Annotated in this window: 49 protein-coding genes; 22 read left to right on the forward strand and 27 right to left on the reverse strand. The window is 66.8% G+C overall.

Annotation, left to right across the window (positions count from 1 at the left end; all coding sequences use genetic code 11):
* Positions 1–322 precede the first annotated feature (322 nt).
* The 3 genes from AB0305_RS10115 to AB0305_RS10125 are packed head-to-tail and all read left to right on the forward strand — an operon-like array spanning position 323 to position 3691.
* Positions 323–1717 (forward strand): OFA family MFS transporter, encoded by a 1395-nt coding sequence (locus tag AB0305_RS10115; protein WP_364138611.1) that lies wholly within the window; start codon positions 323–325, stop codon positions 1715–1717.
* A gap of 1 nt (position 1718) precedes the next feature.
* The gene (locus tag AB0305_RS10120; protein WP_364138608.1) at positions 1719–1862 is read left to right on the forward strand and encodes a hypothetical protein; all 144 of its coding nucleotides are present in this window, start codon (positions 1719–1721) and stop codon (positions 1860–1862) included.
* 2 nt (positions 1863–1864) lie between these two features.
* Positions 1865–3691 carry a gamma-glutamyltransferase gene (locus AB0305_RS10125; RefSeq protein WP_364138605.1) on the forward strand — a complete coding sequence of 609 codons (1827 nt, stop codon included), beginning with the start codon at positions 1865–1867 and terminating at the stop codon, positions 3689–3691.
* A 22-nt stretch (positions 3692–3713) separates the two neighbouring features.
* Here the strand turns inward: AB0305_RS10125 and AB0305_RS10130 are convergent, their stop codons facing one another.
* From AB0305_RS10130 to AB0305_RS10160, 7 genes are all read right to left on the reverse strand, one after another.
* Positions 3714–4148 carry a hypothetical protein gene (locus AB0305_RS10130; protein ID WP_366172800.1) on the reverse strand — a complete coding sequence of 145 codons (435 nt, stop codon included), beginning with the start codon at positions 4146–4148 and terminating at the stop codon, positions 3714–3716.
* 152 nt (positions 4149–4300) lie between these two features.
* The gene (locus AB0305_RS10135; RefSeq protein ID WP_364138599.1) at positions 4301–5050 is read right to left on the reverse strand and encodes a DUF2071 domain-containing protein; all 750 of its coding nucleotides are present in this window, start codon (positions 5048–5050) and stop codon (positions 4301–4303) included.
* Entirely contained in the window at positions 5050–5829 is a 780-nt protein-coding gene (locus AB0305_RS10140; RefSeq protein WP_364138596.1) for an isocitrate lyase/phosphoenolpyruvate mutase family protein, read from the reverse strand. Before AB0305_RS10140 ends, AB0305_RS10135 begins: the two co-directional genes overlap by 1 nt.
* A gap of 59 nt (positions 5830–5888) precedes the next feature.
* Complete coding sequence (locus tag AB0305_RS10145; protein WP_364138593.1) at positions 5889–6278, reverse strand: DUF1622 domain-containing protein; 390 nt, start codon at positions 6276–6278, stop codon at positions 5889–5891.
* Between the two features lie 47 nt (positions 6279–6325).
* Positions 6326–7240, reverse strand: coding sequence for an SDR family oxidoreductase (locus AB0305_RS10150; protein ID WP_364138591.1), 915 nt, complete (start codon positions 7238–7240; stop codon positions 6326–6328).
* A 97-nt stretch (positions 7241–7337) separates the two neighbouring features.
* Positions 7338–8240 carry a nuclease-related domain-containing protein gene (locus AB0305_RS10155; protein ID WP_364138588.1) on the reverse strand — a complete coding sequence of 301 codons (903 nt, stop codon included), beginning with the start codon at positions 8238–8240 and terminating at the stop codon, positions 7338–7340.
* A 145-nt stretch (positions 8241–8385) separates the two neighbouring features.
* Positions 8386–9288 (reverse strand): MSMEG_6728 family protein, encoded by a 903-nt coding sequence (locus AB0305_RS10160; protein ID WP_364138586.1) that lies wholly within the window; start codon positions 9286–9288, stop codon positions 8386–8388.
* A 144-nt stretch (positions 9289–9432) separates the two neighbouring features.
* Between AB0305_RS10160 and AB0305_RS10165 the strand changes: the two genes are divergently transcribed.
* Positions 9433–10005 (forward strand): hypothetical protein, encoded by a 573-nt coding sequence (locus AB0305_RS10165; protein WP_364138584.1) that lies wholly within the window; start codon positions 9433–9435, stop codon positions 10003–10005.
* Between the two features lie 83 nt (positions 10006–10088).
* Here the strand turns inward: AB0305_RS10165 and AB0305_RS10170 are convergent, their stop codons facing one another.
* Positions 10089–10742 (reverse strand): transglycosylase family protein, encoded by a 654-nt coding sequence (locus AB0305_RS10170; protein WP_364138582.1) that lies wholly within the window; start codon positions 10740–10742, stop codon positions 10089–10091.
* Between the two features lie 220 nt (positions 10743–10962).
* Entirely contained in the window at positions 10963–13620 is a 2658-nt protein-coding gene (locus tag AB0305_RS10175; protein ID WP_364138579.1) for an excinuclease ABC subunit UvrA, read from the reverse strand.
* 48 nt (positions 13621–13668) lie between these two features.
* Between AB0305_RS10175 and AB0305_RS10180 the strand changes: the two genes are divergently transcribed.
* Positions 13669–14802, forward strand: a complete 1134-nt coding sequence (locus AB0305_RS10180) for an adenosine deaminase (protein WP_364138577.1) — start codon at positions 13669–13671, stop codon at positions 14800–14802.
* 23 nt (positions 14803–14825) lie between these two features.
* Here the strand turns inward: AB0305_RS10180 and AB0305_RS10185 are convergent, their stop codons facing one another.
* Complete coding sequence (locus tag AB0305_RS10185) at positions 14826–15800, reverse strand: aldo/keto reductase (protein WP_364138574.1); 975 nt, start codon at positions 15798–15800, stop codon at positions 14826–14828.
* Positions 15801–15908: 108 nt separating this feature from the next.
* Positions 15909–16352: a DUF2177 family protein gene (locus AB0305_RS10190; protein WP_364138571.1), complete on the reverse strand. Its 444-nt coding sequence runs from the start codon at positions 16350–16352 to the stop codon at positions 15909–15911.
* Positions 16353–16494: 142 nt separating this feature from the next.
* Here AB0305_RS10190 and AB0305_RS10195 point away from each other — a divergent pair, with 142 nt between their 5' ends.
* Entirely contained in the window at positions 16495–17361 is an 867-nt protein-coding gene (locus AB0305_RS10195; RefSeq protein WP_364138569.1) for a DUF1295 domain-containing protein, read from the forward strand.
* Positions 17362–17492: 131 nt separating this feature from the next.
* A complete protein-coding gene (locus tag AB0305_RS10200) occupies positions 17493–18368 on the forward strand; it encodes a glycosidase (protein WP_364138567.1) in 876 nt (291 codons plus the stop codon).
* A 363-nt stretch (positions 18369–18731) separates the two neighbouring features.
* Here AB0305_RS10200 and AB0305_RS10205 read toward each other — a convergent pair whose 3' ends face one another.
* Positions 18732–19919: a mechanosensitive ion channel domain-containing protein gene (locus AB0305_RS10205; protein WP_364138565.1), complete on the reverse strand. Its 1188-nt coding sequence runs from the start codon at positions 19917–19919 to the stop codon at positions 18732–18734.
* A 70-nt stretch (positions 19920–19989) separates the two neighbouring features.
* Complete coding sequence (locus AB0305_RS10210) at positions 19990–20259, reverse strand: DUF1508 domain-containing protein (RefSeq protein WP_364138563.1); 270 nt, start codon at positions 20257–20259, stop codon at positions 19990–19992.
* A 163-nt stretch (positions 20260–20422) separates the two neighbouring features.
* Between AB0305_RS10210 and AB0305_RS10215 the strand changes: the two genes are divergently transcribed.
* Positions 20423–20740, forward strand: coding sequence for an acylphosphatase (locus AB0305_RS10215; protein ID WP_364138561.1), 318 nt, complete (start codon positions 20423–20425; stop codon positions 20738–20740).
* A 47-nt stretch (positions 20741–20787) separates the two neighbouring features.
* Here AB0305_RS10215 and AB0305_RS10220 read toward each other — a convergent pair whose 3' ends face one another.
* Positions 20788–22572, reverse strand: a complete 1785-nt coding sequence (locus AB0305_RS10220) for a RecQ family ATP-dependent DNA helicase (RefSeq protein ID WP_364138559.1) — start codon at positions 22570–22572, stop codon at positions 20788–20790.
* 178 nt (positions 22573–22750) lie between these two features.
* Between AB0305_RS10220 and AB0305_RS10225 the strand changes: the two genes are divergently transcribed.
* Entirely contained in the window at positions 22751–24115 is a 1365-nt protein-coding gene (locus AB0305_RS10225; RefSeq protein ID WP_364138557.1) for an MFS transporter, read from the forward strand.
* Positions 24116–24141: 26 nt separating this feature from the next.
* Here the strand turns inward: AB0305_RS10225 and AB0305_RS10230 are convergent, their stop codons facing one another.
* Positions 24142–24858, reverse strand: a complete 717-nt coding sequence (locus AB0305_RS10230) for a YoaK family protein (RefSeq protein WP_364138555.1) — start codon at positions 24856–24858, stop codon at positions 24142–24144.
* Between the two features lie 248 nt (positions 24859–25106).
* Here AB0305_RS10230 and AB0305_RS10235 point away from each other — a divergent pair, with 248 nt between their 5' ends.
* The gene (locus AB0305_RS10235) at positions 25107–25541 is read left to right on the forward strand and encodes a hypothetical protein (RefSeq protein ID WP_364138552.1); all 435 of its coding nucleotides are present in this window, start codon (positions 25107–25109) and stop codon (positions 25539–25541) included.
* Positions 25542–25596: 55 nt separating this feature from the next.
* Here AB0305_RS10235 and AB0305_RS10240 read toward each other — a convergent pair whose 3' ends face one another.
* The 3 genes from AB0305_RS10240 to AB0305_RS10250 all read right to left on the reverse strand — a co-directional run bounded on the left by AB0305_RS10240 (position 25597) and on the right by AB0305_RS10250 (position 28354).
* Positions 25597–26175, reverse strand: a complete 579-nt coding sequence (locus tag AB0305_RS10240) for a histidine phosphatase family protein (protein WP_364138549.1) — start codon at positions 26173–26175, stop codon at positions 25597–25599.
* 85 nt (positions 26176–26260) lie between these two features.
* The gene (locus tag AB0305_RS10245; RefSeq protein ID WP_364138547.1) at positions 26261–27460 is read right to left on the reverse strand and encodes a TerC family protein; all 1200 of its coding nucleotides are present in this window, start codon (positions 27458–27460) and stop codon (positions 26261–26263) included.
* Between the two features lie 114 nt (positions 27461–27574).
* Positions 27575–28354, reverse strand: a complete 780-nt coding sequence (locus AB0305_RS10250; protein WP_364138544.1) for a DinB family protein — start codon at positions 28352–28354, stop codon at positions 27575–27577.
* Between the two features lie 249 nt (positions 28355–28603).
* Between AB0305_RS10250 and AB0305_RS10255 the strand changes: the two genes are divergently transcribed.
* A complete protein-coding gene (locus AB0305_RS10255; RefSeq protein ID WP_364138542.1) occupies positions 28604–29893 on the forward strand; it encodes a hypothetical protein in 1290 nt (429 codons plus the stop codon).
* Between the two features lie 212 nt (positions 29894–30105).
* Positions 30106–30732: a hypothetical protein gene (locus AB0305_RS10260; protein WP_364138539.1), complete on the forward strand. Its 627-nt coding sequence runs from the start codon at positions 30106–30108 to the stop codon at positions 30730–30732.
* Positions 30733–31008: 276 nt separating this feature from the next.
* Here AB0305_RS10260 and AB0305_RS10265 read toward each other — a convergent pair whose 3' ends face one another.
* Positions 31009–32004, reverse strand: coding sequence for a hypothetical protein (locus AB0305_RS10265; protein ID WP_364138537.1), 996 nt, complete (start codon positions 32002–32004; stop codon positions 31009–31011).
* Between the two features lie 74 nt (positions 32005–32078).
* Between AB0305_RS10265 and AB0305_RS10270 the strand changes: the two genes are divergently transcribed.
* The gene (locus AB0305_RS10270) at positions 32079–35234 is read left to right on the forward strand and encodes a DUF3427 domain-containing protein (RefSeq protein WP_364138534.1); all 3156 of its coding nucleotides are present in this window, start codon (positions 32079–32081) and stop codon (positions 35232–35234) included.
* A 479-nt stretch (positions 35235–35713) separates the two neighbouring features.
* Here AB0305_RS10270 and AB0305_RS10275 read toward each other — a convergent pair whose 3' ends face one another.
* The 3 genes from AB0305_RS10275 to AB0305_RS10285 all read right to left on the reverse strand — a co-directional run bounded on the left by AB0305_RS10275 (position 35714) and on the right by AB0305_RS10285 (position 37962).
* Positions 35714–36715: a serine/threonine-protein kinase gene (locus AB0305_RS10275; protein ID WP_364138531.1), complete on the reverse strand. Its 1002-nt coding sequence runs from the start codon at positions 36713–36715 to the stop codon at positions 35714–35716.
* A 244-nt stretch (positions 36716–36959) separates the two neighbouring features.
* Positions 36960–37646, reverse strand: a complete 687-nt coding sequence (locus AB0305_RS10280; RefSeq protein ID WP_364138529.1) for a hypothetical protein — start codon at positions 37644–37646, stop codon at positions 36960–36962.
* A gap of 148 nt (positions 37647–37794) precedes the next feature.
* Positions 37795–37962, reverse strand: coding sequence for a hypothetical protein (locus AB0305_RS10285; RefSeq protein WP_364138526.1), 168 nt, complete (start codon positions 37960–37962; stop codon positions 37795–37797).
* A gap of 230 nt (positions 37963–38192) precedes the next feature.
* Between AB0305_RS10285 and AB0305_RS10290 the strand changes: the two genes are divergently transcribed.
* Genes AB0305_RS10290 through AB0305_RS10300 form a run of 3 tightly spaced genes read left to right on the forward strand, consistent with a single transcriptional unit; the run spans position 38193 to position 42918 of the window.
* Positions 38193–38825 (forward strand): hypothetical protein, encoded by a 633-nt coding sequence (locus AB0305_RS10290; RefSeq protein WP_364138523.1) that lies wholly within the window; start codon positions 38193–38195, stop codon positions 38823–38825.
* Positions 38822–40495, forward strand: a complete 1674-nt coding sequence (locus tag AB0305_RS10295) for an Eco57I restriction-modification methylase domain-containing protein (RefSeq protein ID WP_364138520.1) — start codon at positions 38822–38824, stop codon at positions 40493–40495. Before AB0305_RS10290 ends, AB0305_RS10295 begins: the two co-directional genes overlap by 4 nt.
* Positions 40492–42918: a hypothetical protein gene (locus tag AB0305_RS10300; RefSeq protein WP_364138517.1), complete on the forward strand. Its 2427-nt coding sequence runs from the start codon at positions 40492–40494 to the stop codon at positions 42916–42918. Before AB0305_RS10295 ends, AB0305_RS10300 begins: the two co-directional genes overlap by 4 nt.
* Before the next feature lie 454 nt (positions 42919–43372).
* Here AB0305_RS10300 and AB0305_RS10305 read toward each other — a convergent pair whose 3' ends face one another.
* Complete coding sequence (locus AB0305_RS10305) at positions 43373–44620, reverse strand: competence protein CoiA family protein (protein ID WP_364138514.1); 1248 nt, start codon at positions 44618–44620, stop codon at positions 43373–43375.
* Positions 44621–44881: 261 nt separating this feature from the next.
* Between AB0305_RS10305 and AB0305_RS10310 the strand changes: the two genes are divergently transcribed.
* The gene (locus tag AB0305_RS10310; protein ID WP_364138511.1) at positions 44882–47413 is read left to right on the forward strand and encodes a DUF4268 domain-containing protein; all 2532 of its coding nucleotides are present in this window, start codon (positions 44882–44884) and stop codon (positions 47411–47413) included.
* Positions 47414–47465: 52 nt separating this feature from the next.
* On the opposite strand, the gene AB0305_RS10315 is transcribed toward AB0305_RS10310, so the two are convergent.
* From AB0305_RS10315 to AB0305_RS10325, 3 genes are all read right to left on the reverse strand, one after another.
* Complete coding sequence (locus AB0305_RS10315) at positions 47466–48731, reverse strand: NAD(P)/FAD-dependent oxidoreductase (RefSeq protein ID WP_364138508.1); 1266 nt, start codon at positions 48729–48731, stop codon at positions 47466–47468.
* A 2-nt stretch (positions 48732–48733) separates the two neighbouring features.
* Positions 48734–49114, reverse strand: coding sequence for a TfoX/Sxy family protein (locus tag AB0305_RS10320; RefSeq protein WP_364138505.1), 381 nt, complete (start codon positions 49112–49114; stop codon positions 48734–48736).
* Positions 49115–49325: 211 nt separating this feature from the next.
* On the reverse strand, positions 49326–49778 hold the full coding sequence (locus tag AB0305_RS10325) for a DUF4383 domain-containing protein (RefSeq protein WP_364138502.1): 453 nt from the start codon (positions 49776–49778) through the stop codon (positions 49326–49328).
* Between the two features lie 186 nt (positions 49779–49964).
* Between AB0305_RS10325 and AB0305_RS10330 the strand changes: the two genes are divergently transcribed.
* The 4 genes from AB0305_RS10330 (at position 49965) to AB0305_RS10345 (ending at position 53869) form a co-directional block, all read left to right on the forward strand.
* Positions 49965–50453 (forward strand): SRPBCC family protein, encoded by a 489-nt coding sequence (locus AB0305_RS10330; protein ID WP_364138499.1) that lies wholly within the window; start codon positions 49965–49967, stop codon positions 50451–50453.
* 20 nt (positions 50454–50473) lie between these two features.
* Positions 50474–51703 (forward strand): acyltransferase, encoded by a 1230-nt coding sequence (locus AB0305_RS10335; protein ID WP_364138496.1) that lies wholly within the window; start codon positions 50474–50476, stop codon positions 51701–51703.
* Between the two features lie 208 nt (positions 51704–51911).
* Complete coding sequence (locus tag AB0305_RS10340; RefSeq protein ID WP_208747914.1) at positions 51912–52115, forward strand: cold-shock protein; 204 nt, start codon at positions 51912–51914, stop codon at positions 52113–52115.
* A gap of 143 nt (positions 52116–52258) precedes the next feature.
* On the forward strand, positions 52259–53869 hold the full coding sequence (locus AB0305_RS10345; protein WP_364138493.1) for an alkaline phosphatase D family protein: 1611 nt from the start codon (positions 52259–52261) through the stop codon (positions 53867–53869).
* Between the two features lie 107 nt (positions 53870–53976).
* On the opposite strand, the gene AB0305_RS10350 is transcribed toward AB0305_RS10345, so the two are convergent.
* On the reverse strand, positions 53977–54870 hold the full coding sequence (locus AB0305_RS10350; protein WP_364138490.1) for a glucose 1-dehydrogenase: 894 nt from the start codon (positions 54868–54870) through the stop codon (positions 53977–53979).
* Positions 54871–55187: 317 nt separating this feature from the next.
* On the opposite strand from AB0305_RS10350, the gene AB0305_RS10355 reads away from it, so the two are divergent.
* Complete coding sequence (locus AB0305_RS10355) at positions 55188–56414, forward strand: TerC family protein (protein ID WP_364138487.1); 1227 nt, start codon at positions 55188–55190, stop codon at positions 56412–56414.
* Positions 56415–56880: the final 466 nt, after the last annotated feature.

The following is a 56880-nucleotide window of genomic DNA, read 5'->3' on the forward strand; positions in this document are numbered from 1 at the left end:
CGGCGACCGCCGGGGCCAGCACGGGCCACGCCCGACGTCGGCTCCCAAGGGACCTGCCGCCCCGGCGCCGGGGAACACCGCGATGGCCGAAGCCCTGCGGCGGGCGGGACTCGGGAAGTAGCGCCTACCGTTCGTCGCGAAAATGCTACCGCTCATCGTGAAACCGCCCGTCGTGACTTCGGAACCTCGACGCCGACGTGTGATCTGCACCATGATTGCCGGAGGCAACGGCCCAAGTGAGGCCTTTCGCCTCTGTGCCCCGGGGAGGCGCAGATCAAACTGCGGGGACGGCGTCGTCCCCGACTGAGCAAGGGGAGCACCAATGGGCTGGCTGGACCGTGACCGCACAATCGCCCCTCCGGGGTTCAACCGCTGGCTGGTTCCGCCCGCCGCGCTCGCCGTGCACCTGTGCATCGGCCAGGCCTACGCCACCAGCGTGTACAAGACCGCCCTGGTCAAACACTTTGGCGCCAGCCTGACTGAGATCGGTATCATCTTCTCCATCGCCATCGTGATGCTGGGCCTCTCCGCCGCCATCATGGGCACCTGGGTGGACAAGAACGGCCCGCGCAAGGCCATGTTCACCTCGGCCATGTTCTGGGCCAGCGGCTTCCTGATCGGCTCCCTCGGCATCTTCACCCGCCAGCTGTGGCTGGTCTACCTGGGCTACGGCGTGGTGGGTGGCATTGGCCTGGGCATCGGCTACATCTCGCCGGTGTCCACCCTGATCAAGTGGTTCCCGGACCGGCCGGGCCTGGCCACCGGCATGGCCATCATGGGCTTCGGCGGCGGCGCGCTGATCGCCAGCCCCGTCTCCACCGCCCTGCTGAAGGCCTACGACCCCAACTCCAGCGCCCAGGGCTGGGTGGCCAGCGGCGACGCCGTCGGCAAGCTCTTCCTGACCCTCGCCGTCGTCTACCTCGCCTACATGCTCTTCGGCGCGTTCACCATCAAGGTCCCCGCCGACGGCTGGAAGCCCGTCGGCTTCGACCCGTCCAAGGTCAAGGCCGCGAAGCTGGTCACCACGGACAACGTCTCGGCCAAGAACGCGGTGAAGACGCCGCAGTTCTGGCTGGTCTGGGTGGCGCTGTTCTGCAACGTCACCGCCGGCATTGGCATCCTGGAGCAGGCCGCCCCGATGATCCAGGACTTCTTCCGCCAGCCCGGCGGCACCTCACTGGTCAGCGCGGCCGTCGCCGCCGGTTTCGTGGGGCTGCTGTCCATCGGCAACATGGCCGGCCGCTTCGCCTGGTCCGCCACCTCCGACGTCACCGGCCGCAAGCGCATCTACATGGTGTACCTGGGCGTCGGCGCCGTGCTGTACGTGCTGCTGGCCCTGGCCGGGTCCTCCACCACCATCCTCTACGTAGCGCTGGCGTTCCTGATCATTTCCTTCTACGGCGGCGGCTTCGCGACCGCCCCGGCCTACCTGCGGGACCTCTTCGGCACCTTCCAAGTGGGCGCGATCCATGGCCGGCTGCTGACCGCCTGGTCCGCCGCCGGCGTCGCCGGGCCGCTGATCGTCAACGCGTTCCTCGACGCCCAGGGCACCCCGGGCAAGCTCAACGCCGCGTCCTACCAGCCGGCGCTGCTGACCATGGTGGCCCTGCTGGTGGTGGGCTTCGTGGCCAACCTGATGGTCAAGCCCGTCGCCGCCCGCTTCCACGAACCCCGTCCCGAGAGCAACCGCTCCACCGAACCCGCCATGGAGGCCTGAGATGAGCACCCAGCACCCGCACGGAGCCGACAGCCCCGTCAACGCGTCCCCCGCCCGGCTGACCATCGCGTGGGCCTTGGTGGGCCTGCCGCTGGCTTACGGCGTCTACGAGACGCTGACCAAAGTGACGGCGCTGTTCGGCTGAGCATGACGTTTACCGCTCCGGATCTGTTCACCACCCGGCCCACCCTGCAGGGCACCTTCGGCATGAGTGCCTCGACGCACTGGCTGGCGACGGCGGCCGCGCAGGCGGTGCTGGAACGCGGCGGCAACGCGTTCGACGGCGCCGTCGCGGCCGCCTTCGTCCTGCACGTCGTCGAGCCGCACCTCAACGGTCCCGGCGGGGACATGACCGGCGTCTTGGTCACCGCCGCGGACCCGGACACCCCGGTGGTGCTCATGGGTCAGGGCCCGGCGCCGGCCGCCGCCACCGTGGAGCATTACCGCAGCGAGGGCCTGGACCTGGTTCCCGGGTCCGGGGCCCTCGCCGCGGCCGTGCCCGCCGCCGTCGACGCCTGGCTCCTCCTGCTGCGCGACCACGGCACGTGGGAACTGGACGCGGTGCTGGAGTTCGCGATCGGCTACGCGCGCGACGGACACCCCCTGCTGAGCCGGGTGGGCGCCACGATCGCGACCGTGGCCGAGCTGTTCCGCGAGCACTGGCCCAGCTCCGCCGAGCTCTGGATGCCCGGCGGCACCATCCCCGCCGAGGGGGAGCTGTTCCGCAACCCGGCCTACGCCCGCACCCTGGAGCGCCTGGTCACGGCCGGGCAGGCCGACGGCGGCTCCCGCGAGGACCGGATCGACGCGGCCCGGCGCGAGTGGAGCGAGGGGTTCGTGGCCAGCGCCATGGTCGCCTCCGTCCAGCTCCCGCACCGGCACTCCTCCGGAACGGACCACGCCGGCGTGCTGGCGGCCGGGGACCTGTCCGGATTCCGCGCCGGGTACGAGCCCGCCGCCACGGTAGAGTTCCGCGGCTACACCATCGCCAAGACCGGTCCCTGGGGACAGGGGCCGGCGCTGCTCCAGACGCTCGCAATCCTGGAGGGCTTCGAGGACCGGTACCTGGACCCGTCCACCGAGCTCGGCGCCCACACCATCCTGGAGGCGCAGAAACTGGCGCTGGCGGACCGGGAGGCCTACTACGGCGACACCGAGGTGCCGCTGGACTACCTGCTCTCGCCCGAATACTGCGCCGAGCGGCGGGCGCTGATCACCGAGCGGGCTTCCCACGAGTTCCGCCCCGGGACGGTGCCCGGCCGGGAACCCTACCTGCCGCCGCTGCGGACCGAGTACACGCCGCCCGCGTTGGTCCACGACGGCGCCGGGCCGGGCCCGGCGGGGCTCGGCGCCGGGGAACCGACGGTGGCCCGCACCGGCGAGACCCGCGGCGACACCTGCCACGTGGACGTCGTCGACCGCTGGGGCAACATGATCTCCGCCACCCCCTCCGGCGGCTGGCTGCAGTCCTCCCCGGCCATCCCGGAGCTGGGATTCTGCCTGGGCACCCGGCTGCAGATGACCTGGCTCGAGGAGGACACCCCCTCCACCCTGACGCCGGGGAAGCGGCCCCGCACCACGCTGACGCCCACCCTGGTGCTCCGCGACGGGCAGGCCGTCACCGCCCTCGGCTCACCCGGCGGCGACCAGCAGGACCAGTGGCAGCTGCCGTACCTGCTGCGCACCATCGTGGGCGGGTACACGCCGCAGCAGGCCATCGACGCGCCCACCTTCCACACGACGTCGATGCCGGGCTCCTTCTGGCCCCGCACCTGGGAACCCGGCGGCGCGGTGGTCGAGGAACGGCTGGGCGACGAGGTCATCGCCGGGCTGAAGCGCCGCGGACACGCGGTGACGACGGCGCCGGGCTGGAGCCTGGGCCGGATCTCTGCTGTCGCGCGGGACCCGGAAACCGGCGTGCTGCAGGCGGCCGCGAACCCGCGGGGCGCGCAAGGGTACGCCGCGGGACGGTAACCCGGACGCGGCGGCAGGACGGTCAAGGACCGGTCTGGCTACCGGGGCCGCCGTGCTCCAGGCAGACCGTCGTCGTGAACTGCTCGATAGTGTCCGGTGTCCCGGGCGCGTTGGTGAAGAGCGACACGGCCGCCGAGGCCTCTCCGGAAGCGAAGCGGCCGCCTGCGGCCGGCAACGTGAGCGTGACGGTCTCTGTCTCACCGGTACAGGGGCGCTGGCCCGTACCGGCGCCGCCGACGACATCCGGCCCGGACGGTGTTGCCTGGCTGAGGACGATCCCGACGCCGGCGCTCCGGCCCTCGTCGCACCGGTAGCTGAGCCTGACCCTCACGTCCGCGCCGTGGCTGCGGAGGGCCGCCGCCTCGATGCTGACCGGACCGCCGTCGTCGGCCCGGGCGGGATCCGCGGCCGCGAATAATGATCCGCACAGGACGGCTGCTCCCGTCAGGGCGACCATGCGGCGTCTAAGAGGTGGGGAGATGTGCTCCATGATGTGCCTGCCTTGGCTCCCGGGGTGGAGACCGGACCCCATCCACTACACGCCTCCCCGGGCGCGACGGACAGGGAAGAAAGACCCTTGAAGCCCGTCAGGACGGATCGGGGAGCGCCTCAGCCGCGGCCGGAGCTCGCCCGGCCGGAACCCGTCAGTGCCCGGGGCCGGCCGAACTGGGTCCGGACCCCGGGGGAGTACAGCACCGACTCCGGCGGCCCGTCCACCGCGATCCCGGCCGCGGCCACCAGCCCGTCCTCCAGCCGCGCGATCCGCGCCGGGTACAGCGGCCAGGGGGTGTGCGTGTTGGGGATGTAGAGGGTCTGGCCGTGGAACCGGGAGTGCAGCCCGAACCGCGCCGTCAGGTGCACGGACAGCGGGTCTCCGGCGGCGCCGTCGTAGTCCGGAACCACGGCGAAGTCGCTGGCCGCGCCGCCCCGGAACCGCCGCACCGTGTACCCGGTGGCGGGGTCCTCCGGGGTCTGCGGGCGGTAGCCGTCCCGGGACCAGACGTAGGGGATGCCCGCGGCCCGCGCCGCGAGGACCACCGCCAGCCGGGAAGCGTCCAGGGACAGGAACACCACGCCCCGGGTGCCGTCCGGTTCCCGCGAATAGAGCCGGACGTTGATCTCGGTGAAGCTGCCGAAATACGGGATGGCCGGGCCGGTGCCGATGCCAGCGCCCTGCATCCGGAAGCCGATCAGGCCCACCCAGGCGGACCCGTCGAACTCGTCCGGCTCCACCCCCGCGGGCATGAAGCGCGCGGCGGCGGGCCGGGGGATGCGCCAGTGCAGGAACACGGCGTGGCTCCAGCGCTGGTCCATAATGACCGGGCGGGGCAGCTCCGGCGCCGCGGGCCAGGGATCCATCAGTTCAGCGGCCGGGTGCCGTCGGGCAGGGCGCCGCCGGCGAGGAGCTGGGCGGCGGTGTCGGCCAGGGCGGTCAGCGCCACCCGCTGGGTCCACGGGCCGTAGGAGATCCGGGCGACGCCGAGTTCCTGCAGCCGGGCCGGGGCCAGGGAGCCGGGGACGTTGATGACGGAGACCTTGTTCCAGCCGATCCCGTCCACCAGCGCGGCGACGGTCCCCTCGTCCAGCAGCCCCGGCACGAACACGGTGGTGGCGCCGACGTCCAGGAAGGCGCGGCCGCGTTCGATCGCGTCGGTCAGGACCTCGCGCTGGTCCCGGTCCTTGCCCTTGAGGAACGCGTCCGTGCGGGCGTTGAGAACGAAGTCGATGCCTTCGTCCGCGGCGGCCTCCGTCACCGAGCGCATCTGGGCGACCGCGTCCGCGAGGGGACGCATCTGGTCCTCGATGTTCGCGCCGACGACGCCGACGCCGATCGCCTTCCGCACGGCTTCGCCGGGGGTGCCGTAGCCCGATTCGAGGTCGGCGCTGACCGGCAGGTCCGTGGCGGCCGTGATCCGGCCGATGGCGGCGATCATCTCATCGAGCGGGATGTTCTCGCCGTCCTCGTAGCCGAGCGAGGCGGCGATGGAGTGGCTGGCCGTGGCGAGGGCCCGGGTGCCGGGCACGTCGCCGATGACCTTGGCGCTGATGGCGTCCCAGACGTTGACGACCTGGAGGATCTCGGGTGCCTGGTGCAGGCGGAGGAGTTCGGTGGCTTTGGAGGCTGTGGTTTCCGTCATTTCGCGAGCCTAACCGGGTGCGGCTGGCCGGAGAAGGGGTTTTGCTCAGGGAGGAACGGTCAGGCAGCGCCGGTCTCGGCCCGGCTGCCGGAGGAGGGCTTCTGCCAGGGCCAGCGGCCGGTGATTTCCAGTTCCAGCGAGAAGCTCAGGAACGTCCGGATCAGCACGATGATGGCGAGGACGGCGACGCTCTCAAAGGTGGGGGTGATGGCCACGGTGCGGATGATGTCCGCCGCGACCAACAGTTCCAGGCCCAGCAGGATCGAGCGGCCCAGCAGCTGCCGGTAGGACCGGTATTTCGAGAGCGGCTCCGAATCCGCGGGCAGACCGCGGGGCTGGACGCCCCGCAGCGCCATCGGCAGCGACACCAGGGCGCCCACCACCATCACCGCCACCCCGGCGAAGTCCATGAAGCCGCCGACGGCCTCGATGATGCTCCTGAAGTCCATGCTGCTCCTTGGGACGGGTGGGTGGCGTGGTTCTGCTGCGGTCCGAGTTAGGGGTGGCGGACGCCGACGCCGGCCAGCACGGCGCGGTAGCCCTCACGGTAGCTCGGGTAGGTGAACTCCAGGCCGGTGCCGCGCAGCAGGGCGTTGCTGACCTTCTTGTTGCCGCCGCGGGACGGTTCCCCGGAGGAACGGCCCGAGGTGGGGCGGTCACTGCCGGTGCGGCCGCCGCCGTCGGGGTCCGCCGGCTGCGGGGCGGGCAGGCCCAGCTCCGCGGCGAGGAAGGTCAGGACGTCCGCCATCTCGGCCGGTTCGTTGTCGACGCCCAGGTAGAGCGGAGCTGGTTCGGCCTCCATCGTGCAGAGGCGCACGATCGCGGCGGCGGCGTCGTCGCGGTGGATGCGGTTGGTGAGCTTGGAACCTGCCGGCAGTGTGGCCTTGCCGCCGCGGACCATGTCGATCAGCCGGGTCCGGCCCGGGCCGTAGATCCCGCCGAGGCGCAGCACCACCGGGGCGATGCCGGTGCCCTCGAGCCGGTCGGCCAGCAGCCGTTCGGCCTCGAGGATGATGCGCCCGGAGAAGCCGCCGGGGTTCGGTGCGGAGGCCTCGTCCACCCAGCCGCCGTCGGCATCGCCGTAGACCGCCGTGGAGGAGACGAACAACACCCGCCGCACGGGAGCCCCGGAGGCGAGGACGGCGTCGAGCACCCGGGACAGGCCGTCCACGTAGGCGGCGCGGTAGGCCTCCTCGGTGGGCGAGTCGGCGGCGACGGCCACGACGACGGCGGTGGTGTCCGCCGGGACGGGCGGCAGCTCACCACGGGTCAGGTCCGCCGCAAAGCCTTCGATCCCGGCAGGCAGCTTCTCCGGCGAGCGTCGCCAGCCCGCCACGCGGTGTCCGGCGGCGGCAAACCGCAGCCCGGCCTCAGTCCCCAGGTCGCCGCATCCGGCAAGCAGAACAGTCATACCGGCAAGTCTGCCAGCAAATCGGAGGGGCTCTGTGCCGGGTCGGATCGGGCCGGTTGGGAACGCGCCGCTGCGGGGACTCGGCGAGTGGACGAGGTTAGCGCTTCGGAACGGGCTGGACCACGGTAGGTGTCGGCTGTGGAGCTGGCGGGCCAGCCGGCGCTGTAGGCCTGAGGCCGGAGAGAAAGCTGAAGATGAAGGACAGCAGAATCATGAGGACGGCCAACCTGAAGAGCGCCCCGATGCAGCTCACCTTCTGTTGGCCACCGCGGCGTCGACTCCGTGCTGGCGCCTTCGGCCGCGCAGATTGGGGTCGCCGGGAGCCCCGGCTTTTGGGTTGCACGGTGGCGGCACCGGGCGGCCGCGATGCTGTGGTGCTGGACGCTGTGAACTGCGCCGTGGAAAGCAGCTGCGGGCTGGTGGCGCCACCCAGGAGAGACTGCAGATAGGCATGGATTGTTGGAATCAGGGCCGCATCAAGGACCGTCGGCAGCTCGGCGACCGCCCGCGCGATGGTGTTGAGACCCTCGATGCGTGTTCCACCGCTCGCCGTACCGCTGAGCTCCGGCTGGCCTACCAGGCAGATCCATCCCTGTACCAACCGCCGATGCCCCGGTTCCAGGACCGCCGCCACGGCGGCCGCCTGCTGACCGACCCCGGCGACGCTGTGGTGTCGGGCGTATCCGTTTTGCCGGAGAGTTCCGCCGGAGAGAGTGACCTCCCCGTTCCAGTTCTTGGCGTCCACCACCACAATGCCGCCCGGACCGATCAGGACGTGGTCAAGATTAGCCTGGGGCCGCCCCGGCCAGTGGACATCGTGGATGACCTGCCAGCCAAGCGGCGCAATCTCTCTGAGTTTCTCAGCGAGAATTGCTTCGCCCGCCGCACCCAGGGACCAGGCGTGGGCGTTCCGCTCGGCGTGCTCCAGCTCCCGTCGCAAACGTGCAACCCGTTCAGCTGCGAGCCGCGACTTCTCCGCGGCTCCTTCTCCTGCAGCCATGACTTCCCCCAAGCAGCGTCTGGCGTGATGCCCGTCGCCGAAGCGATGGGACGGTGGCTGACACCATACGTCACAGGGGCTGGTCCCACCAGTCACATCAACGGACTGGCTCGCGGGTTCGGCCCGCGCGAGCCGCCCCGCCCGCCTAGCGCGCGGGGATCGGGAAGAAGAGCCGGGGATCCTGGAGCAGGGCCGGGTAGTCGAACTCCTCGCGTGCGATGACCTCGTCCACCTCGAAGTCGCGGGCGAACCGGCCCTCCACCTCGATCGGACGGCCCACGACCTTGCCGACGGCGAAGGTGCGGCCGGCGTCGAACGGGACAGCCACCACGGACTTGCCCGGGAGCGTGGTGAACGCCTCCTCCTGGGCCAGACGCTTGCGGGTGGGCTTCTTCGGCTGCGCCTTCGCGGGCCGCTTCTTGGCGTTCTTCTCCGGCCGGCGGGAGGTGGGCTCGGCGTAGACGAACTGGTACTCGCCGTCGTCCGGGGCCGCGCCCTTGCCGCGCCCGGGCGGCAGGCTCACCGTCAACAGGTCCGAGGGATCGGTGCCCTCGACGGGCAGCCGCAGGATCCACATCTTCTCGCCCTCGGGGTCCTCCGGCAGCAGCTCGAGCTTGGGCTCCGGCCAGAGGTACTCCAGGTCCGGGTCCGTGCCGGGGAACACGTCGGCGTAGAACGAGGGCTCCTTGGCCAGCAGGCGGGAGCGGTGGGCGAGGTGGAACCCGGGGTCGCCCAGCCAGTATGGCATCTGGATCCGGTCCGCGTAGTCCGGGTGGCCGGCCTGCGGCGCGAACTCCAGGATCCGGCCGCGGGTGGTGTCTTCCCCGCCGCGGGCCACCCATTCATCCACCATCGCCAGACCGTACATAGTCAGCGCGGGGACGTGGCCCATCCACATCCGGACGGCCGGGTGGGTCTGCCAGCCGTACTGGGGGATGACCAGGGCGCGGAGCACCTGGAGGGCCTCGACGCGCTGCTTGCCCAGCCGGGCACGGTCCAGGGCCGCGGCGCTTTGCCGGAAATCGGAGTAGGGCAGGAAAGTTTGCATCTCTCCAGTTTGAGGCCGCGGGCCCGCATCACCAATTGCGGGCCGCCCGGGGTGAGCGTGTTCACATGCCGGGCGCCTACAGACAGCTCCCAGCCGGGAGTTCTATCATGGATCGGAACCACCCCGCTTCACGGAAGATCCGCCATGACCCCTGAAACGACGGCGCCTTTTGCGCCCAAATACGGACAAATGCTCAGCCCGGAAGCCAACGGCATCCTGGTGCTCGAGGAATTCACCCTGGATCCGGCCGCGGCCCGCAAGGAACAGCACGGCTTCCGCGCGGCCCTGGCGTCGGTGGCTCTGACGATGCGCAGAATCCTGGCGTTCCGGATGCTGATCGCCCTGGTCGCCATCGCCAACCTTCCGCTGTTCCTGCTCTCCAGCGGCTGGGAAATCTACGTGGTGTCCGTGGCCCTGGTGGTGGCCGTCCACGCCGCGGTGACCTGGCTGAACCGGCACGAGCCGCGGCTGAAGCAGCGCCGGATGCTGGAACTGCACCTGCACCGGGAGCGCAGCGACAATTACCGCAAGGTCCGCGACGCCGTGAAGTACGTCATCGACACCCCCGCCCGGATGAACGAACAGCTCTACCTCGAGCTCCTCGCCGCCAAGCGCGTGGCCCTGAACCTGGCCCACGGAACGGTGGCGCTGCTGGACACCAGCGACGACGCCGCGTGGAAGGTCCGCATCATCCGCGAACTGCCCCGCACCGCCTGAACGGCGACAAAGACAACAAACGACGACGCCGGAGCGGCCCCCCAAGGCCGCGCCGGCGTCGTCGTTTTGTCTCGCCCTGAAAGCTAGGCCGGAAGCTGCAGGACCTGCCCGGCGAGGACCAGGTTCGGGTCGCTGATGGTGTCCGTGTTGGCGTCGGCCAGGGCCTGCCAGCCGCCCTTGATGTTCAGGTGCTCGGCGATGGTGCTGAGGCTGTCGCCGCTCTGCACCGTGTAGGTCTCGCCGCTGAGGGCCACCGGGGCCGCGTGCCGGGCAGGAACGGGTGCCTGCACGGGTGCCTGGATCGGGGCGGCCTGGGGTGCGGCCTTGACGGGGGTGCTCTGGACAGGGGCGGACTGGACGGGGACGCTGGCACCGCCGCCTCCGCTGAGGCCAAGCTGCGCGGCGCAGGACGGCCACGCGCCCCAGCCTTGGCTGGCCTGGACGTTTTGGGCGACGGCGATCTGCTGCTCGCGGGTCGCGTTGGCCGGGGAGCCGGTGCCGCCGTTGGCCGCCCAGGTGCTCTGGGTGAACTGCAGGCCGCCGGAGAAGCCGTTGCCGGTGTTGGTGCTCCAGTTGCCGCCGCTCTCGCACTGGGCCAGGGCGTCCCAGGTGGAGGTGGACGTGGCGGCGGGGGTCGCGGCGCTGGCGGCGGTGGCGGAAAGTGCGACGCCGGCGGCGGAGATGGCGGCCAGGGCGGCGCCGCGGCGCGCGGCAGTGGTGAGGGTTGAGGTCTTCATGTGGTTCAGCTGCTCCTGAGGGCCACCTGCGCTCGGCCCGTCCCCGGGCGTTGTCGCGCCACTGCCCGCCCCTGACAATAGAGGTCATCTGCGGTGTCTGCCGGTCGGGCAGTTCTGGTGGTGGCAGCACCGGGCATGCGATCGCCCGATTTCGGGCATCCGCCCACGCTAGGACAGACCGCAGCAGGTTTCAACCCGGCCGCCTGCCCCGGCGCTTCCCTTAGCGCCGGGCGCGGCTTCCGAGGGCGGACTTCAGGTAGGGCGCGGTGCGGCTCTTGGCGGAGCGGGCGACGGCGGCCGGTTCGCCCGCGGCGATGATCTTGCCGCCGGCGTCCCCGCCGGCCGGGCCGAGGTCGATCACCCAGTCGGCGGCGGCCACCACGTCCATCTCGTGCTCGACCACCACCACCGTGTTTCCGGCGTCGACCAACCGGTGCAGCTGCGCCATCAACAGCTCGACGTCGGCAGGGTGCAGCCCGGTGGTGGGCTCGTCCAGCAGGTAGAGCGAATGCCCGCGCTGAGCACGCTGGAGTTCGGTGGCGAGCTTGATCCGCTGCGCCTCGCCGCCGGAGAGTTCGGTGGCGGGTTGGCCCAAGCGTAGGTAGCCCAGGCCCACCTCGCGGAGGGTCTGCAGGGCGCGGGCCGCGGCCGGAACGGGGGCAAGGAATTCGGCGGCGGCGTCCACCGTCATGCCCAAAACCTCCGCAATGTTTTTGCCCCGGTAGGTGACCTCCAGGGTTTCCGGGTTGTACCGGGAACCGTGGCATTCGGGGCACGGGCCGTAGCTGCCGGGCAGGAAGAGCAGTTCGACGGCGACGAAGCCCTCGCCCTGACAGGTCTCGCAGCGGCCGCCGGCGACGTTGAAGGAGAACCGGCCGGCGCCGTAGCCGCGGGCCTTGGCCTCGTCCGTGCCGGCGAAGACCTTCCGGACCGCGTCGAACAGGCCGGTATAGGTGGCCAGGTTGGAGCGCGGCGTCCGGCCGATCGGCTTCTGGTCCACCTTGACGAGACGGTCGATCAGTTCCAGGCCGGTCACGGGCCCGACGGTCAGCGGTTCGGTGAGCTCCCCGGCGTCCCCGGCGTCCCCGGCGTCCTCCGGGTCGGCGGCGGAACCGACGGTGGTGCCGGCAGCGCCGCCGGACGTGCCGTCGCCGTCAGCACCGCCGTTGTCCCCGTGCAGCCAGCGGCCGGTCACCCCGGCCAGGACCTGGCTGACCAGCGTGGATTTACCGGACCCGGAGACGCCGGTCACGGCAGTCAGGACGCCCAGCGGGAAGTCAGCGTCGAGGTGCTGCAGGTTGTGGCGGCTGATATCGCGGAGCTTCAACCACCCGTTCGGTTCCCTGGAGCCACCGCCGTCGCCGTCGCGTGCGCCGCCGTCGCCGCGCGAACCCGCACCGCCGTCGTCGGTCGGCGAAGCGGCGTCGGGGAACAGGTACGGCCGCGTGACCGAGGCGTCCACCCCGGCGAGGCCGTCCACAGGCCCGCTGTAGAGCACCTCGCCTCCACCCTCGCCGGCCCGCGGACCCACGTCCACCAGCCAGTCCGCCCGCCGCACCACGTCCATGTTGTGCTCCACCACGAACACCGAGTTACCGGCGGATTTCAGCTGGTCCAGCACGGCCAGCAGCGGCTCCGCGTCGGCCGGGTGCAGTCCGGCGGAGGGCTCGTCCAGGACGTAGATCACACCGAACAACCCGGACCGCAGCTGGGTGGCGATCCGCAGCCGCTGCATCTCGCCGGGGGAGAGGGTGGGGGTGGAGCGGCCCAGCGCCAGGTAGCCCAGGCCCAGGTCCAGCAGCACGGTGACACGCTGCAACAGGTCGCGGGTGATCGCGACCGCCACCTCGTTGGTTTCCCCGGACGACTGTTTCCGTGACGCCGTCCCGGCGCCGGTCAGCTCGGTGGTGGGCCGGATGATGTCGGCGAGTTCACTCATCGGGACCGCGTTCAGCTCGGCGATGGTGCGGCCCGCGAAAGTCACGGCGAGGGCCTCGGGCCGCAGGCCGCTGCCGCCGCAGCGCGGGCACGGACCGGTCTCCATGAACTTCAGGACCTTCTCGCGCATGGTGGAACTCTTCGAGTCGGCCAGGGTGTGCAGCACGTAGCTGCGGGCGCTCCAGAACCGGCCCTTGTACGGCTTGGCGACGCGGTCCCGCTGCGGCGTCACCTCCACCACGGGTTGTTCCTCGGTGAAGAGGATCCAGTCACGGTCCTTTTTGCGGAGCTTCCGCCAGGGGGTGTCGATGTCGTAGCCGAGGTGGCTGAGGATGTCGCGGAGGTTCTTGCCCTGCCAGGCGCCCGGCCACGCGGCGATCGCGCCGTCGCGGATACTCAGGTCGGCGTCCGGGACCAGCGAGGACTCCGAAACGGTGTGGGCGATGCCCAGGCCGTGGCATTCCGGGCAGGCGCCGGCGGCGGTATTGGGCGAGAACGCGTCCGAATCCAGCGGGGCGGCACCGGCCGGGTACGTGCCGGCGCGGGAGAAGAGCATCCGCACCGAGTTGGACAGGGTGGTCACCGTGCCCACGGTGGAGCGGGAGCTGGGCGTGCCGCGGCGCTGCTGGAGCGCGACGGCGGGCGGCAGCCCGGTAATCAGCTCCACCTTGGGATTGTGGCCCTGCTGGATCAACCGCCGGGCGTAGGGCGCCACCGACTCGAAGTAGCGGCGCTGGGCCTCGGCGTAGATGGTGCCGAAGGCCAGCGAGGACTTGCCCGAGCCGGACACCCCCGTGAACGCGACGATCGCGTCGCGGGGGACGTCGACGTCGACGTTGCGCAGGTTGTTCTCACGCGCGCCGCGGACCCGGACGAACCCGTCCGAGGGCGCCTCGGGCGCGAGGCCGGGGAAATCGGAAGCCTGCTGATCATTCTGCATTGTATTGACTCTATCCGGCCCGGCCCGCGGCGGGCATATCCTTACCGAATGGAAAGTTACGACGGCGGCGCTGGGGCGCCGCAGGCAGTTGATGGGGCGCCGCAGGCGGAGGAGCCAACGGGACAGGCAGCGGAGAACCCAGCAGAGGCCCGGCCCGAGGGGGTCCCCGACTTCGCGGAGGTCCCGGAGGAGGTCCACGGCCCGCTGCCCGTGGCAGAACTGCACCTGCACATCGAGGGAACGCTGCAGCCGGAGTTGATCTTCGCGCTCGCGGAGCGGAACAACATCCCCCTGCCGTACGCGGACCTGGACGAGCTGCGGGCCCGCTACGAGTTCACGGACCTGCAGTCGTTCCTGGACCTCTACTACGCCAACATGGCCGTGCTGCAGACCGAGCAGGACTTCGCGGACATGACCCGGGCCTACCTGTCCCGCGCCGCCACCGCCGGGGTCCGGCACGCGGAGATCATGCTGGACCCGCAGGCGCACCTCTCCCGCGGCGTCGCCCTGGAAACCTGCGTCAACGGCGTGGCCGCCGTGCTGGCGACCTCGCAGGAGGAGTTCGGCATCTCCACCCTGCTGATCGCCGCATTCCTGCGGGACCTCTCCGAGGAGTCCGCGCTGGAGGTGCTGGAAAAGCTGCTGGCGATGGATGCCCCGATCGCCGGGATCGGCCTGGACTCCGCGGAGGTGGGCAACCCGCCGTCGAAGTTCGAGCGGCTCTTCGCCCGGGCCAAGGACGCCGGGCTGCACCGGATCGCGCACGCCGGCGAGGAGGGGCCGCCGTCGTACATCGTCGAGGCATTGGATGTCCTGGACGTTGAGCGGATCGATCACGGCATCCGCTGCATGGAGGACCCGGACCTGGTGGAGCGCCTGGTTCAGGAGCTGATGCCGTTGACCGTGTGCCCGCTCTCCAACGTCCGGCTTCGCGCGGTGGACACCCTGGCCGAGCACCCGCTGCCGGGCATGCTGGCCGCGGGCCTGAACGTCAGCGTGAACTCGGACGATCCGGCGTACTTCGGCGGGTACGTGGACGACAACTTCACCCAGCTCCGGAGCGTGATCGGCCTCTCTGAGTTCGACTGTGTCCGGCTCGCGGCGAACTCCATCCGGTCCTCGTTCGCCAGCGAGGAGCGCAAGACCGAGCTGCTGGCCGAACTCGCCGCCTCCGGCCGCTAAGCCGGAGGCGGGGCCGGGAGAGCCTAGGCGTCGATGCTGCCCATGTCCGGGTAGCGTCCGCCGGCGGCCACCCCTGCCGGTGCCAGCTCCTCCAGCCGGGCCAGGTCCTCGGCGGTGAGTTCGACGTCGACGGCTCCGAGATTCTCCTGCAGCCGGTCGCGCTTCTTGGTGCCGGGGATCGGGACGATGTGCTCGCCCTGGGCCAGCAACCACGCCAGCGCCAGCTGCGCCGGGGTGCAACCCTTGGCGGTGGCCAGCTCGGTCACCCGGTCCACCAGCTCCAGGTTGCGGGTGAAGTTCTCGCCCTGGAAGCGCGGGGAGTGGCGGCGGAAGTCGTCGGGCGCGAAGTCGTCCTCACTGCGCAGCTGCCCGGTGAGGAAGCCGCGGCCCAGCGGGCTGTAGGGGACGAAGCCGATGCCCAGCTCGGCCAGGACCGGGAACACCTTGGTCTCCGGCTCCCGCTCCCACAGCGAGTACTCGGTCTGCAGCGCGGTGATCGGGTGCACGGCGTGTGCCCGGCGGATGGTGTCCGCGCTGGCCTCCGAGAGCCCCAGGTACTTGACCTTGCCGGCCTGGACCAGTTCGGCCATGGCGCCGACGGTCTCCTCGATCGGCACGGTCTTGTCCACCCGGTGCTGGTAGTACAGGTCGATGTGGTCCACGCCGAGGCGCTGCAGGCTCGCGTCACACGCGGCCCGGACGTACTCGGGCTTGCCGTTGATGCCCACCCAGGAGCCGTCCTCGCGGCGTTCGTTGCCGAACTTGGTGGCCAGCACCACGTCGTCGCGGCGCCCCTTGATCGCGCCGCCCACCAGCTTCTCGTTGGTGAAGGGCCCGTACATGTCGGCGGTGTCCAGCAGGGTGCCGCCGGCGTCGAGGAAAGCGTGGATGGTGGCGACGGATTCCTGCTCATCGCCCTTGCCGTAGAACTCGCTCATGCCCATGCAGCCGAGGCCCAGGGCGGAGACGGTAAGCGAACCAAGCGTGCGGTGTTCCATGGGGGTTCTCCTGACACAGTGGGAGGGCCGCGGATCGGCCCCCTGGGGAGCGGGGGTGGCGGCGATCAGGCCACTGTAGCCAGCCTGATTGCCCGGAGCAACGGTCGTTCAGTCCCCGGGAGTCACGGCGCCGGCGCGGGGGTGGTGCAGCCGCAGGATCAGGGCCACCAGCGGGCTGACGGCGGCGCACACGGCGGCGCCCCAGGCGATGTCCGTGACGGCGACGACGGCGGGGAAGTCCTTGAGCACGGCGAAGGCGGTGAGCGCCCAGGTGGCGTAGGTGAAGAAGCCGAACAGCGCTCCGGACCCGGCCCGGCTCCGGAGGCTGGCGCGGCTGTCCGTCGGGCGGACGCCGTAGTGGACGATCCCGGCGACGAAGACGACGTAGAACAGGACGGCGCCGGCGGCGTTGAAGCTGGCCGGAAGCAGATGGCCGATCTGGCTGCGGTACTGCGGGGTGGCCACGGTGAGGATCCAGACGGCGTCGACGGCGGCGAAAATCACGGCGGTCACGGCGTAGGCCAGCAGCCACTTCCTGAGCGGACGGGTCATGGGAGCTCCTTCGGGGCGTGGTGCGCGGTCGACGGTGGGCGGGGCATGGCCGGTGGATACGGAACTTTCCTCAATACTAGTTCGTAGGCTTAGTAGTCAGTGCCGGCACCGGGACCCGGGCCGCCTAGGGAAGGAATGCTCCATGAATGAGTCCGAACGCAAGGCCCTCGCCGTCATTCCGGTGGTGGTGCTGCTCGGAGCCGGGCTCGCCTGGGCCGGCAGCCAGAACGGGGCCACGGCCGGTGGCATCCCGGTGTTCGCCCTGGCCGTGGCGGCCGCGTTCATCATCCAGTGGCTCGCGTTCATCCCGGCCTACCTCCGCCAGACGGAGCGGTTCTACGACCTGACCGGCTCCCTGACCTACATCGCCGTCACCCTGCTGCTGGTGCTGCTCACGCCCGGCATCGACGCGCGGGGCTTCCTGCTGGCACTGCTGGTGCTGGTGTGGGCCGCTCGGCTCGGCTCCTTCCTGTTCCGCCGGATCAGCAAGGCCGGCAAGGACGACCGCTTCGACGAGATCAAGCCCTCATTCATCCGCTTCCTCACCACCTGGACCATGCAGGGGATCTGGGTGGCCTTCACCGCCGCCGCGGCCTGGGTGGCCATGACCTCGGCCAACCGCGTGGGGCTGGACTGGTTCGCCCTGATCGGCGTGCTGGTCTGGATCGCCGGGTTCGGCATCGAGGCGGTGGCGGACCGGCAGAAGGGCCGGTTCAGCGCGGACCCGGCCAACAAGGGCAAGTTCATCTCCACCGGCCTGTGGTCGAAATCCCGGCACCCCAACTACTTCGGCGAGATCCTGCTCTGGGTGGGCGTCGCCATCATCGCCCTGCCCGTGCTGCAGGGCTGGCAGTGGGTGGCCCTGATCTCCCCGGTGTTCGTCGCGCTCCTGATCACCAAGGTCAGCGGCGTCCCACACCTGGAGAAGAAGGCGGACAAGAAATGGGGCGGCCAGGCCGACTACGAGGAGTACAAGAAGAACACCCCGGTGCTCATCCCCAAGCTCTGATCCACTTCCCGTCCACGTCGCTTCGCCGCGTCATATCCGGTCACAGCAACGGTCCAATCGCCGCGCCCGGTCGCGGATGCCGTGGAACCTTGGCAAAATGCAGGTGGATCAATAGCTGCTAGAGGAGACCCATGGGCGCGAACGCTGCGGAAAACACTAACCTTCGCCTGAAAGCTGTGCTGGACGTCCTGACCGAGGGGGTGTGGTCCGGGGAGAAGCTGAACGCCGGCGTCGTCCTCGGCGAGGCGATCGCCCGGGTCCCGCTGAATGACAAGGAGCGGGAGCTGCTCAGCGGCGGCATTCCGCGCGGGCACAAGGCGCTCACCACCGCGTCCGCGAAGCTGGTGAAGGCCGGCTGGCTGATCAAGGGCCGCTCCGGCTGGACCATTACCGAGGACGGCCAGCGCGCCACGGTCGCCTTCGCGGACCCGGCCGCCTTCACGGCCGCGCTCGACGCCGGCACCCCGGTCCCGGCCGACACCCCGCTTCCCGCGGCACCGGCCGGGCACAGCGCACCGAAGGCTGCCCCGCATGGGGCGGAGAAGGCCGTGAAGGCTGTCGAAAAGGTTGCCGAAAAGGTGGCGGACACCGCCGCGAAGCTGGTTGAGGAGGCCGTGGCCCCGGTGGCGAAGGCCGTCCGGAAGCGCAAGGCCGCGGACAAGGCGGCTCCTGCCGAAGCCCCGGCGCCCCCCGCTGAACCCGCCGTCGAGCAGCCCGCCGAGGTCGCCGTCGCCGGTGACTTCAACGTCCTGCTCGGCGCCCCGGCCAACTGGGCCCCGCAGTACGACGAGTCCCAGATGCAGCTGGACGAGGTGGACCAGCTGTGGAAGCTCGCCGCGGACCTGCCGGCCGGTGCCTACAGCTTCAAGATCGCCATCAACCGCTCCTGGGACGAAAATTACGGCCGGTTCGGCGCCTTCGACGGCGCCAACCACGAGGTGCACCACCGCGGCGGACCCCTGGTGATCCGCTACGACCACCGCACCCGCGACATCGTCACGGAGTAACGCGCAAGAACCATGAACCGGCCGGGGTCCCGCACAGGGCCTCGGCCTGTTCTTTATGGCCTAGAACCGCGTGGGGTCAGGCCCCGGCGGAATCGGTGACGGCGGCGGGACCGGTCCCGGGTCGGGGATCGGCAAGGGCCCCGGCGGCGTCGGTCCCGGCTCCGGGGCGGGCCCGGGAGCCGGACTCGGCGTCGGCTGGGGGATTGGCGGCGGCGTGGGACCGGGCTCGGGCGGGAACGGGTCCCCGGGCTGCGGTTCCGGCGAGGTGGGGCCGGGTTCCGGCGGGAACGGATCGGGTCCGGGCGGCGGGGGGATGGTCATGCCCCCGATTATCTGCCCGTACACCTTCGCTGGGAAGAGCCCCTAGTTTTGCGAGGCGGCGGACTTGTCCCGGTCCTCGAACACGTCCTCGCCCGGGCCGGAGAAGGCCTTGGAGCGCTCCACCGCCTCCAGGGATCCGGTGAATAGCTGGGAATCGTGCGGGTCGGCCGGGGTCCGGGCATCCGGTGCCACGATCGCGGCCGGCAGCGACTCGAGCCGGAAGTGCGGCAGCGCCGTCGGGTGCTTCTCCTGGAGGAAGAGCACCAGCTCCTCCCGGATCAGGCAGCGCAGGTCGAACAGCGCGGCGCTGTCCGCGGCGCTGACCAGGATCCGGACCCGGACGTAGCCGGCGGTCGCGTCGGTGATCTGCAGGATCCCCACCCGCTGGTCCCAGAGCTCCGTGCCGGCCAGGACCCGCTTCAGCTCGGCCCGCATGGCGGACACGGGCGCGCGCCAGTCCAGGTCGAACTCCACCGTGCCCATCACCTCGGACTGCCGCCGGGTCCAGTTCTCGAACGGGGTGGTGGTGAAGTAGGTCGAGGGCAGGATCAGCCGCCGGTCGTCCCAGATGTGCACCACGATGTAGGTGAGGGTGATCTCCTCGATCCGGCCCCACTCCTTCTGCACCACCACCACGTCATCCACCCGGATGGCGTCGGTGAAGGCCAGCTGGATCCCGGCGAAGACGTTGACCAGGGAGGTCTGCGCCGCCAGGCCGGCCACGATCGAGATCAGGCCCGCGGAGGCCAGCAGCCCGGCGCCCAGGGCCTGGACCGCGGGGAAGGTCAGCAGGATGATGCCCAGCGCCACGATCGCGACCAGGGCCGCGCCGATCCGCCGGGCCAGGATCACCTGGGTGCGCAGCCGCCGGGCCCGCCGGTTGTCCGCCACGTCCACCCGGTAGCGGGTGGTGACCAGGGTCTCGATGATCAGCAGCACGGCGATTGCCAGCCACGCGACGGAGGCGATCAACGCGATCACGAGGCCGTGGTCCAGTGTGCGGCGCCAGTCGGCGTCGTTGGTGGTGGCGGCGAGGGCGATCCGCACGCCGATCAGGCAGAGCGCGAAGCGCAGCGGCAGCCGGGCCACGCGGGAGGTTTCCCGGAGCGCCTCCTGCTTGCGGTTGAGCCGCAGGACGATGCGGCGCACCAGCCAGGAGGCGGCCAGCCCGGCGATGATGGCCAGGGCCACGGCCAGGAAGGGCATTGCGGAGGAGAGGAACTCTTGCATCGTCAAGGTGTAGCAAGGATTCCCGCTCCGGTTGAAATCGCGGCCCTGTCAACGTGGGTCCGCTCACGGTTTACACGGCGGGCAGGTGCCTCCGGAGGTGGTGGTGCCCGGCCCGGGCGGCCTGGCTGCTCTTGGTCCACGTGGTGCCGCCCCAGGGGGTGGCGTGTGATTCCCGGATCAGGCCGGTTCCGGCGCATTCGCGGACGGCCATGATGCCGTCCGCGGCGGAGCGCTTGTCCGTGAAGGGTTTGGAGACAGCGAGCACTGTGCCGTCCGCCCCCAACAGCCGGAACCGGACGTTCGAATCTGTGTCGGTGAAGATCTCGAATTGTCCTGCCATTGTCTTTTCCTTTCAGGCGATCCGGGGCGTGCGCGGGACGTCGGATGGTGTCCCCGGGACCCCGCCGGAGGGTCTTCTTCCACCCTCCGCAATGCCGTGCGGGGGCTGAAAGGGGCGAAGGTCCCGGATACCGGACACTCCGGGGCGGGGCTAGATTGGGTCCATGGCGGAGAATGCGGGGGAGCGGTCCGGGCCCGACGGCGGCGCCGGCGTGCGGCTCACGGCCCGGGTCACGGGCATGGTCCAGGCGGTTGGCTTCCGGTACTGGACGGTGCGGAAGGCCGCCAAGCTGGGGCTCACCGGCACGGTCCGGAACGACGACGACGGCTCGGTGCGGCTCGTGGCGGAGGGGCCGCAGTCGGTGGTGCTGGAGCTCCGGGCCTGGTTGCGGTCCCCGGACGCGCCCGGCCGGGTCGACCAGGTGGAGGAGTCCCTCTCCCCGGCCACCGGCGAGTTCACCGGCTTCGACGTTACGTACTGAGACTTGGAGTGGGCTTTTCGGCCGCGTTCATGTTCAGCTGCCCGGTGTCAGCAGGCACGCTTCAGGAGGCCCCGCTCCAGGACGGCCCGATGGGAGAGGGTCTTGTAGCCCTCGGAATCGAACAGCACGGTGAGGACGTCGCCGTCGCACTGGATCACCTGGCCCGGACCCCAGTCGGCGTGGACCACCGCGGACCCCACCGGAAAGCCGTCCCCGGACTCGCCGCCCCCGGAATCCTTGCCGTCGTCCGCGGCCCCACCCGGAGCAGCCTCTCCTGACTGGCAGGTATCGCAGTTACCGCAGGGCCCGGGCAGCTCTTCGCCGAAGTAGCCCAGCAGGAACTGCCGCCGGCAGTGGTGGGTCTCGGCGTAGCCGCGGATCATCTCCACCCGGGACCGGTCCACCCGCCCCCGCGTCTCGGCGAGGTCGACGGCCAGCGCCAGCGCCGCCTCCGGGTCTCCGGTGAGCCGCACACCGCCGTCGTCGGCGTTAAGCAGACCGGTGTCCTGCAGTTGGTTCAGCAGGGCGGTGATCCGCCGGGACGGGAAGTGGGTCCGGGACGCGAGCTCGTCGCGGGCGAGCGGCGTGTCCTTGGCGGCCAGGACCGCCAGCAGCACCCGCAGGGAGGGCTGGTTCGGCGTGTGCGTGGTGAAGAAGCGGCGCAGGCCCAGGTCCTCGGACCGGTAGTGCAGCACCGCCCGGGCGGGTCGGCCATCACGTCCGGCGCGGCCGAACTGCTGGTAGTAGCTGTCCAGGGATTCCGGGATGTCCGCGTGCAGCACGAAGCGGACGTCCGGCTTGTCGATGCCCATGCCGAACGCGGTGGTCGCCGCCACCACGTCCAGGGTTCCGGCCTGGAAGGCCTCGTGCACCCGGGTGCGCTCGGAGGCGGGCATGCCGGCGTGGTACGCGGCGGCCCGGATCCCGGTCCGGGTCAGTTTCGCCGCGTACTTTTCGGTGTCCTTGCGTTTGGCGGCGTAGATCAGGCCCGGGCCGCGCAGCTCCGCCACGAATCCGGCAGCCTGCGCGGTCACGGACCGGCGCTTTTCCTTGTCCTCGTGATGCCGGGTCACGGCCAGGTGGATGTTCGGCCGGTCGAAGCCACGGACCAGCACCAGCGGCCGGTCCAGGTGCAGCCGCTGCTGGATCTCCTCGCGGACCGGGGCGGCCGCGGTGGCGGTGAGGGCCGCCGTCGTCGGGTTGCCCAGGCGCCCGCGGACCTCGCCCAGGCGCAGGTAGTCGGGGCGGAAGTCGTGGCCCCAGGAGGTGACGCAGTGCGCCTCGTCCACCACCAGCAGCGGAAGCCCCAGCGTGGCGAGCCGCTCCACGGTGCTGTCCTTGGCCAGCTGTTCCGGGGCCAGGAAGAGGAAGGCCGCGGTCCCGTCCTCCGCCGCGGCCCAGGCCCGGTCCTGTTCCGCGGCGGTGTGGGCGGAGTTGATGGCGACGGCGGTGCCCGGCCCGGCGGCGCCGTTGATCCCTTCCAGCTGGTCCTCCTGCAGCGAGATCAGCGGCGAGATCACCAGGGTGGGTCCGCAGCGGGTGCCGGAGCGATGCAGCAGCAGGCCGGGGACCTGGTAGGTCAGCGACTTGCCGTAACTGGTGGGCATCACGGCCAGCAGGTCGCGGCCTGCGGCCAGGGCGGCCATGCCCTCGAGCTGGCCGCCGCGCAGGGTGCCGATGCCGAAGGTCTCCGCCGCGATCCGCTGGAGGTCGGCGTCGCGGGGCCCCGGCGTGCCGGGGCTGGCTTGAGCTGCGGGCGTGCCGGTCACAGCGGGCTCGACGGCGTGGGCGCCGGGCGCGTCGGCGGGCGGGTCTGCGGTGGCCTGGGTCATGGATGCTCCACGCTGAACGGTTCCGGCGGCCGGCTGCTGCAGCTGCACTCCCAGCGTAACGCCGCCCGCAAGGCCCACCCGGGGACCGTGCCGCCGCAACGGGGACGGCCCGCGGCAAGCCGAACCCGCCCGTGGACACCGTTTCGAATCAGCGCCCCGCATGGGACAGACTGTTGCCGTGAGCAACTCTCCCCGGACCGGTCTGGCCATCGCAGGGCTCAGCCTTGGCACCGCGCTGAACCCGTTGAACTCCTCGATGATCGCCGTCGCCCTGGTGGTGCTGCAGGCCGACTTCCAGCTCGACGTCGCCACCGTCACCTGGGTGGTGACCTCGTTCTACCTCACGTCCGCCGCCGGGCAGCCGCTGATGGGCAAGCTGGCGGACCGGTTCGGCCCGCGCCGGCTGTTCCTGCTGGGCATGGTCCTGGTGGCGGCCACCTGCGCCTTCGCCCCGTTCGCGCCCAACTTCGCGCTGCTCTGCGTGGCCCGGGCCTTCATGGCGCTCGGCACCGCGAGCGCCTATCCCAGCGCCGTCGTCATGGTCGCCGCCCTGGCCAAGCAGGCCAACGTGCCCTCCACCCGGCCGCTGGGCCGGATCCAGATGGCCAACACCTCCGCCGCGGCCGTCGGCCCGGTGGTGGGCGGCCTGCTGGTGAGCCTGGTGGGCTGGGAGGCGCTGTTCCTGATCAACGTGCCGCTGGCCCTGGCCTCCATCCTGATCGTCCGCCGCTTCGCCCCCGCGGACGGCGAACGGGAACGCGGCAAGGTGGCGGACCTGGTGCGGGACTCGGACCTGCCCGGCATCGGGGCGTTCATCGGCGCCCTGACGCTGGTGATGATGGCGCTGCTGAACGTGCTGCCCGGCTACCGCTGGTGGCTGCTGGGCGCCGGAGTGGTCCTGGCGGTGCTGTTCGCCGTGCGGGAACTGCGGTTCAGCCCGCCGTTCCTGGACCTGCGGCTGCTCGGCCGGAACCGGCCGCTGCTGCTGGTGTACCTGGGCTTTGTGCTGTTCAGCGGCGTCTACTACTTCGCGTTCTTCGGCCTGCCGCAGCTGCTGCAAACCGCCGGCGGGTACGACCCGGGCGTCGTCGGCCTGCTGATGCTGCCGCTGGCGGCCATCTCCGTGGTGGGCACCCCCGCCGCCGTCAAGGGCATCGACCGGTACGGCGTGCGGCGGGTGCTGATCGCCGGCGTCGTGCTGCTGCTCGCCGCGTCCGGGGCCATGTGGCTGCTGACCGCGTCCCTGGCCGTCCCGCTGGTCCTCGCCATGACCGCACTGCTGGGCGTGCCGTACTGCGTGGTCAGCATCGCCTCCAGCCAGGGCATGTATTCGTCCACCCGGCTGGAGGAGCGCGGCGTCGCGGCCGGGATCTACCAGACCTGCCGGTACCTGGGCGCGATCACCGCCACCGTGCTGATCGGCATCTTCTACGGCAGCGGCGTGAACCAGGCCAACTGGGGGCTGATGGTGTTCGTGATGCTGGGCCTCGGCGCCGTGGTGCTGATGGTCTCGCTCGCCTGGCGGGAACCCAAGACCCGCTAAGCCCAAGGCCCGCGGCCCGGAAACGGTCAGCGCGGGGCCGGCTCCAGCTCGGCGTCGTGGACGGCGCGTTCCCGGGCGATCTCCCCGGTGAGCGCCACCAGCAGGGTCAGCGCCGCCGTCGCCATCACGCCGAGGCCGGGGTGGATGTGCAGCAGCCCCGCGCCCGCGGTGGCGCCGGCCAGGATGAGCACCACGGCGCCCAGCCGGCGGCCGGTGTGCGCGCCGGTGCCGCCGCCCAGCCGGGAGTCGGCGGCCAGACCGGTCAGGGTGGAGGTGACCACCACGGTGGTGACGTCCTTGACGGCCAGATGCCGGGCGGTGGCGGCCTGCATGCCCATTGCCACGGCCAGCGCGCCGGTGATGGTCAGGGTCACCGGGTCCCCGGCGTGCGGGGCGTGGACGGTGAGAACGACGGCGATCGCGCTCATGGTGAGCCCGACGGCGGCCAGCAGCACGGTGGTGCGGCGGCTCCAGCCCGCGGCCTCGGGACGAAGCGTCCGGCCCGCGATCACCGCGCCCACCATGAAGCAGGCCAGCGCGATCGACGGGCCCACCACGGGCAGGTTGTCCGCACCGATCAGCGCCATGCCCAGGATCACCACGTTGCCGGTCATGTTGCCGGTGAACACCCGGTCCAGGCCCAGGTAACCCACGGCGTCGATGATGCCGGTGGAGAAGGTCAGGACCAGCATCAGGGTCAGGTTCAGCCGGTCCGGTTCGGTGGATTTCAGTCGCTTGAGCATGGTGTTGTCTTTCGGTGCGGTGGCCGGTCGGGCGGCGTGCGGGTGGCGGGCTCAGCGGGGGCCGAGCCGGCGGGCCAGGCGCAGCAGGTCCAGGTCACGGTGTACGGGTCCCACAATACTCACGCCGCAGGGCAGCCCGCCGGGTGTGACGAGTGGCAGGGAGAGGGCCGGCGCGTGTTGGGCGGTAATCAGGTTTCCACTGGAAGTTGACCACCGTCCGAGCCGGAGCCTTGGGCCATACTCGAGTCATGAGCCCTTACTTTCGCCGGGAGTCAGCTGAACTACTTACCGAGGACGAAGTTTCTCTGGCCGTGCGTTTTCATCTTGAGGGCGAGGGCTGGACCGTGAAGAGCTGGGCTCCTGCGTTGGGACGGGTACACGGCGACGACATAGTTGCCCAGCAAGCTGATCGCCTTCTTATTATCGAGGCTAAGGGTGAGGGAAGCTCAGATCCGCTGAGCAAGAGATTCGGGAGCCCTTTCAACGGCAGCCAGGTCACTACGCATGTTGCCATGGCGACCTACAAAGCTTTGCACGCGGCTTCCCGGGGAGCCGAAGCTGGAATCGCTCTGCCCGATAATGCCTTACACCGGATGTCATTTGGAAAAATTCAGCCGGCACTTTCCGGGCTAGGCATCTCAGTTTTTTGGGTATCACGTGACGCCGATGTGTCCATCTCCTGACTCGAGAAGACGATGAAAATTGGGATTGCCGCAGCCACGAGTGTGACGCGGCGGATTACACGATGGTGCTGAGGCGCTCGCCGTTGAAGTATTCGAGCTTCCAGCCGTCTTCCGGGTGGTGGTGGGCCAGGTTGAGGGCGGCGTTCTCCACACTGTCCAGGTGGCGTCCGGCTGCCCGGCTGAGGCTGACCCGCAGGAGGGACCCGTGTGCCACCACCAGGACGTGGCCGCCGCGGTACTCCTCGGCCAGGGCCTCCAGGGCGGCGAGCCCGCGCCCGGCGGCGTCCTCCTCGCTCTCGGCGCCGCGGAAGCCGTTGGGGATCCGCAGTTTGTCCAGCTCGGGGCCGTCGGTCATGCCCTCGGCGGGGCCGTAGGCGCGTTCGGTGAGCTCGGGGACACGGCGGGCCACGCTGAGGCCCAGCCCGGCGGCGATCAGGTCCGCGGTTTCGGCGGCCCGGCTCAGCGGCGAGGAGACAATCGCATCCCACCGGTAAGCGGAGAGGGCGGCGACGGCGTCGCGCGCCTGGGCGCGGCCGACGTCGTTGAGCGGGATGTCGGTGGACCCCTGCAACCTGCGCTCGGCGTTCCAGTCGGTCTGGCCGTGGCGGATGAGGGCGAAGGTTGTGAGGGTCATGCTTCCATTCTGCCGCGCCGCCGCTGGGCCCGTGAAAAATGGCCGGTGAAAAGCGGCCGGGCAGCGGGGCAGCAGGAAGTGGGACCTACCGCAACCCCTCCCGCTGCAGCGCCTTGTCGTGTTCGGCGTGGGCGCGGCGCAGCAGGTCCTTGAACTCGGTCTCGTGGTGGACCAGGGACTTGTACTTCTCCGGCAGGGCTTGGAGCTGCTGTTCCTCGGCCACCATCTTGGCGAAGATCCGCTCGCGCTCGGTGATGTCGGTTTCGTAGTTGAGGTCCAGGTATTCGACGGCGTGCCGCTTGGCGCCGGAAACGGCGTTCTTGGCCTTGCCCTTGGGGCTGAAGATGGAGGCCAGGACCGTGATGGTGAGGACGCCCAGGATCACCAGCAGGGACGCGCCGGTGCTGACCTCGATCACGTTGACGTGTTCGCCGTCGTTGATGAACGGCAGGTTGTTCTCGTGCAGGGCGTGCAGCACCAGCTTGACGCCGATGAAGCCCAGCACGGCGGCCAGCCCGTAGGAGAGGTAGATGAGCCGGTCCAGCAGCCCGTCGATCAGGAAGTAGAGCTGCCGCAGGCCCATCAGGGAGAACGCGGTGGCGGTGAAGACCACGAAGACGTTCTGGGTCAGGCCGAAGATGGCGGGGATGGAGTCGAGGGCGAAGAGGATGTCCGTGCCGCCGATCGCCACCATCACCAGGAGCATGGGGGTGAGGACGCGTTTGCCGTTCTCGACCGTGAAGAGTTTGTCGCCGTCGTAGTTGGACGACGCCGGGAGGAACTTCTTGGTGAGCCGGACGATCAGGCCGTCCTTCTCGTCGTCCTCGTGGGAGTCGGGCTTGAGCAGGTTGCCGGCGGTGAGAAGGAGGATCAGGCCGAAGATGTAGAACACCCAGGAGAAGCTGCTGATCAGGGCCGCGCCCAGGAAGATGAACGCGGTGCGGGCGATCAGGGAGAAGACGATGCCGAACAGCAGCGCCTTCTGCTGGTCCGCCCGCGGCACCCGGAAGCTGGACATGATGATGAGAAAGACGAAGAGGTTGTCCACGGAGAGGGCCTTCTCAGTGACGTAGCCGGCGAAGTATTCGGTCCCCATGTCCACGCCGCCGAAGATCAGCACGCCGACGCCGAACAGCAGCGCCAGGCCCACGTAGATGGAGGACCAGATGGTCGCTTCCTTCAGGCTGGGGGTGTGGGCCTTGCGGACGTGGAAAAAGAAATCGAAGGCCAGCAGGCCCACAATTCCGATGATGGTCAGTATCCAGACGGTGGTGGGAACCTGCATGTTGCCTCATTAGGTGTCGGCCGGGGTGGTCGGCGGGGGCGTGGTACCTAGGCCAACGAACGCGGTTCCCTGTCAGTGCCGGGTTTTTCTCCCGTTTTTCATCAGATTTGTTTGCTATGTGACTCCGTGCTCGGGGCGCCGCCGGCGCCGTGTTCGACGGCGTCGAGGTCGCGGAGGGCGTACCGCAGGTGGTCCCACTCCTCGTTGAGGATGGTGTGCAGGCAGGAGCGGACGGTGACCGCGTGGTCCGGCGCCCACGGGTTCCGACGCTCTGCGTCCAGGTCTTGCGGGCGCGACGGCGGCGAGGAAGTCCCGGACCATCGTCTGCCGGTCTTGTCGCGCTCCCAAGACTTCTTGGTACCGCGGCGGTTCGGCGGCGAAGACGGAGAGGTCGTAGCCGTCGGTTTCGAATTCTGCGTTGGGCTGCCCCAGGGAGTGGTACGGCTGCTCGATCTCCAGGATGGCCTTGCGCAGCCAGGTGTCCGTGGCCATCACCAGGTGGCGTAGGGTCTGGGCGAAGGACCATTCCCCGTCCACCTGTACCTCGAGTGCGCTGGCCGGCTGAGCCGCTGCCCGCTCCAGCGCCTGTTCCCAGGCCTCCTCCAGCCGGGTCCAGGCGTGCCGGAGCCCGTCCGGGTCCGTGGCCCGGCGTTCGGCCCGGCCGGGGAAGCGGCGGTTGAGTTCGGCCTCCACCAGCGGCACGATGTCGACGCCGTTGAGCAGCAGCGTGCTCCCGTCCTCGGCCAGCCAAGGCGCGTCAATATCCGCCCCGGACAGATCCACGCCCCGCATCACCGCGCCGGAAAGGTCCGCCCGGATGAATTTCGCGCCGCGCAGGTTGGTGGCGGTGAAGGTGGCACCGTGGAGATCGTCCGTGTGATCGAAGGTTTTCATGGCGGTTACTGTGGCACGGCTGGGCTTGGCGGTGGAAGGGCACCCTTCCGGGGTGTCGAAAATAGCGTTCGCATCCCTAGGCAAAGCGCCGATATCACAAGAGGCTTGCGTCATTTGAGCGTGTAAGGCGCGCCGTACCTTGGTGGTCGGAGGTGCCCCATAGAATCGCCAAAGATCTGAAGCGGACCGTAGGAAAGCTCGTCCGTACCACTTTCACCTCTCTTAGAGGCGCAACCCAAGGAGTCAGCGATGCCCGACATCGAGAACATTACGTTGGAGGCGGAGCTCGACGGAGAAGACGCCACGCGTGATATCGCAAAGGCAGTGAGCGCCCGTCACACCATTGCTCGTAAGTACGTCATGAGGCTCCGACGGCGGCATCCTGAGGCCACGCCGGCCGAGGTCATTCAGATGCTGGAGCGTCATTACGCGACGTCGATCACCACCGCTGGTGCCCTTATCAGCGCCGGTGCGATCGCCGCTGACATCGGCATTTCCATGATCCCCGGGGCAGGGGCCGCTGCAGCCGGAGTGAAAATCGCAGGGCAACAGGCCGCCAAGAAATCGCTCCAGACTGCCGCAAAGAGCGCCGCGAAACAGGCGGCAAAGAATATGGCGATGAGTACTGCGAAGAACGGTGCTCAACGAGCTGCGGCTCTCCTTCCAGCTGGCGATGAGCAGCTGCAATTTGAAATCACGGCGGTGTTCGCGCTCGCCATTGCCGATATCCACGGGATGGATCTCGACAAAGATCAAGCCCTGGCTCTCGTCTACGGGCTTTCAAACGAACGCGTTAGCCAGAAACAAATTGCGACGATGGCCACGGACCTATCGAGCGCGTCGGCCGAAGGCGCCATCGTGAGTAGCAACACGGCCACGGCTGGTCGATCGGACTGGTCGCACTGGGCGAACACCCTCGCAGACAGCCTTCCGGGAGGCGCAGCTCAGAGTCTGGTTCGCACCATCGAGACCGGTGAGCTGGATACCGTCCGCCAAAATTTGAGCGGGAAGCAGCAGGCCACGATCGAATACGGCGTCGGAGCCATCACCGGCGGCGTCACGCGCTTCGTGTTCGGGCGCGAAGTCGTGAATGCGGCCCGGGCCGCGTTTGCCGAAGCCCCCGAGGTATTCCCCGAACACCTCGACATCCCCGCCGGGCCCGAGGGCGAGGATGGCGATCCAGATCAGAACCGTGCTCTCGCAGCCATGGAGGATGCCGCGAAGCTGACGGGAAACTGGATAGCGGATACTGCCACCACGGTGGGAGGCGGCGTAGCCACGGGCGCTGCGGTGGTCGGCTCCGGAGTGGCTACAGCGGCCGGCACCGTGTCGAGGGTATTTCGGAGCGTTGACATCGACGGCGACGGAATTCCGGACGAGCCCCAGGCGCTGACGGCAGTCAAGGGTGTCGGCGGTGCTATCGCCGGAACGGCGGGCAACATCGGCGGGAACGTGGCGGGTCTCTTCAAACGAAAGAAGCGCGGCGAACAGGCTGCTGAAGGGACCGCCGTAAGTGTCGAGGAACCGATTAAAGAGTGAACCTGCAATAAAGTCGTGGAGCGCGGTGGGCCTAATGCGTCCGCAAAGGCGGCGATGCCTCCGGCCAGGGGACCGGATTGGCGGGCCCCTGTCGACTTCCCGTCAGATCCAAACATGGTTCCAGGGGACGTGTTTTGACTGTCTGGTGCGGCCAGGCAAGCCTGCTTGATTTGAAGGTCTTGATGTCAAGAGAAACTGGGGATTGAATCGTCATGAAGTTTTTGAAAGCACGAGTATTGCTTTGGCCGGCCTTGTTGCTTTTGGTGTTGCTGGGCGGTGGAGCGGTCGGCGCATTCGCGTCAGGCGGGCTTAACGCACTCGCTCTCAAGCCCCTCTTCAGCAGCAGCTCCAGCGAACGCGATTCTCAAGTGGTTCGGGCCGTCACGCGCGTTCAGGAAGTCGCCTTGCTTAGTCTTCACATCGAGGGCATCGACAGGTTTGAAAGCAATAGGGAGATTTTTGGCGTAGTCGTGCCTATGAGCGAGAAAGCGACGATGCTTCAGTATGAGTTTGATGCCAAATTGGGCATCGATGGGTCCAAGGTGAAGATTGAAACCACCGGCCCCAAATCGTTCCAGGTGACTATCCCGCAGTTCACTGGCATCGGCTTTGACAACCCCAACTTCAAGGACCCGGTGGAGAGCAACAACACTCTCGGCTGGTTGGCCGAGCCAGCTGTCCAAACACGGATGGTCAACAACATCCTCAGTGATGAGAACAAGCAAAAGTACATCGCTCAGAATGAAGATGCCTTGAAAGAACAGGCCAAGGTGTTCTACTCGGGAATCATTAGCGGCGTCGATCCCGAGGTCACCGTGGACTTTGAGTTCGCAGGGTAGATGTCCGCGACGCCACCTCCGCGCTGGGTCGGCCGCCGAGTAATTAACTGAAGGCATTGGTGAGCCCGGCAACCATGGTAAGAGTGGTTCGGACGAGGTGAACCCTTCTCGGAATTCAGCAGAAACCGAAGATGCCGCCAGCATCCGCAGTTTGGATGAGTTTTGAGCCAATGCGGCTAAGCGCGAGCGCTTGATTCCATTGACAATAGCCATGCGTAACGTCGGAAATTCAAGCTATCAGCCATAGCTGTGAACGAATGAGATCGCATAATAGGATCAAGCCTCATCGATGACGACGGAGCTCCCGTTGACCTGCAACCAAATGCTTCTATTTGGTCTGCCGATCGAACTCATGATGGACCTTCCAAGTCCTATGGTTCCTGATCGCGACCCGTTCACCCGCCAGCGCGCCTCGATAATCTGTCCCAGATAGGTCACAGATAGGAAGCCATCGGCTGCCGGCAGCGCAAATTTTGAGCGCGACGGAATACGCAGATTAGAGCCGGCGCGATCCTTTTCCGTAATGACTTGCGACTCAATGCGTGTCCCAATTTCGGAGCCCTCGGCACGCGAAGATGTCAGCGCCGGACGTGCGGAAATGGGGGCAGCTAGGGGAAACACAGGTTCTTCGTGTTCAACAGTAATGGGTGAAGAAGCCGGGTTGGTGCGCCTTGTCTTGTACTCGTGTAGTCCGTGTCTCTTCCGAAGCCCCGCTTGGACATCGACGGTCGCAAACGGCGCAATTCGCTCGGAATCGTGAAGGTTTTGCCGCACCGACGGCGGCACAGAGGCGGAGAACGTCCTAAGCATCAACGCCTCTTTAGATTTCGGGACGTCAGCTGATGCGTAGTGGACAAAAAGCGTCTCTAGATCGAGCAAAGTCTTCAGCCACCAACCACCCGCGTGCGGTGATCGCTGACCTATGCGAGTGACGTAATACTGGTTGACCCGCTTCCGGACAGAGATGCCGGCGAGGCCGATGTAAAGGATTGCGGTATCAGGGATCCAAAAGGAGCCGATTCTCTCTGAAAGTTCATCATGGGTTGCGGGCCTGCCATCGATCGTTACCGACGGGCATGCTGTCTTGAGCGAATATAACGCCTTGGGGTCGGGATGATACGTCCCCGTCCGTCCGATTGGATCGCCGAGATCAGGGGTGGATGCGACGACATAGACACCGGGCCGATCCAATGGAATTTGATCTCCCCACTTCACAACGCCGCCCGGGTTGAGCCCACATTCTATAAAGAGGTCCCCCACTGAAATGGTCATTTGCCAATGTTAGGGGACACCCCGGACAGAACGACTTGTTGGTATTTGGCGGCCCAGCCAAATACCCTGGCGCAGTGACTGATTCCATTGGGGGAGCGGCGGCGGAACAGTTGCCCGAAGGCTTGTACGAACTGCTCAACACGGATGCCCTCGGTGACCATCTGAGCCAAGTGCACGAACTGCAGCCAGTCTTCGCAGACATCGACGACGAAGACTCCCCGGACATCCTCTCCCGCCACATAGCAGAAGCCGTCCGCCGAGCTCTCTCAGCAGCCAAACCAGCCGACCGCGTCGCCCTCGCGAACAGGCTCCTCCAGGAACTGAACACGGAGGAACGCATCGCCCCGGGCCCAACCCAACTCCAGTCCCTGCACCGCCCGGACACGCTCAAGCGCCGCAGCCTGCGCCGCCCCAGCACCAGGCTGAGCGACTCCGCCCTGCTCACCAACAGCAAGGACGATCCCAACCTCGCTGCGGAACTCAGGACCGAAATCGAATCCGCCAACACCGTGGACCTGCTCTGCGCCTTCGTCCGGTGGACCGGGCTGAGACTTCTCGAACCAGCGCTGGCGCAACTCAGGGAGCGCGGCGCCAAACTCCGCGTCATCACCACCACCTACATGGGTGCCACGGAACGCCGCGCCATCGACGAACTCGTCAACCGGTACGGCGCCGAGGTGAAGATCAACTACGAAACCCAGGCCACCCGCCTGCACGCCAAGGCCTGGCTGTTCCGCCGCAACTCCGGCTTCGACACCGCCTACGTCGGCAGCTCCAACCTCAGCCAGGCCGCGCTCCTGGACGGCCTCGAATGGAACGTCCGGCTCAGCTCCGTCGGCACACCGACCCTGCTGCAAAAGTTCGAAGTCACCTTCGACAGCTACTGGGAGCAGCGGGCCTTCCAGAGCTACGATCCGGAACGTGACGGCGAAAAGCTGGACGCCGCACTGGAACGCAACGGGGGCCGGCGTACAGCGGTGCCCGGCGCGGCCACGGGACTTGAGCTCCAGCCGTTCCTTCATCAGGAAGAGATGCTCGAAGACCTGGAAGCCGAAAGGCTCAAGGGCTTCAACCACAATCTCCTGGTCGCCGCCACCGGCACCGGCAAGACCGTCATCGCCGCCCTGGACTACAAGCGACTCTGTAAAGCGGCCGGCAAGACCCTGAAGCTGCTCTTCGTCGCGCACCGCCAGGAAATCCTCAAGCAGGCCATGCGCACCTACCGCGACGTGATGCAGGACGGCGCCTTCGGCGAACTCTACGTCGGGGAACACAAACCCGGGCAGTGGAAGCACATCTTCGCCTCCGTCCAGTCGCTGTCCTCCCTCGGCATTGAACAGCTGGCACCCGACTTCTTTGACGTGGTCGTCATCGACGAGTTCCACCACGCCATGGCGCCCACCTACCGCCGGCTGCTGGACCACCTGCAGCCGCAGCAACTCCTGGGACTGACTGCGACGCCGGAACGCGGCGACGGCGTCGACGTCGCTCAGCAGTTCTTCGACGGGCGCACCGCCAGCGAACTGCGTCTCTGGGACGCCCTGGACGCCGATCTGCTGGTGCCGTTCCACTACTTCGGCGTCTCCGACGACGTCGACCTCAGCCGGCTGGAATGGAAACGCGGCAACTACGACACCGCCCAGCTGAGCAGCCTCTACACCGGCAACGACGCCCGCGCCGCAAAGGTGATCCGCGAACTCCGCGACAAGGTCACCAGCACCGAGCAGATGCGGGCCATCGGCTTCTGCGTCTCGGTCCAGCACGCCCACTACATGGCGGAGGTCTTCAACCGAACCGGGATCGCCTCCGTCGCCGTCGACGGCAGCACCGACGACGCCGAGCGGGCGGCGGCGTTGAACCGTCTCGCCGCACGCGAGATCAACTGCATCTTCGCCGTCGACCTCTTCAATGAGGGTCTGGACCTGCCGCAGGTGGACACCATCCTGATGCTCCGGCCCACGCAGAGCGCCACGATCTTCCTCCAGCAACTGGGGCGCGGGCTGCGCCGCGCCGAGGACAAGGCGGTGCTAACCGTTCTGGATTTTATCGGCCAGCAGCGCCGTGAGTTCCGCTTCGACCTGCGCTACCGGGCGCTCACCGGCTACGGGCGCAAGGAACTGGAAAAGGCTGTCGAGGACGAGTTCCCGTACCTGCCGTCGGGTTCGCAGATCGTGCTGGACCGAGTGGCGCAGAAGGTGGTGCTGGACAACATCAAGGTGCAGCTGCGGTTCAACCGTGCGCAACTGGTACGGGACATCGCTTCATATGCGGAGACGGAGCTGGAAGCCTATCTGCAGCGGTCCGGGAACCATGTGAAGTCGATCTACCGGTCCGTCAAGGACTCGTGGACCGGCTACCTTCGCCAGGCCGGCCTGATCGACGGGTTCTCGCCGTTGGAGAGGGTCCTCAGCGGAAGGATCCGGGAGCTCTCCGGCGCCGACGAAAATAGGCTCCTCGGCCGGATGGCCGCGCTGATCCATGTGGACGATCGGGAACGCGCCGAGGCATACTCAATGCTCGTCGGCCCCGACGCGCCCTGCTACGCCGAGCTCGGAATGCGTGAGCAGACGTTCGCCCGCATGCTCTTCTACATACTCTGGGACGACGGCGGCGGGTTCCAGTCGTACGACGCCGGGCTGGACTATCTGCGCGGCTACCAGTTCGTTTGCGACGAGATCCGCCAAGTTGTGAGGCTCGGAGTGGCCGCGTCCAAGCATGCGGCCAAGGGTTTGGGCGCGGGGCTGCAGCACGTTCCGCTGCTCTCGCACGCCACCTACCGGCGTGAGGAAATCCTGGCGGCGCTGCAGTACGGCTCGCTGGAGCTCGGCAAGAACGTGCAGCACCGGGAAGGCGTGGCGTGGTGCCCTGCGACGTCCACGGACGCTTTCTTCGTCACGCTCAACAAGGACGACAAGAAGCACTCCGCGACCACCATGTATAGGGACTACGCCATCAGCCCGGAGCTGTTCCACTGGGAATCGCAGAACGCGACGTCCCCCGGAAGCCCGACCGGCAAGCGTTACCTGGACCGGGCCGCGCACGGCTCGAAGATCCTTATCTTCACTCGAAATACTTCAGAGGACGAGACCGGCCTGACTGTTCCGTACTCGTGCCTCGGCCAGGTGGACTACGTGCAGCACGCGGGGGAGAAGCCGATCGCTATCACGTGGAAGCTGCACCGGCCTATGCCGGCTGATGTGTTCGCGACGGCGGCCGCAGTGGCGCAGTAACGTCGCGCGTGCCCGCTCTACGCCTGGGAAACTAAGCCTCTCCTGCACGACCAGGTCAGTCCTCCGGATTCCGCCAGGTACTGGGGTTGCCGTTGTAAGCCCACCGGGAAAGGCCCGAACGACCGGTTGGCACGCGTCGTCCTTCAGCAGGGGGGGGGCTCGGCCGGAGGGGCCCGCGGCCCTCTTAGAACCCTCCGTGTCTACGCAGGCACAAAGAGTAGGTGAGCGTTCCCCGGGGAGCCGAACGGGGTAGCTTGTCTCTACAAGAGCGTGGTGCATAATCTTCAACATCAAAACCACGGATTCACCCATGGGAACCGGTCTTAGCCTCGTTGCGGCTAAGGTTGACTCATTCGATTGGGTGGTTAGGGTCGCGGCGAGCTTCGCTCGTTGAGGTGTCCCTCGCTGCCCTTCATTGCATAAGGTTCACCGGCCCACTGCCAGCTACCCCTATGCTTCGAAATCTGACTAAGGGGCGTCTAATCCGATAGGTCCGTGAACAACGACCGCAGAGATGTAGACAGAGACGAGTTGATCACTGTTCGCGTGGCGACTCCGGAAACTGCCCGCCCACTTGGCATGTGAAACGCCCGGACTATAACCTCCCGTCGGCTGATGTGTTCGGAACACACACCGAGCGGTCCGCGTCTGCGGGTCGCCGTGCTCAGGGCGCAGTACTCGTGGCCGTCGTGACGGACACGATGCCAGTCGCGGCGACTACCGAGCGACGTCGCTAATGCATTGCCGAAAGCAGCAGCCGACGCGTGCCGAGCGGCCGGCGCCATGCTCAGGCCACGTCGTACGACCGCGGCTACGGACCGAGGTACGTGCGGAGCTGCGTCGGTGATGTTCCGAATGCGGCCTGCAGCGATCAAGATCTGTTGTTCTGCTCGTGGGATGCGATGATCCACTGGGTATTCGCCCGACAGGAGGAAAAAGACTGTAGCTGCAATTGAGTACACGTCCGTGGCGATGCTGCAGAATCCGCTGTCGGGCGCAGCTTCTGGCGCGAGGGTGCACCAACTACCGTTACGGGGAGCGAGGCCATCTCCGTCAAGGATGTTGCAGAATTCAACGTCGGAGACAAAAACGTTGTCACCGTTCACAAGTGCGTTAGCGGGCTTGATGTCTCGGTGCACCATGCCGGAAGCATGCACGGTGTCGATGCCGGCAGCGATTTGATGACCGTAGCGGACGGCGAGACTGACAGGCAGTCCGTCAGGGCGCGCAAGCGATTCGAGGTCGCCCCCCTCCACTAACGGGGTGACGATGTAACGGAGGTCGCTGTTCAGCACAATGTCAGCGTTTAAGACTGGAACGATAAACGTGCTGCGAAGCCGCTCAAGTCGCCTTGCCTCGTCCCACGTCTGCGGTTGACCACCGGAGGTGGGTTCGAGCAGCTTGAATGCCACGGTGCGGTCGAGGTGCTTATCGTGCGCCTTGTAGACCTGACCGTCACTGCCGAGCTTCTTCTCCAGCACATACCGATCGTTCACCGTCGTGCCGCTTGGATATTCCGTGTCCCCCACATCGAATAGGATACTGTGCCATATGCGCGTTCTTGGAGTCGTAGTCGTCCCTAGCGGAAAACATCCTCGCGTCCATGCAGTCATCCTTGAGGGATCGCTCGATGACCCGATTGCGACCAGCTGCTTCGACGTCCGAACATCAGCGCTCGAACCATCCGAACAGGCAGTCGATCTTGCCAGGATGCTCAGCGGGAAACTAGGTAGTCAGAACATCAGTGCCGCTGGTATCCGCAGTGCCGGCACAACGCCAGTTGGTCGCAGGTCTAAGGCCGCCTTCTCGCGGGCACATTGCGAGGGGTCCTTGCTGTTCGTGCTCCGCGAAGGACTTGGTAAGCCCATCAGTGTCGTTGATCCGAATGGCGCGGCTCGCGCCATTGGCCTCAAGCGCGCTGCCCTGGACGATCTTGCTGCGAGGCTCGCGTTGACGCTGGACGGCGCGAACGCTGACGCCATAATCGCTGGTTTGTCCGCTATGAGTCTTGGCCGCGACGACTGACGAGGGGTCGCAGACGATGAGGGTGTCGACCCCGTCAATAGCCCACTGCAGGTCCAAATCCGTCAGAGAATTGATGACGACCGCAATCAACCATTCGGGTTCGACAGCGTCCCGAACCCGTTGGGCGGCGTTGGCAACTAAGGTTCCGCTGGCGATGTTGACGTCGAGCACCACCGTGCGGGCCGAACGGCCACCGCGCAACGACGGATCCAGCATCATAGCCGCGCCCAGCAGCCGTTCTGCCGCCGGGCTCGCGGGCTCGACGGTGAAGTGCTTCCACTCAGAGACGCATGCAAGAAATGAACGCGCGGACTCGGCCAGATTGCCAAAGCTGTCGTGGGCGTGGACTTTCTCGTCTCCATGCCGCATTAGTTCAAACAGGTCCATTTGACTCTCCCTCACACAAGACTAATTACACCGCACCGTCAAGCCGGGAGAAACGCCCAGATCTGTCGAACATCTTGGCAGATGGCGTAGAGCGAGAGGTGCGGGGGGGGGCTAGGTCTGCAACGTCGCTGCTGACGTGATTCCACATTCAGAAACCGTTTTCGAATCGCGACTGGTGGAAATCTAAGTGCTGATGAGCGCAGACCATTTCCGTTCCCCATTCGGCCAGCCCCTGAACGGCATTCGTCGGCAGGCCGAGCGCCGCCAGGAGCTGGCTGCCGGCTTTGGAGGTTTGTCGGCCCGCGAGGAAGTTCATGCACAACTCAGGATCGGACAAGACCGGGCGCCCTCCCCAGCACGTTCGTGGCCAAGCCCACGAGCCCGGGCATGAATGCCAGAAAGACCCGCGCAGCGACTCGGCGAGCGAAACTGGTCCAGAAGGGTATGAGTTGCCAGCTGGAACCTGATGAGCGGACACTCCGCGATATGATCGGGGCGGCGTTGTTGCCATGCGGGACCTTAGGGAAAACTACAGTTGGGGGAGCGATGACGATCACGGATACGCGACGCCACGCGCCCCGTGGGGAGGCAAATATCGAGGTGCGCCATATCAAGTCGCGTGAGCGCAAGCGTGACTTAGGCGAGGTTTACACGCAGGCTCGCGAGGTCGATGCGATGCTAGCACTTATCCCCGACGCCTTCCGCAGCATCGACACCAGATTCCTCGAGCCGGCTGCGGGAAACGGCAACTTTGTCGTTGCGATCTTGGAGCGCAAGATTGCCCTCCTCGACGAGGCAATCCACGGCGGTACGGCTAATTGGTACGAGTTCGCCTTGCTGCGCTGCCTCGCCTCCACATACGGCGTCGATATCAACGAGGAGAACGTCCTTGAGGCCCGTGAACGAGTGACGGCCGTGATCGATTCGGCGCATGTTTTCAGCGGCAGGCCCGCGACTGCGGGATTCTCAACTGCGGTGGAAACGATCCTGCGGACAAATCTCGTTGTTGGAGACTCCTTGAACGCCGCAGAAGCGATTGTCTTCGTCGAATACACGCCACTTGACGGTGAACACTTCGCGCGTCAGGCCTCTCACCTGGAAGATCCGAAGATGGACCTCTTCTATGAGCCGCCAGCGTTGATGTCAACCGTCCACTATTCCGAGCTGGGGACGGTTTGACCGCGGTAACGGAGTCGACGCACCCGACCCACGTGCCGGATGTCTTAGAGACGATCGCGCAGCTTCCCAACGACGACGTCTACACGCCTCCTAAGATCGTCGACGCGATGCTGGATCTTCTCCCGGAGCAAGTCTGGGCGAAGCCTGATTACAAATGGCTGGACCCGGCAACGAAGTCGGGCATCTATTTGCGGGAGGTCTACAGGCGCCTGATGGCGGGTCTCGCCGACTGGGAGCCGGACGGGACAAAGCGCCGCAAGCACATCCTGCGGAACATGCTGTACGGCGCAGCGACAACGCAGATCAACGGCGAGATCGCCCGACGCACCTTGTACCAGACGAAAAATGCGACCGGCCGCGAAATCGAGGACGATTCGCTTCGCCAACTCGTTGTGCGCTTTCACGGCCCAAACGGAAACGTCCCGTTCGTCGCAACCGAGCACACGCTGGACCGAAAGGGTGAGTTCTGCACCATCTGCCGTGCCCCAGCAAAACTCATCCGCGAACGGCGCGAAGAGTTCGCCTACTCGTTTATCCACGGCACCTACCCCACAGAGGAGCTAGCCGCCATGCAGTTCGACGTTATCGTCGGGAACCCGCCGTACCAGATCGGCATGGACGACGGGAAGGGTAACCGCACCGCAAACATCACTCCGCTCTACAATCTCTTCGTCGAGAAGGCCATTGCGATGAGCCCGCGGTACATCGTTATGATCACACCGTCGAGGTGGTTCGCCGGTGGCAAAGGACTCGGTGCTTACAGAGATCTGATGATCGCCGACCGGCGGCTGCGGGTGATAGTCGACAACCCTAAGCTCTACGACGTCTTTCCCCAGGCTGAGATTAAGGGCGGCGTTTCGTACTTCCTTTGGGATCGCGACTACAGCGGCGACTGCGAGTTCTCCACCCGCATTGACGGCGCAGTCCGGGACACGGTAAAGCGGGACCTTCGTCAAGGCAAGGGTGTCGTTCTGCGCGACAATTTCGCGGCCGGTATTGTGGGAAGAGTCTCCGGAGACCCCATTTCAGAGCGGACCCTGGCCGACGTGGTATCGACCACGGACCCCTTTGGACAATCGATCAAGACCAACTTCAAAGGCGCCCGGGCTGCCCCATTTGAAGGGTCAACCCCGCTCATCTTCAATAACAAGGTCGGCTACATCCGACGTGGGCAGCTCGAACGGAACGACGGCTGGGTCGACCGCTGGAAAGTTCTCGTCCCTATGGCAGGCGATGGGCACGGTCGAGAGGTCTCATTCGTCATCGGCGAGCCCCTCGCGCTAGCGCCGGGCTCTGCCTGCACGCAGAGCTACCTCGTTGCGGGTACATTCGACACCCGTGAAGAGACCGAGAACTACGCGTGGTTTCTGACAACCAAGTTCTGCAGATTCCTCGTACTGCAGCGAAAGATATCGCAGCATCTCACGCCTAGCCGGTTTGCGTTTGTTCCTGCGATGGACTGGACCCGCCGCTGGACGGACGCCGACCTCTACAAGCACTTCAAGCTGAGCGAGGAGGAGGTCGACTACATCGAGCGCGTGATCGCGCCCCGTGAACCGATACTTTCTCTCGACTCGCCGGTCCCCGCGACACACCTCCCCGGCGGCCGCAAGTATCGCGCCAGCGACGACCCTACCGAGTCGGATGATGAGGACGACGAGGACGAGTGAACAACTATATCTACGCATACACGCACGTCGGTCACGCCAAGCCGTGGACGCGGTCTACGGGGCAGTGCGGCGACTACTGGATCAAAATTGGTCAGACGCAACACGCAGGCATCGAGCGCGTACGCCAGCAGGTTGGCACGGCTTTCCCCGGTCTTGCGGGCGTCTCGATCCTTTTCCACTCGCAGCCTGCAACACGGCCGGACGGCACAAAGTTCAGCGACCATGACGTCCATCGCGTCCTGACCGGCGTCGGGGTCGCGGGTGCGGGCGGGGAGTGGTTTGAAGCGACTCCCGACGAGGCGCGGGGCGCCGTCGTCGCTTTGCAGCGCGGCGTCCCGTTTAATCCGACGCGGACTAAGTCGTTCGAGATGCGTCGGGAGCAGCGCAACGCGGTCGAGCAGACTGCGGCCTTCTTCCGCGCCCACCCGAGTGGCAGCCCGAAGTTCCTCTGGAACGCGAAGATGCGCTTCGGGAAGACCTTCACCGCCTACAAGCTCGCGAACGCAATGGGCTGGACAAAGCTGCTCATCCTTACCTATAAACCAGCCGTGCGTAGTGCTTGGCGTGATGACCTGCTCAGCCATGTTGACTTCGTCGACTGGCAGTACATCGACCGGGATACCCCACTCAGGGACGCCGATGCCCTCTTAGACAACGGGCGGCCGACCGTGTGGTTCGCCTCCTTCCAAGACGTCATCGGCCGTGACGCGCAGGGCAAGCCGAAACCGCGGAACGAGACGCTGCACATCATCGACTGGGACTGCATTGTCATTGACGAGTTCCACTTCGGCGCCTCGACGGCGGCCGCCCGAGAGGTCTATGACCCTCAGGACAAGGCCGAAGCCGCCATCGCCCAGATGTTCCAGAAGGCTACGGACGAGTCGAACGAGAATGACGCCGACGTTGTCATAGAGCCCGACTTCGGGCTCACAACGAAGCACCACCTGCACTTGTCCGGAACTCCGTTCAAAGCGATCACCAACGGCGACTACGACGACTCAGAGGTCTACAACTGGACCTACATCGACGAACAGCGGGCCAAGCGCGACTGGGACCCGGCCAATGGTCCCAACCAGTACGACGAGCTGCCGCAGATGAAGATGTACACCTACGCAATGGGCGTCCCGGCCGGCGAATGGTCCCAGGACGGCGAGTTCGACGGCTTCGACCTGAACACCTACTTCAAAGCGAAGAAGGTCGGCGACGGCTACACCTTCGAGAAGCCCGACTACGTCGCCTCGTTCCTCGACCTTGTCCGAGGCAAGAAAGCACTGCCAGAGCGGCTCCGCGATGACCAAGTGGCAGCGCCGTTCCCCTACGAAGCCGCCGAATTCAAGGAAGCCGTCAGGCACTCGGTCTGGTATTTGAACGACGTCGCCGCATGCGAGGCAATGGCCGCATTGCTGGGGTCCGACCCGTTCTTCGCGTCCTACGAAATCTACGTCGCCGCAGGGACGAAAGCGAAAATCGGCGCCGCCGCGCTGGATCCTCTGCAGAAGGCGATCCGGCGCGCGGAGACGACAGGCAAGTCCGGATCGATCACGCTGTCCTGCGGCAAGCTCATGACCGGTGTCACCGTCCCGGAATGGTCTTCGATTTTCATGCTCCGTTCGCTCAAAGCGCCAGAGTCCTACTTCCAGGCTGCCTTTCGCGTCCAGTCGCCGTGGAAGCAAGACGGGGTTATAAAAAAGAAGACCGCATACATCTTCGAGTTCGACCCCAACCGAGCGCTAAGCCTCGTCGCGCTCTACGGCACCGAGCTAGCGAATAACTCGTCTGACCGGCAGGCAACGCAGCGTAGCGTGCTCGGCGAGCTGATCAACTTCCTGCCGATCTTCGCCATCGACGGCGGCCACATGGAATCCCTCAGCGTTGACGCGATCCTAGACTGGGCGCACGGCGGCATGAGCGCGAACTCCCTCGCGCGCCGGTGGAAGTCGGTAGACCTCTACAACCTCAACGGGGTGACGATGGGACGGCTCTTGGCCGACGAGGAGCTCTTGGCCGAACTCGCGCAGATCGAGGATTTCCGCACCATCCGTGAGGATGCCCAGAAAATCGTCACTAACTCCGAAAAACTCAAAGGCATCAAGCGAGCTGGCGGCGGTGAGGACAAGCAGCGCCCGGCCAAGAAGGAGATCGCCCAGAAGCGCAGGAGCATCCGGGAGAAGCTCAAGAAAGTCAGCGCAAGGGTGCTCATCTTCATGTATTTGACAGACGTCCGCGAAGAGCGACTCGCGCATGTGGTCGAGTCCCTCGACACCGAGCTGTTTCTCCGCTCGACGGGCCTCAGCTTGCCGAGTTACCGCAAGCTCACTGAGCTGGGCGTCATTGACGTAGGTAACATGACGGACGCGATTCAGAAGTTCCGCTACTTCGAAAAGCAGAGCATCGAAGGGATGGTCCGCGGCGAACTCGGTTAAGCGGCCATTCTGCACGCTTCGCATATGGGTTTTGCCCCAGGAAGGCGTCGTAACGACGATCGACGAGGCGGTGGAGCAAGGTGCCATGGAGTCATTTGACAGAGTTGCGACCGAATTCCTCTAAAACTCATCGATCGCATCCCAGGAGGGCAATAGCAAGTTGCAGCGTGGGATGACGAGAGCCGTAACTGCATCCATCCAAACGGACTCCTGCGACACCAGGGACATCAACTGTGGGCGTCTGGATTGGTGGCCGTCAACCACAGCCACCCTTCCGGTGGAGGGCGCCCGTGGGCGGCGACCTCTTTTCCAGCGCGCGTTGGTGTCTCATAGCTCGGGTGTCCCGGCCCTCGGGGTGGCAATTCCCAAAGGATTAGAGAGCCCGGGGCGGATTGGGAGAGAGAACCAGCGGCCTAAGGGGGTTACAGCCTTTTCGGATTACCTGCTCCAGCGTTCAGTTCCTTCGGAGCAGTGGAGCGCAGATGACGGACCAGTGTTCTGCATTGATCTGCGCGACGAAAACTTGACCCATGAGCGCGCTGCAATTTGGGCACACGAACGCGCTGTAGGGCTCTCCTCTACCCTGACTGTTTCGCAGCTCGATTCTGGCCTTTGTCACGGTCGCACCAGACTGTGTAATCCATGTGTTCACCGCCTGATGGACGTCTGGGTGGTTTTCGTATCGCGTTGGTCCGACCTTGCTTTTTACGCTGACGGGCCCCGCCGAGGAATACTGCTCACCCGCGCGGCTGCTGGCTGCCTCCCAGACCATCATCTGTCGGCTGCATTTCCAGCAGTCAGTCAAGGTCGCCCAGACAAAGGGCCCGGATTCGGTATGGACGGTGTGGGGTTCGAATGCTTTGTCGGGGGCGATACTACCGAGGTTCGTCTTCTCAACGGCTACCTTGGACCTCGCGATACGTTCAGCTTCGGCCAGCTGCTCCTCGACGCGTCGGCGCTGTTCGGCCTCCCAGTCCTCCTGCTGTTTCTTCGGGGTCCCTGATCTCCAGCGTGGGCCGTTACTCAACAGGTCCCTAATGAAGTCGCCCAAGCCATCGTGTTCCACAGGCAAGTTGTGCTTTGTATCTAGATCAAGGAGCTGCGCGGGAGTGTCGGGGACTTCTGAGGTCTTGCCGAAGCCGGTGACCACCACGGGCAGCTGGATGTGACTGAATTCGAGGGCCCGGGGTACCAACCAGACCGGGAAGACGTTGCTGTCGAAGTACCTTTGAGTTCGGCGGAAGTAGTCCGCCGGCGTCTGCGAAGAGAGCTGTACTTCGAAGGCGACGCGGTGGAGCATGTCGTCGGACTCTGCCAGGATGTCGATAATCCACTCGCGGGAGGGATGGGGGTACTCGATGACGGCATGCCATCCTGGTGTCCCTGAGATCCCCTGGGCTATGGCTTCTTTCATGGCAAGGTGCTGAGGTGATTCTCCGCCGTGGTCAGCGGCGCAGTCGGTTAGTCGGTGGTGAGCGAAAAACCTCGTGGCCTGTCCGCGGGTCTTCGCGACTGCCCGGATATTGCACACAGGCATCAAGAGCCGCTTCCGGTCTCTTGATGCCTGAAGCGCTGCCCACGATTCCGCGTCATGCGTCGTGGCGTCGACCCGCTCGCCGTCTAACATCGCAATCAGCGGCACCTGTACCCCCGTGACAGTTTCCTTCGGCGTCTCACTAAGCCGTTCAATGGACAGATTCAATCACACGAACCTTCCGGCCTAGTGCATAGGCGCATTCCATTGTTCGATGGCCGGAGTGTGATCGAGTTTGTCGAGATTCTGGGCGCCGGGTTCTGGAAGCCTCGATTTTCCAGCGCATGTAGGGCTTCTACGGCTCTCTGCCCGTCTCGGGCGAATTTTCAGGCCTCGAGCTCGTCTGCCACACGGGGAACTCCAGACTCGCGGTTACCCTGTAACGGTGGCAGGCGGTCCCATCACCGCTGAGATCCAGAGGAGGCATGAGTGGTTCGGGCGGAGAACGGGACGCTTGCGGGTGTTCTAGAAGGCAAGAAGCAGTACCAGATTCCGCTCTATCAACGCGTTTACTCCTGGGGGAAGAAGCAGCTCGACCAACTGTGGACGGACGTCGTCGAGCTGGAGCGCGCCATTGGAGACGACCCGAAGGCTTCTCACTTCATTGGCTCCCTCGTGCTGGCGAGCAGTCCTGATTTTGGCGCCATCGGCGTCAACAAGTTCCTCGTCGTCGACGGTCAGCAGCGCCTGACCACGCTTACGCTCCTTCTGGCTGCGCTCCGTGATCACCTGGTCGAAGCGGGGCATTCCGAACGCGCCAACGGAATCGACGCGCAGTACCTGATCAATGTCTTCGACAGCGGAAAGCCGCTCAAGGTCATGCCGACCCAGACAGATCGGCCTGCCTATATGGCGGTACTCAATCGTGCGCCACAAGCTGGCGGCGAGGATGCAGTCGGCGCTGCGTACCGGTTCTTCCGCTCCAAAATTGCCGCGGCCGGTGACCCGGACGATCCACGAAACCTGGAGCTGCTCGAAGCCGCTGTCGTGCGTGGTCTGGCGCTTGTCGTTGTTACGGCCGAGCCCTCCGACAACGCGCACCGCATCTTTGAATCGCTGAACAACACTGGCCTCCGCCTGACGCAGAGCGACCTGCTCAAGAACTATTTGTTCATGCGGCTCGGTGATCGGGCAGACACGGTCTACGAGAACATTTGGCTCCCATTGGAGAGGACGCTTGATGCTGAGAATCTCGAGCTGTTGTTCTGGCTCGACCTCGCTCAGCGCGACGAGCGGGCGAAGCAGTCGGATACCTACGTCGGACAACAGCGTCGACTCGAGAGTCTAGGGAACGTCTACGAGCTAGAAACGGAGGTGATCCGTATCGCCAAGCTGGGTGACGTGCTGGCAACGATTCTCAAGCCGGCGGGGGAGAAGCACCCTGAGATCCGCCGTCGCCTCACCAGGATCAAAGCTTGGGGCTCGACCACCGCGTACCCGGTGGTGATGCAGATCCTCGCCCGACGTGCTGCCGGCACCGCGGCTGACGATGAAGTTGTGCGCGCGCTGACGTATCTGGAATCCTACTTCGTGCGGCGCATTGTTATCGGGCGCGCCACCGCGAACTTGAACCGAACGCTACTCCAGGCGGTAAGCGCCATCAGCGACGCAGACCACATCGACGTCGCGCTGCGCGAATACCTGTCCCGAGGCCGCAAACACTTCGCGACCGACATGGAGGTTCGCGAGGCTGCCAAGACGATCGCGTTTTACTGGCAGGGCCGCGGAGCGCAAAAGAAGCTCATCCTGCAGTGGCTCGAACAGGCGTTCCGCCCGAAAGAGATCGTCGACGTCGACCCTAGGCACCTGACAATTGAGCATGTGTTGCCGCAAACGATGACGGCTTCCGTGCGCAAGACGTTCGCCGCGGGTTTCAGCGCAGAAGCGGACATTGACTACGAACACGAGCGCGTCGTTCATACGCTCGGAAACTTGACTCTGAGTGGCTACAACAGTGAGCTCAGCAACAAACCGTTCGAAGAGAAGCGCGAGATGCTGGCTAAGAGCGGCCTGTCGATGAACCTAGCAATCGCGGCGCACGCCACTTGGGGCGTCGACGAGATCAACACCCGTAGCGCTGAACTAGCGGAGAAGATCATAGAGCTGTGGCCGGGACCGGACGAGAGTATCGTCGCGGTCCGCGACGAGCCGTCAGCGCTGCGCAGCCAAATAGCTGCGATCGTCGCCGAGATTCCAGCAGGGCGCTGGACTACGTACGGCGACGTCGCGCTCGTGGCCGGCACATGGGCCCAGCCGCTGGCTGCGATTATCGCGAACTACCCGATGGCCAACGCATGGCGAGTCTTGCAGAGCGGCGGTACGATCTCACCTGGTTTCCGCTGGACCAAGCCAGGCTGCAACGATGACCCACGCCTCGTGCTTGAGGCAGAGGGGCTCCAGTTCGATGCACACGGCCAGGCGGATCCTGAGCAGTTCATTGGTGCAGAAGAACTCGCGGAAGCCGCCGGCCTGGACGTCGACGACGACGCTATCGCCGCACGCCGCAAGAAACCCAAGGGTGACATTGGGAGCGGAATCCGAACGTCAGTAAGAGACGCCCAGCTCGCGTTCTTCGAGCGGGTACGAGACTACGGCTTGGCGAATGCGACCCATATCAGTACCTGGCGCAAGCCCGCCCCGCTGAATTGGTACGACGCCGGCATCGGAGACTCGCGTGCCGTGGTCTCCCTTCAGGCCAACTCGCAGAAGAAGCTCGTCACAACGATTTTTTGGATCAACCATGACAAAGACCTCTACCAGAGGTTGTTGTCCCAGCGCGCTGCCATCGAAGCAGACCTCGGTTTCGCCCTCGAGTGGGACGACAAGCCGGACCGCAAGGCGTCCAAACTGGTTATCAGCCGTACTGGCGATTTCCAGGACGAGGCTCAGTCGCAAGAACTCGTCGAGTGGCTAGTGACTACGGGAGACAGGCTGGCGGGGGTCTTGTCGAAATACCTATGACGGTTGCGCCCCCAAGAGAACATCCGCTTGGGATCACCGATTGCACGCCCCGTCACCGCCCCGCGATGTGCCCCGCCACGAACTCCGCGTCGTCGCCCACCACGGACAGCGTGGCGGACAGGTGCTTCGTGAGCCAGGGCAGGCCCACGGCGTAGAGGCCCGGGACCGCGGTGACGCCGCGGCTGTGGCGCGGGTAGTTCCACTCGTCGAGCACCGGCACATCGAGGAACCCGAAGTCCAGGCCGTAGCCGGTGCACCAGATGACCGAGGTGACGCCCTCGGCCTCCAGGTCCAGCCGCGTCCCGGAGTCCGCAGGCAGCCAGTCGTCCGCCGGCATGGGCTCGGCGGGCGGGGCGTCGATGCCTGCCGCGGCGATGTAGGCGTCGACCATCCGTCCCAGCCTCTCGCGGAACCCCGTCTCCACCAGGGCGAGGCGTGCGGGGAGGTCGTCGCTGAAGACGAGGCCGTCGTCGTCCGTTCCCTCAAACCGACCATGCAGGCGGACGCCCCGGCGGCCAAGGCCGCGGAGGTGGATGCTGTGGCCGCCGCCGTTTCCGGAGATCAGTGGGTTGCACATAAAACGCGCGGCCGGTGAGGGCAGCTGGTCCGCCTGGAGGCCGTTGATGCCGAACGCGGGGCCATGCAGGTTGAGCTGCAGGATCCAGTAGAAGACATCCTGGCCGCGGTACCGCCGCGGAGCCTCGGGGCAGGTAGAGACGGACAGGTGGACCTCCCGGCCGGCGTCGAGCAGGTCCTCGGTGATCTGGCCGACGGACTGCCCGGTGCCCACCACCAGCACGGCGCCGTCGGGAAGCTGCTGCGCGTTGCGGTAGTCGTGGCTGTGCAGCTGGCGGACGCGCCGGGGGAGTGTGGCGGCCGACGCCGGGATCCGCGGACGCTGGAAGGCTCCGTTCGCGAGGACCACGTTCCGTGCGAGCCAGCCGCCCTGATTGGTCTCGACCGTGAAGCGGCCGTCCACGACGCCGACCCGGGTCACCTCCGTGCCGAGCCGGACCGGCGCCTTGATCCGCGCGGCGTAGTCACGGAACAGCTCGATCACCTCGTCCCGCGGGAGGAAGGCATCCGGGTCGGGATCGTCGTAGCTCAGCTCCGGCAGCAGGAACGCAAAGTTCGGGGTGTTCAGGTAGAACGAATCCCAGCGGTCCTGCCAGGCGCCGCCCAGCGCGTCGCGCCGTTCCAGCAGTTGATGGTCGACGCCGTGCCGGCCCAGCCAGTAGCTGGTCGCCAGGCCGGCCTGCCCCGCGCCGATGACCAGGGTGTCGACCTCCTGGACTGGGCCTGCGCCGGGGGAGGACATGACTACTTCTTCGAAACCCTGGGAGCCTTGGGCGCCTTGGGCGGCAGCCCGGCCACATGCTCGAACGACTTTTCCACCCAAGCCCTGGCGCGCGCCTCGGCGTCGTCGCCCTCGCCGCTCCAAGTCTCCGGCAACCCGGTCCAGCCGCCCATGGGGCGCTCGGCAGGTCCGAACGGGACGGTCGGCTCGGTGCGTTCGAGCGTCGTTTTGTCCGTCTCGGACAGCTTCACCCCGATGGTGGGGCCGAACAGGCCGGCGAACATGTTGCCATTCACGAACGCCCCCAGATTCCCGAACATCGGCTTGATGACCACCTCCGGGAGATCCGGCACCAGCGAGCGGAACCGGGCCTTGTCGGCGTCGGATGCTTTCGGCATTTCCATGGGTACCTCCGGGACGCTGCGGGCCACGAGCGGGCTTTCCTGCAGGATATGCCCGCGGCTGTGCGGGGGATAGGCTCCCCGCTGGGCTAGCCCCGCCCAGCCAAGGTGGTGGCGTCCATAGAAAGGCGTCGGGACGCCGCCGGACAGGCTCGCAACGACGAACGCGCCCACCGGAAGCCGGTGGGCGCGTTCGATGGAACTCTGCGGTTTGTTAGGCGCGGGCCTTGGCACGGCCCTTGGTGAGGATGACCGCCAGTGCGATCATGGCGGCACCGAGCACCAGGTGCAGGATGTTGTCCAGGCTGTTCAGCGGCACGAAGTCACCGGCCGAATCTTCCGGAACTACCAGGCCGTACACGAACAGGACCAGGTAGATGATGCCGCCGTAGAGCAGGAAGGAACGGGCGCCGGTGGCGGTGCGGGCCAGCAGCAGGCCGGCGGCGCCGAAGAGCAGGTGGACGATGTTATGCAGGGCCGAGACCTGGAACAGGCCCAGCAGCATGGCCTCGGAGTGGTGGCCGGCGAACTGCAGGGAGTCGTAGTTGCTGGTGATGCCCGGGACGAAGCCCAGGATGCCGACCAGCAGGAATACGGCGCCGACGGCGAGGCTTGCCTTCTGGACGGTGGTACGGGCAGTGGTGCGGGAGTGGGTTGGGGTTGCCATGCGGGGCTCCTTGGGTTCGGACTTGCGGTGGCGGCCCCGCCGGGGTGTGGCCGGACCGTTGCTTATGCCAACTATTCGGAGAACACCTGGCCGTGGATTGCCCGGGGTGCTTGGGCTTTCTGCCGAGGGCGGGGGAGTCCGCCGGGGCCCGCGGAGATGATCGCAAGCGTCTGCAAGGATGGAGCCATGACTCAGAACACCCGCCAGCACCAGGAATCCGTCACGGTCAACGCCTCCGCCGAGGCGCTGTACGACCTCGTCTCCGACGTCACCCGCACCGGCGAATGGAGCCCCGTCTGCAAAACCTGCTGGTGGGACAACGAGGACAGCGCCGGCGACGTCGGCGCCTGGTTCACCGGACGCAACGAGGTTCCGGGGCGGACGTGGGAAACGCGGTCGCAGGTGATAGCTGCCGACCGCGGCAGGGAGTTCGCCTGGGTGGTGGGTGGCAAGTACGTCCGCTGGGGCTTCACGATGACCCCGGCCGAGTCCGGCACCATCCTGACCGAGTCGTGGGAATTCCTGCCGGAGGGGATCGCCATGTTCAAGGAGAAATTCGGCGACAAGGCCGACGCCCAGATCGCCGACCGCACCCGGCAGGCGCTGGACGGCATCCCGAAAACCCTCGCCGCCATCAAGCAGATCGCAGAATGCGTTCCCGCCGCCCAAATGTAACGGACTGGTAACATGGATCGATGCCAAACCAGCACGGATCCACCCGAGTCACGCAACTGGACGGCCTCCGCGGGCTGGCCGCCCTGGTGGTGGTCGCCTGCCACGCGCTCTCCACGCTCCCGTGGGTCGGCCGCGTCGTCTCGAACGACCGGTCTACCCGGCTCACCAGCTCCGAGATGTGGGCAGTGTTCTCCCCGCTCCACGTCCTCTGGAACGGCACCCCCGCGGTGCACGTCTTCTTCGTGCTCTCCGGCTTCGTCCTGATCCTGCCGTTCACCAAGTCACTTCCCGGCAGGAGCTGGGCGCCGTACTATGCCAAACGGCTGCTGCGGCTCTACCTTCCGGCGTGGGCGGCGCTGGCGCTCGCCGTCGTCCTGATGCTGCTGATCCCGCGCACCCCGTCGCCGCTGCAGAGCCCGTGGGCGGACATGTACGTCACCACCCCGGACCCGGGCCAGGTCTTCCGTGACGCCCTGCTGCTGCTCAACGCCAGCACCATCAACACCCCGCTTTGGACGCTCCGCTGGGAGGTGGCGTTCTCGCTGCTGCTGCCGCTCTACGTCTTCCTCGCCCTGCGCTGGCGCCGGTTCTGGCACCTCAAGCTGGCCATCGCCCTGGGCCTGGCGGTCATCGGCGGCGTCTTCCACATAGAAGCCCTGATCTACATGCCGATCTTCGCCATTGGCTCCATCCTTGGCGCCGAACGGGAACGGATCCGCGAGCTGACCAGCGCCTGGCCGCGGGTGATCTGGCTGTTGCTGGCCGCCGTCGGGCTCTACCTGGCCAACGCCGAGTGGATCAGCCCCGAACCGCCCATCTCCGGCATCGAAGCCGTCATCACGGTGGGCGCCACCCTGATCGTGCTAGTGTTCCTGCTCTCCGGCTCGGCCAAGAAGCTGGGCGACACCGCCCTCGCCCAGTGGCTGGGCCGCGTCTCCTTCAGCCTCTACCTGGTGCACCTGCCGATCATCCTGGCCGCCGCCACGCTGTTGCGCGGCGTCTCGCTCCCGCTGGGGCTCGTCCTGGGCGTGGCGGCGTCATTCGGCGTCGCCGAGCTGTTCTTCCGCTACGTCGAAGGCCCCGCGCACCGGCTCTCGGTCGCCGCGGGCCGCGCCGTCGAGCGGCGGATCACCAAGGGCAACCGCGCGGCGGCGGTCGCCGCAACCGAGCCCGCTGCCGTGACGTCGAACCCCCGGCCGGGGACGGCGCCGTCGGCCGCGGACACCCGGCAGACCCAGCCCCAGTCCTAGCCGCCCGGCGTTGGCACTTCGCGTCATGTGGTAAATGGCGGCCTGTAACTCCTGTAGTGTTGAACTTGTTGTTGTGTTTGCAGTTCGTAGTTCAGGCAGTACGCGCGGTCGAAAGTCCGTGTTCTTCTGAAGCAGCGGTTTTGAGCACCCCACACCGGAAGGCCCGAAAGTCGGGATTTTCCTTCCACCTTCACGAAGGACATAAATAATGGCTACTGGTACCGTCAAATGGTTTAACGCTGAAAAGGGCTTCGGCTTCATTTCCCCCGATGACTCCTCGCAGGACGTTTTCGCGCACTACTCCGCGATCAACTCCTCCGGCTTCCGTTCCCTCGAAGAGAACCAGAAGGTCTCCTTTGACGTCGAGCAGGGCCCCAAGGGCCCGCAGGCAACCAACATCCAGGGCCTCTAATTCCTTAGAGTTCCGGGACCGTTAGGGTTCGAGCAGGGCCCGTCTCCGGACGGGCCCTGCTTTTTTGTGCCCTGAGGAGGCCACCCGCGCCCCGTTCACGCCGGCGCCACCAGCGGTTCATCCGGACCGGCAACGGTGGAGGCATGACTGAATTCAGCCGCCGCATTGTCCTCAAGGGTGCCCTGGCCGCCGCCGGTGCCGCCGCCGTCGTCCCCGGAGCCGCCACCGCCGCCAGCGCGTCCGGCGTCGCCCTGGTCCGCAACCGCCTGACCCTGCCCTCCGGCATCTCCACCGGCGACGTCACCACCGGCTCCGGCGTCCTCTGGTCCCGCGCGTCCGGCCCCGGCACCCTGGTGGCGGAGCTGCTGGCGGTCGACGACGGCGGGTCCCCGCTGCGAGGCGGCCGCGCCTTCCGCCGCGTGCTGCGGGGGAGTGCCGCCACCGAAGCCACCGACTTCACCGCCCGGATCGACGCCAGCCACCTCCCCGCAGGCACCCGCTTCGCCGTCAGCATGCACTTCGAGGACCCTGACGGCCTCGCCGGCGATACCGCGCAGGGCTCCTTCAGCACCGCGGCGGACACCGGGCTGCTGGCCAGCGGCCGGGAAGCCCGCGGCCAGAGCTTCGTCTGGACCGGCGACACCGCCGGCCAGGGCTGGGGCATCAACGAGGAGATCGGTGGGATGCGCGGCTACGCGGCCATGCACGCCACCCGCCCGGACTTCTTCATCCACTCCGGCGACACCATCTACGCGGACGGGCCCATCAGCGCCCAGGTCACCGAACCCGACGGGCAGATCTGGCGCAACCTGGTCACCGAGGAGGTCTCCAAGGTGGCCGAGACGCTCAACGACTTCCGCGGCCGGCACCGCTACAACCTGATGGACAAGAACATCCGCGCCCTCTACGCCGAGGTACCCGTCATCGCCCAGTGGGACGACCACGAGACGCACAACAACTGGTACCCCGGCCAGGTCCTCACCGACATCCGCTACACCGAACGCCGCGTGGACGTCCTCGCCGCCCGTGGCCGGCAGGCCTGGCAGGAATACCAGCCGATCGCCGGTGTGAGCGCCGGCGGCACCGGGTTCGAACCCGAACGGATCTACCGCAAGATCTCCCGCGGCCCGCAGCTGGACATCTTCTGCCTGGACATGCGCAGCTTCAAGGACCCGAACACCGACGGCAAGGAAACGCACCTGACCCACATCCTGGGCCAGGAGCAGACTGACTGGCTGATCCGCGAGGTCAGCCGCTCCAAGGCCACCTGGAAGGTGATCGCCAACGACCTGCCGCTGGGCCTGGTGGTCCCGGACGGGCCGGTGAACGAGGAATCGCTGTCCAACCACGACGACGGCGCCCCGCTGGGCAAGGAGCTCGAGCTCGCCGCGGTGCTCTCCGCGTTCAAGCGCAACCGGGTTAAAAACGTGGTCTTCCTGACCGCCGACGTGCACTACTGCGCCGCGCATCACTACTCGCCGGACCGGGCCGCGTTCACCGACTTCGACCCGTTCTGGGAGTTCGTGGCCGGCCCGATCAACGCCGGCAGCTTCGGGCCCAATGCCCTGGACGGTACCTTCGGCCCGAAGGTGGAGTTCTTCAAGGCCGGCGCCTACGCCAACGAGTCCCCGCGCAGCGGCACCAGCCAGTTCTTCGGCCACGTGGACCTGGGCGCGGACGACGTTTTCACCGTCAGTCTCCGCGACGCCAACGGCACCGTGGTCTGGAGCAAGTCCCTCCCGCCGCAGCGCTAACCCCGTCGGGTGCCTGGGAGCCGCCGTCGTGCGCTGATCCCCAGAACGCCAGTGGGCCCCACCCGGAGAATCCCGGGAGGGGCCCACTGGCGTTTGGCGCTGGGACGTTACGGCGTCGGCATGCCGCCGTTGACGTTCAGCGTCTCGCCGATCACGTAGCTGGACTCGGGGGAGGCCAGGAATACGTAGGCCGGGGCGAGCTCGGCCGGCTGGCCGGCGCGGCCCAGCGGGGTCTCCTTGCCGAACTCAGGCAGGTCCTCGGTGAGCTGGCCGCCGCTTGGCTGCAGCGGGGTCCAGATGGGGCCCGGGGCCACGGCGTTGACACGGATGCCCTTGGGCGCCAGCTGCTGGGCCAGGCCCTTGGTGAAGTTGTTGATCGCGGCCTTGGTGGAGGCGTAATCCACCAGCGTCTCCGAGGGGCTGTACGCCTGGATGGAGGTGGAGTTGATGATGGTCGCGCCGGCCGGCAGGTGCGGCAGCGCCTCCTTGGTCAGCCAGAACATCGCGTACACGTTGGTCTTGTACGTGTGGTCGAACTCGACGTCGGTGATGTCGCCCAGGGCCTTCTGCGCCATCTGCTTGCCGGCGTTGTTGACCAGGATGTCCAGGCCGCCGAGCTCGCGGACGGCCGTCTCGACCAGCTCGCGGCAGACGGCCGAATCCTTCAGGTCGCCGGGGACCTTGACCGCCTTGCGGCCGGCCTTCTCGATTAGGTCGGCGATCCGGGCGGCGTCTTCTTCCTCCTCCGGGAGGTAGGACATGACGACGTCGGCCCCCTCGCGGGCGAAGGCGATGGCCGTGGCGGCGCCGATCCCCGAGTCCGCGCCGGTGATGAGTGCCTTGCGCCCCTCCAGCCGGCCGGTGCCGCGGTAGGTCTCCTCGCCGAGGTCGGCCTTGGGGGCCATCTTCGCGTCCAGGCCGGGTTCCGGCTGGCTCTGCTCCGGCGGCTCAATCTGGTCATACGCCGTGACGGGGTTCCTGAACGTGTACTGGTCAGTCATAGTTCTCCTCCGATAGGTGCGTGCGGCCCGGCCATCAGGCGGCCCGGGCTCGGGCGGCGGGTGGATCCCACGGCATGCTAAGCATGCTTATCAATCACCCTAGTTCGATGGCGGGGAGCGCGCAACGCGGGCGGTGCCGATGCCGATCCCACCGTTGTCTGAAACCCGGGGAGTGTGCTTCAATTTTTGGACGGAGGGGAGTATCCCCCACATGTTCCGTCGTCAGTACGGCCGCCCCTGAGCGGCCCGGCGGGCAGGTCTTCGGGCCGGGAGAGACCTCCAGTTGGTAGTGACTGACTGGAAGCGGGTGCTCTTCGATGAATGTTCCTTTGTGGGCCTGGTTGGCCGTCCTTGGCGTGATCGTCCTGATGCTGGCGGTGGATCTGTTCGCCCACCGCAAGGCGCACGTGATCGGCGTCCGCGAAGCGTCGCTGTGGTCCGCCGTCTGGGTCGCGTTCGGCGTCGGCTTCGGCGTATTGGTGTGGCAGCTGTTCGGGGCCGAGTTCGGCCAGCAGTACTTCGCCGGCTATCTGATCGAGAAATCCCTCGCCGTGGACAACGTTTTCATCTGGGCGATCATCTTCACGTACTTCGCGGTACCCCGCGAGTTCCAGCACCGGGTGCTGTTCCTCGGTGTGGTGGGCGCCCTGGTGTTCCGTGGCATCTTCATCGCGGCCGGCTCGGCCATCATTGCCAGCGCCGGGTGGGTGCTCTACCTGTTCGCGGCGTTCCTGCTCTACACCGGCTACACAATGATCCGGCAGCGAAACCAGCACCCGGAGCCGGAGAAGTCGCGGACGCTCGCACTCTTCCGCCGGTTCGTTCCCATGACCGACAAATTCCACGGGCAAAGGTTCCTGGTCCGGAAGAGCGGTGTGGTGCTGGCCACCCCGCTCCTGGCAGTCCTGGCCCTGGTGGAGGTCACCGACATCATCTTCGCCGTCGATTCCATCCCCGCGATTTTCGCCGTCACCGACGAGGTGTTCCTGGTCTTCACCGCCAACGCCTTCGCGATCCTGGGCCTGCGCGCCATGTACTTCCTGCTCGCCGACCTGATCCACCGGTTCATCTACCTGAAGATCGGCCTGGCGCTGGTGCTGGTGTGGGTGGGCATCAAGATGCTCCTTAAGATCGACATCTACTACATCCCCACACCGCTCTCCCTGGGCGTCATCGCCACCATCCTGGCCGTCTCCATCGGTGCGAGCCTCTGGGCCACCCGCGGCCAGGAGCGCAAGGCCCCCGACGGGCCGGCCGTCGCCCCCTTCGGGACGGCCACGGACGCGGACCTGGCGGAACTGGAACCGCTGTGGCGACGCGGACGCGGCGGAAGCGGGAGGACTCGAACGACGACGGCGCCGCCGGGCGCGACGGGCGAGTCGGGGACCGGGGCCAGGGGCGACGAGAGAACGGGTTTCGCGGAGGGCGCCGGCAAGGGTGCCGCGGAGGACGCCGGCCCGGGTCTCCCGGGCGACGCGGGAACGGGTGCCCCGGGCGACGGGGGTACGGGTACCCCGGAGGGCGCCGAGGCCACGCCGCGGTGACGCAGCTCATACCGGTCGCGTAGCCTCAGGCGGGCTGTCAGGGCACCCCCCCGAACCCTTCAGTTCCCCGGAATCCCGGGGGACTGGAGGGCAAGGGGCCCCGCCGGGGTGCGATTTGTGTGGTCCGGTGTTCGTGTGTAAAGTTATTCGAGTCGCCGCCGCTGAAGCGGAAAGATAGCGACCGACCCCCTTGTTGAACAGCCTGGAAAATGGTGCGGAATTGTGCGCCGGTTTTTCGGGTGGGGACCCTTTCCATTGCGTGGGATTCGGCGAATATGCCGGTTTGCATTGCGGTTGGTGATCGGGTAAGTTTGAAAAGTTGCTCCGGAGCGAGTCATGATCCTGAATGGGTTGTGGTGGTGCCGGGTGTGTCTGTTGTTTGAGAACTCAATAGTGTGCCAAGTTTGTTGATACCGATTGTTTTATTGATTGGTTGAAATTGCCGAATCGTGCCGCCCCTGTGGTG

The organism is Arthrobacter sp. NPDC080086 (assembly GCF_040702285.1).

Excerpts from the sequence above, each read along its gene's own strand:
- AB0305_RS10175 (WP_364138579.1), bottom strand. The coding sequence starts at position 13,620 with ATGCAGAATGATCAGCAGGCTTCCGATTTCCCCGGCCTCGCGCCCGAG.
- AB0305_RS10145 (WP_364138593.1), bottom strand. The coding sequence starts at position 6,278 with ATGGACTTCAGGAGCATCATCGAGGCCGTCGGCGGCTTCATGGACTTC.
- AB0305_RS10130 (WP_366172800.1), bottom strand. The coding sequence starts at position 4,148 with ATGGTCGCCCTGACGGGAGCAGCCGTCCTGTGCGGATCATTATTCGCG.
- AB0305_RS10235 (WP_364138552.1), top strand. The coding sequence starts at position 25,107 with ATGAGCCCTTACTTTCGCCGGGAGTCAGCTGAACTACTTACCGAGGAC.
- AB0305_RS10185 (WP_364138574.1), bottom strand. The coding sequence starts at position 15,800 with ATGGAACACCGCACGCTTGGTTCGCTTACCGTCTCCGCCCTGGGCCTC.
- AB0305_RS10125 (WP_364138605.1), top strand. The coding sequence starts at position 1,865 with ATGACGTTTACCGCTCCGGATCTGTTCACCACCCGGCCCACCCTGCAG.
- AB0305_RS10135 (WP_364138599.1), bottom strand. The coding sequence starts at position 5,050 with ATGGATCCCTGGCCCGCGGCGCCGGAGCTGCCCCGCCCGGTCATTATG.
- AB0305_RS10345 (WP_364138493.1), top strand. The coding sequence starts at position 52,259 with ATGACTGAATTCAGCCGCCGCATTGTCCTCAAGGGTGCCCTGGCCGCC.
- AB0305_RS10250 (WP_364138544.1), bottom strand. The coding sequence starts at position 28,354 with ATGAAAACCTTCGATCACACGGACGATCTCCACGGTGCCACCTTCACC.
- AB0305_RS10240 (WP_364138549.1), bottom strand. The coding sequence starts at position 26,175 with ATGACCCTCACAACCTTCGCCCTCATCCGCCACGGCCAGACCGACTGG.
- AB0305_RS10265 (WP_364138537.1), bottom strand. The coding sequence starts at position 32,004 with ATGACCATTTCAGTGGGGGACCTCTTTATAGAATGTGGGCTCAACCCG.
- AB0305_RS10255 (WP_364138542.1), top strand. The coding sequence starts at position 28,604 with ATGCCCGACATCGAGAACATTACGTTGGAGGCGGAGCTCGACGGAGAA.
- AB0305_RS10200 (WP_364138567.1), top strand. The coding sequence starts at position 17,493 with ATGGGCGCGAACGCTGCGGAAAACACTAACCTTCGCCTGAAAGCTGTG.
- AB0305_RS10355 (WP_364138487.1), top strand. The coding sequence starts at position 55,188 with ATGAATGTTCCTTTGTGGGCCTGGTTGGCCGTCCTTGGCGTGATCGTC.
- AB0305_RS10290 (WP_364138523.1), top strand. The coding sequence starts at position 38,193 with ATGACGATCACGGATACGCGACGCCACGCGCCCCGTGGGGAGGCAAAT.
- AB0305_RS10190 (WP_364138571.1), bottom strand. The coding sequence starts at position 16,352 with ATGACCCGTCCGCTCAGGAAGTGGCTGCTGGCCTACGCCGTGACCGCC.
- AB0305_RS10245 (WP_364138547.1), bottom strand. The coding sequence starts at position 27,460 with ATGCAGGTTCCCACCACCGTCTGGATACTGACCATCATCGGAATTGTG.
- AB0305_RS10210 (WP_364138563.1), bottom strand. The coding sequence starts at position 20,259 with ATGGCAGGACAATTCGAGATCTTCACCGACACAGATTCGAACGTCCGG.
- AB0305_RS10340 (WP_208747914.1), top strand. The coding sequence starts at position 51,912 with ATGGCTACTGGTACCGTCAAATGGTTTAACGCTGAAAAGGGCTTCGGC.
- AB0305_RS10195 (WP_364138569.1), top strand. The coding sequence starts at position 16,495 with ATGAATGAGTCCGAACGCAAGGCCCTCGCCGTCATTCCGGTGGTGGTG.
- AB0305_RS10285 (WP_364138526.1), bottom strand. The coding sequence starts at position 37,962 with ATGAACTTCCTCGCGGGCCGACAAACCTCCAAAGCCGGCAGCCAGCTC.
- AB0305_RS10120 (WP_364138608.1), top strand. The coding sequence starts at position 1,719 with ATGAGCACCCAGCACCCGCACGGAGCCGACAGCCCCGTCAACGCGTCC.
- AB0305_RS10205 (WP_364138565.1), bottom strand. The coding sequence starts at position 19,919 with ATGCAAGAGTTCCTCTCCTCCGCAATGCCCTTCCTGGCCGTGGCCCTG.
- AB0305_RS10160 (WP_364138586.1), bottom strand. The coding sequence starts at position 9,288 with ATGCAAACTTTCCTGCCCTACTCCGATTTCCGGCAAAGCGCCGCGGCC.
- AB0305_RS10155 (WP_364138588.1), bottom strand. The coding sequence starts at position 8,240 with ATGGCTGCAGGAGAAGGAGCCGCGGAGAAGTCGCGGCTCGCAGCTGAA.
- AB0305_RS10150 (WP_364138591.1), bottom strand. The coding sequence starts at position 7,240 with ATGACTGTTCTGCTTGCCGGATGCGGCGACCTGGGGACTGAGGCCGGG.
- AB0305_RS10280 (WP_364138529.1), bottom strand. The coding sequence starts at position 37,646 with ATGGACCTGTTTGAACTAATGCGGCATGGAGACGAGAAAGTCCACGCC.
- AB0305_RS10170 (WP_364138582.1), bottom strand. The coding sequence starts at position 10,742 with ATGAAGACCTCAACCCTCACCACTGCCGCGCGCCGCGGCGCCGCCCTG.
- AB0305_RS10320 (WP_364138505.1), bottom strand. The coding sequence starts at position 49,114 with ATGGAAATGCCGAAAGCATCCGACGCCGACAAGGCCCGGTTCCGCTCG.
- AB0305_RS10315 (WP_364138508.1), bottom strand. The coding sequence starts at position 48,731 with ATGTCCTCCCCCGGCGCAGGCCCAGTCCAGGAGGTCGACACCCTGGTC.
- AB0305_RS10335 (WP_364138496.1), top strand. The coding sequence starts at position 50,474 with ATGCCAAACCAGCACGGATCCACCCGAGTCACGCAACTGGACGGCCTC.
- AB0305_RS10350 (WP_364138490.1), bottom strand. The coding sequence starts at position 54,870 with ATGACTGACCAGTACACGTTCAGGAACCCCGTCACGGCGTATGACCAG.
- AB0305_RS10325 (WP_364138502.1), bottom strand. The coding sequence starts at position 49,778 with ATGGCAACCCCAACCCACTCCCGCACCACTGCCCGTACCACCGTCCAG.
- AB0305_RS10140 (WP_364138596.1), bottom strand. The coding sequence starts at position 5,829 with ATGACGGAAACCACAGCCTCCAAAGCCACCGAACTCCTCCGCCTGCAC.
- AB0305_RS10165 (WP_364138584.1), top strand. The coding sequence starts at position 9,433 with ATGACCCCTGAAACGACGGCGCCTTTTGCGCCCAAATACGGACAAATG.
- AB0305_RS10220 (WP_364138559.1), bottom strand. The coding sequence starts at position 22,572 with ATGACCCAGGCCACCGCAGACCCGCCCGCCGACGCGCCCGGCGCCCAC.
- AB0305_RS10230 (WP_364138555.1), bottom strand. The coding sequence starts at position 24,858 with ATGCTCAAGCGACTGAAATCCACCGAACCGGACCGGCTGAACCTGACC.
- AB0305_RS10215 (WP_364138561.1), top strand. The coding sequence starts at position 20,423 with ATGGCGGAGAATGCGGGGGAGCGGTCCGGGCCCGACGGCGGCGCCGGC.
- AB0305_RS10260 (WP_364138539.1), top strand. The coding sequence starts at position 30,106 with ATGAAGTTTTTGAAAGCACGAGTATTGCTTTGGCCGGCCTTGTTGCTT.
- AB0305_RS10115 (WP_364138611.1), top strand. The coding sequence starts at position 323 with ATGGGCTGGCTGGACCGTGACCGCACAATCGCCCCTCCGGGGTTCAAC.
- AB0305_RS10180 (WP_364138577.1), top strand. The coding sequence starts at position 13,669 with ATGGAAAGTTACGACGGCGGCGCTGGGGCGCCGCAGGCAGTTGATGGG.
- AB0305_RS10330 (WP_364138499.1), top strand. The coding sequence starts at position 49,965 with ATGACTCAGAACACCCGCCAGCACCAGGAATCCGTCACGGTCAACGCC.